This window comes from Pseudodesulfovibrio sp. lm2024, assembly GCF_051175575.1.
GTDB classification, from domain to species: Bacteria; Desulfobacterota; Desulfovibrionia; order Desulfovibrionales; family Desulfovibrionaceae; genus Pseudodesulfovibrio; species Pseudodesulfovibrio caledoniensis.
The window spans coordinates 893,835-951,160 of sequence record NZ_CP195092.1; the positions used below are offsets into that span (position 1 = coordinate 893,835).

General features: G+C 64.3%; 50 protein-coding genes (2 of these 50 cut by a window edge). 13 read left to right on the top strand and 37 right to left on the bottom strand.

Going from position 1 to position 57,326, the window contains the following annotated elements:
* Positions 1–1,366: the 3' portion of a PEP/pyruvate-binding domain-containing protein gene (locus ACR42D_RS04060; RefSeq protein WP_484565586.1), read on the top strand. 1,205 nt of this gene lie to the left of the window's left edge; the window shows 1,366 of its 2,571 coding nt (coding positions 1,206–2,571); its start codon lies off the left edge, out of view; it ends in the stop codon at positions 1,364–1,366.
* A 453-nt stretch (positions 1,367–1,819) separates the two neighbouring features.
* On the opposite strand, the gene tmcA is transcribed toward ACR42D_RS04060, so the two are convergent.
* From tmcA to ACR42D_RS04100, 8 genes are all read right to left on the bottom strand, one after another.
* Complete coding sequence (gene tmcA, locus ACR42D_RS04065) at positions 1,820–2,218, bottom strand: acidic tetraheme cytochrome c3 TmcA (protein WP_484565587.1); 399 nt, start codon at positions 2,216–2,218, stop codon at positions 1,820–1,822.
* Positions 2,219–2,227: 9 nt separating this feature from the next.
* Positions 2,228–3,547, bottom strand: a complete 1,320-nt coding sequence (tmcB, locus tag ACR42D_RS04070) for an electron transfer complex ferredoxin TmcB (RefSeq protein WP_484565588.1) — start codon at positions 3,545–3,547, stop codon at positions 2,228–2,230.
* Between the two features lie 32 nt (positions 3,548–3,579).
* Positions 3,580–4,239: a TmcC family electron transfer complex membrane anchor subunit gene (gene tmcC / locus ACR42D_RS04075; protein WP_484565589.1), complete on the bottom strand. Its 660-nt coding sequence runs from the start codon at positions 4,237–4,239 to the stop codon at positions 3,580–3,582.
* 12 nt (positions 4,240–4,251) lie between these two features.
* Positions 4,252–5,511 (bottom strand): electron transfer complex subunit TmcD, encoded by a 1,260-nt coding sequence (gene tmcD, locus ACR42D_RS04080; protein ID WP_484565590.1) that lies wholly within the window; start codon positions 5,509–5,511, stop codon positions 4,252–4,254.
* 700 nt (positions 5,512–6,211) lie between these two features.
* Positions 6,212–7,381 (bottom strand): pilus assembly protein TadG-related protein, encoded by a 1,170-nt coding sequence (locus tag ACR42D_RS04085; RefSeq protein ID WP_484565591.1) that lies wholly within the window; start codon positions 7,379–7,381, stop codon positions 6,212–6,214.
* Between the two features lie 5 nt (positions 7,382–7,386).
* Entirely contained in the window at positions 7,387–7,776 is a 390-nt protein-coding gene (locus tag ACR42D_RS04090; RefSeq protein WP_484565592.1) for a TadE/TadG family type IV pilus assembly protein, read from the bottom strand.
* A 2-nt stretch (positions 7,777–7,778) separates the two neighbouring features.
* On the bottom strand, positions 7,779–8,186 hold the full coding sequence (locus ACR42D_RS04095) for a TadE family protein (protein ID WP_484565593.1): 408 nt from the start codon (positions 8,184–8,186) through the stop codon (positions 7,779–7,781).
* A gap of 305 nt (positions 8,187–8,491) precedes the next feature.
* Positions 8,492–10,537 carry a methyl-accepting chemotaxis protein gene (locus ACR42D_RS04100; RefSeq protein ID WP_484565594.1) on the bottom strand — a complete coding sequence of 682 codons (2,046 nt, stop codon included), beginning with the start codon at positions 10,535–10,537 and terminating at the stop codon, positions 8,492–8,494.
* A 232-nt stretch (positions 10,538–10,769) separates the two neighbouring features.
* On the opposite strand from ACR42D_RS04100, the gene ACR42D_RS04105 reads away from it, so the two are divergent.
* From ACR42D_RS04105 to ACR42D_RS04140, 8 genes are read left to right on the top strand one after another with little or no spacing between them, the layout of a single operon-like run.
* Positions 10,770–11,075 carry a c-type cytochrome gene (locus ACR42D_RS04105; RefSeq protein ID WP_484565595.1) on the top strand — a complete coding sequence of 102 codons (306 nt, stop codon included), beginning with the start codon at positions 10,770–10,772 and terminating at the stop codon, positions 11,073–11,075.
* A gap of 9 nt (positions 11,076–11,084) precedes the next feature.
* On the top strand, positions 11,085–12,023 hold the full coding sequence (locus tag ACR42D_RS04110) for an SCO family protein (protein ID WP_484565596.1): 939 nt from the start codon (positions 11,085–11,087) through the stop codon (positions 12,021–12,023).
* Positions 12,024–13,646, top strand: a complete 1,623-nt coding sequence (gene ctaD, locus ACR42D_RS04115) for a cytochrome c oxidase subunit I (RefSeq protein WP_484565597.1) — start codon at positions 12,024–12,026, stop codon at positions 13,644–13,646.
* The gene (locus ACR42D_RS04120) at positions 13,633–14,229 is read left to right on the top strand and encodes a cytochrome c oxidase subunit 3 family protein (protein WP_484565598.1); all 597 of its coding nucleotides are present in this window, start codon (positions 13,633–13,635) and stop codon (positions 14,227–14,229) included. Before ctaD ends, ACR42D_RS04120 begins: the two co-directional genes overlap by 14 nt.
* 12 nt (positions 14,230–14,241) lie before the next feature.
* The gene (locus ACR42D_RS04125; protein WP_484565599.1) at positions 14,242–14,535 is read left to right on the top strand and encodes a cytochrome C oxidase subunit IV family protein; all 294 of its coding nucleotides are present in this window, start codon (positions 14,242–14,244) and stop codon (positions 14,533–14,535) included.
* Positions 14,536–14,577: 42 nt separating this feature from the next.
* On the top strand, positions 14,578–15,801 hold the full coding sequence (gene coxB, locus ACR42D_RS04130; protein ID WP_484565600.1) for a cytochrome c oxidase subunit II: 1,224 nt from the start codon (positions 14,578–14,580) through the stop codon (positions 15,799–15,801).
* On the top strand, positions 15,798–16,646 hold the full coding sequence (locus tag ACR42D_RS04135) for a UbiA family prenyltransferase (protein WP_484565601.1): 849 nt from the start codon (positions 15,798–15,800) through the stop codon (positions 16,644–16,646). The genes coxB and ACR42D_RS04135 overlap by 4 nt, the downstream gene beginning before the upstream one ends.
* Before the next feature lie 18 nt (positions 16,647–16,664).
* Positions 16,665–17,087, top strand: coding sequence for a hypothetical protein (locus ACR42D_RS04140; RefSeq protein ID WP_484565602.1), 423 nt, complete (start codon positions 16,665–16,667; stop codon positions 17,085–17,087).
* Positions 17,088–17,162: 75 nt separating this feature from the next.
* Here ACR42D_RS04140 and ACR42D_RS04145 read toward each other — a convergent pair whose 3' ends face one another.
* A complete protein-coding gene (locus tag ACR42D_RS04145) occupies positions 17,163–17,873 on the bottom strand; it encodes an SIMPL domain-containing protein (protein WP_484565603.1) in 711 nt (236 codons plus the stop codon).
* 172 nt (positions 17,874–18,045) lie between these two features.
* Here ACR42D_RS04145 and ACR42D_RS04150 point away from each other — a divergent pair, with 172 nt between their 5' ends.
* Together ACR42D_RS04150 and ACR42D_RS04155 are read left to right on the top strand one after the other, a co-directional pair.
* Positions 18,046–18,591 (top strand): TlpA disulfide reductase family protein, encoded by a 546-nt coding sequence (locus tag ACR42D_RS04150; RefSeq protein WP_484565604.1) that lies wholly within the window; start codon positions 18,046–18,048, stop codon positions 18,589–18,591.
* Positions 18,592–18,602: 11 nt separating this feature from the next.
* On the top strand, positions 18,603–19,193 hold the full coding sequence (locus ACR42D_RS04155) for a peroxiredoxin (protein WP_484565605.1): 591 nt from the start codon (positions 18,603–18,605) through the stop codon (positions 19,191–19,193).
* A gap of 2 nt (positions 19,194–19,195) precedes the next feature.
* Here ACR42D_RS04155 and ACR42D_RS04160 read toward each other — a convergent pair whose 3' ends face one another.
* The 9 genes from ACR42D_RS04160 to fdhD form a co-directional block, all read right to left on the bottom strand.
* Complete coding sequence (locus ACR42D_RS04160; RefSeq protein WP_484565606.1) at positions 19,196–19,912, bottom strand: response regulator; 717 nt, start codon at positions 19,910–19,912, stop codon at positions 19,196–19,198.
* A complete protein-coding gene (locus tag ACR42D_RS04165) occupies positions 19,909–21,915 on the bottom strand; it encodes an ATP-binding protein (protein WP_484565607.1) in 2,007 nt (668 codons plus the stop codon). The genes ACR42D_RS04160 and ACR42D_RS04165 overlap by 4 nt, the downstream gene beginning before the upstream one ends.
* Complete coding sequence (locus tag ACR42D_RS04170) at positions 21,912–23,141, bottom strand: ABC transporter substrate-binding protein (protein ID WP_484565608.1); 1,230 nt, start codon at positions 23,139–23,141, stop codon at positions 21,912–21,914. The genes ACR42D_RS04165 and ACR42D_RS04170 overlap by 4 nt, the downstream gene beginning before the upstream one ends.
* A 290-nt stretch (positions 23,142–23,431) precedes the next feature.
* The gene (locus tag ACR42D_RS04175) at positions 23,432–24,157 is read right to left on the bottom strand and encodes a 4Fe-4S dicluster domain-containing protein (protein WP_484565609.1); all 726 of its coding nucleotides are present in this window, start codon (positions 24,155–24,157) and stop codon (positions 23,432–23,434) included.
* A gap of 14 nt (positions 24,158–24,171) precedes the next feature.
* The gene (gene fdnG / locus ACR42D_RS04180) at positions 24,172–27,198 is read right to left on the bottom strand and encodes a formate dehydrogenase-N subunit alpha (protein WP_484565610.1); all 3,027 of its coding nucleotides are present in this window, start codon (positions 27,196–27,198) and stop codon (positions 24,172–24,174) included.
* Between the two features lie 23 nt (positions 27,199–27,221).
* Positions 27,222–27,452: a hypothetical protein gene (locus tag ACR42D_RS04185; protein WP_484565611.1), complete on the bottom strand. Its 231-nt coding sequence runs from the start codon at positions 27,450–27,452 to the stop codon at positions 27,222–27,224.
* A 280-nt stretch (positions 27,453–27,732) separates the two neighbouring features.
* Positions 27,733–28,617, bottom strand: coding sequence for a transposase (locus ACR42D_RS04190; RefSeq protein ID WP_484568436.1), 885 nt, complete (start codon positions 28,615–28,617; stop codon positions 27,733–27,735).
* A gap of 59 nt (positions 28,618–28,676) precedes the next feature.
* Positions 28,677–29,564: a formate dehydrogenase accessory protein FdhE gene (locus tag ACR42D_RS04195; RefSeq protein ID WP_484565612.1), complete on the bottom strand. Its 888-nt coding sequence runs from the start codon at positions 29,562–29,564 to the stop codon at positions 28,677–28,679.
* Between the two features lie 236 nt (positions 29,565–29,800).
* Entirely contained in the window at positions 29,801–30,586 is a 786-nt protein-coding gene (gene fdhD, locus ACR42D_RS04200; protein WP_484565613.1) for a formate dehydrogenase accessory sulfurtransferase FdhD, read from the bottom strand.
* 267 nt (positions 30,587–30,853) lie between these two features.
* Between fdhD and ACR42D_RS04205 the strand changes: the two genes are divergently transcribed.
* Positions 30,854–33,019, top strand: a complete 2,166-nt coding sequence (locus ACR42D_RS04205; RefSeq protein WP_484565614.1) for an adenylate/guanylate cyclase domain-containing protein — start codon at positions 30,854–30,856, stop codon at positions 33,017–33,019.
* Positions 33,009–34,376 carry an ABC transporter substrate-binding protein gene (locus ACR42D_RS04210; protein WP_484565615.1) on the top strand — a complete coding sequence of 456 codons (1,368 nt, stop codon included), beginning with the start codon at positions 33,009–33,011 and terminating at the stop codon, positions 34,374–34,376. The genes ACR42D_RS04205 and ACR42D_RS04210 overlap by 11 nt, the downstream gene beginning before the upstream one ends.
* Before the next feature lie 71 nt (positions 34,377–34,447).
* On the opposite strand, the gene ACR42D_RS04215 is transcribed toward ACR42D_RS04210, so the two are convergent.
* From ACR42D_RS04215 to ACR42D_RS04305, 19 genes are all read right to left on the bottom strand, one after another.
* Positions 34,448–37,555: an efflux RND transporter permease subunit gene (locus ACR42D_RS04215; RefSeq protein ID WP_484565616.1), complete on the bottom strand. Its 3,108-nt coding sequence runs from the start codon at positions 37,553–37,555 to the stop codon at positions 34,448–34,450.
* 2 nt (positions 37,556–37,557) lie between these two features.
* Positions 37,558–38,649, bottom strand: a complete 1,092-nt coding sequence (locus ACR42D_RS04220; RefSeq protein ID WP_484565617.1) for an efflux RND transporter periplasmic adaptor subunit — start codon at positions 38,647–38,649, stop codon at positions 37,558–37,560.
* Positions 38,646–39,329: a CerR family C-terminal domain-containing protein gene (locus ACR42D_RS04225; protein ID WP_484565618.1), complete on the bottom strand. Its 684-nt coding sequence runs from the start codon at positions 39,327–39,329 to the stop codon at positions 38,646–38,648. The genes ACR42D_RS04220 and ACR42D_RS04225 overlap by 4 nt, the downstream gene beginning before the upstream one ends.
* Before the next feature lie 159 nt (positions 39,330–39,488).
* Entirely contained in the window at positions 39,489–40,355 is an 867-nt protein-coding gene (locus ACR42D_RS04230) for a hypothetical protein (RefSeq protein ID WP_484565619.1), read from the bottom strand.
* A 387-nt stretch (positions 40,356–40,742) separates the two neighbouring features.
* A complete protein-coding gene (locus ACR42D_RS04235; protein ID WP_484565620.1) occupies positions 40,743–41,777 on the bottom strand; it encodes an extracellular solute-binding protein in 1,035 nt (344 codons plus the stop codon).
* Positions 41,774–42,541 (bottom strand): spermidine/putrescine ABC transporter permease PotC, encoded by a 768-nt coding sequence (gene potC / locus ACR42D_RS04240; RefSeq protein WP_484565621.1) that lies wholly within the window; start codon positions 42,539–42,541, stop codon positions 41,774–41,776. The genes ACR42D_RS04235 and potC overlap by 4 nt, the downstream gene beginning before the upstream one ends.
* Complete coding sequence (gene potB, locus ACR42D_RS04245) at positions 42,538–43,389, bottom strand: spermidine/putrescine ABC transporter permease PotB (protein WP_484565622.1); 852 nt, start codon at positions 43,387–43,389, stop codon at positions 42,538–42,540. The genes potC and potB overlap by 4 nt, the downstream gene beginning before the upstream one ends.
* Positions 43,379–44,497 (bottom strand): spermidine/putrescine ABC transporter ATP-binding protein PotA, encoded by a 1,119-nt coding sequence (gene potA, locus ACR42D_RS04250; RefSeq protein WP_484565623.1) that lies wholly within the window; start codon positions 44,495–44,497, stop codon positions 43,379–43,381. The genes potB and potA overlap by 11 nt, the downstream gene beginning before the upstream one ends.
* A 38-nt stretch (positions 44,498–44,535) precedes the next feature.
* Positions 44,536–45,612, bottom strand: coding sequence for an acyltransferase family protein (locus ACR42D_RS04255; RefSeq protein ID WP_484565624.1), 1,077 nt, complete (start codon positions 45,610–45,612; stop codon positions 44,536–44,538).
* Between the two features lie 89 nt (positions 45,613–45,701).
* The gene (locus tag ACR42D_RS04260; protein ID WP_484565625.1) at positions 45,702–46,346 is read right to left on the bottom strand and encodes an SET domain-containing protein; all 645 of its coding nucleotides are present in this window, start codon (positions 46,344–46,346) and stop codon (positions 45,702–45,704) included.
* Positions 46,347–46,399: 53 nt separating this feature from the next.
* Entirely contained in the window at positions 46,400–46,672 is a 273-nt protein-coding gene (locus tag ACR42D_RS04265; RefSeq protein ID WP_484565626.1) for a hypothetical protein, read from the bottom strand.
* 14 nt (positions 46,673–46,686) lie between these two features.
* On the bottom strand, positions 46,687–47,250 hold the full coding sequence (locus ACR42D_RS04270) for a GNAT family N-acetyltransferase (RefSeq protein WP_484565627.1): 564 nt from the start codon (positions 47,248–47,250) through the stop codon (positions 46,687–46,689).
* A gap of 26 nt (positions 47,251–47,276) precedes the next feature.
* The gene (locus ACR42D_RS04275) at positions 47,277–47,615 is read right to left on the bottom strand and encodes a hypothetical protein (RefSeq protein ID WP_484565628.1); all 339 of its coding nucleotides are present in this window, start codon (positions 47,613–47,615) and stop codon (positions 47,277–47,279) included.
* Positions 47,616–47,618: 3 nt separating this feature from the next.
* Positions 47,619–47,891, bottom strand: coding sequence for a hypothetical protein (locus tag ACR42D_RS04280; protein ID WP_084641539.1), 273 nt, complete (start codon positions 47,889–47,891; stop codon positions 47,619–47,621).
* Positions 47,892–48,161: 270 nt separating this feature from the next.
* Positions 48,162–49,556: a sigma 54-interacting transcriptional regulator gene (locus tag ACR42D_RS04285; RefSeq protein ID WP_484565629.1), complete on the bottom strand. Its 1,395-nt coding sequence runs from the start codon at positions 49,554–49,556 to the stop codon at positions 48,162–48,164.
* A gap of 438 nt (positions 49,557–49,994) precedes the next feature.
* The gene (glgP, locus tag ACR42D_RS04290; RefSeq protein WP_484565630.1) at positions 49,995–54,233 is read right to left on the bottom strand and encodes an alpha-glucan family phosphorylase; all 4,239 of its coding nucleotides are present in this window, start codon (positions 54,231–54,233) and stop codon (positions 49,995–49,997) included.
* A gap of 11 nt (positions 54,234–54,244) precedes the next feature.
* The gene (locus ACR42D_RS04295) at positions 54,245–55,447 is read right to left on the bottom strand and encodes a glycoside hydrolase family 57 protein (protein WP_484565631.1); all 1,203 of its coding nucleotides are present in this window, start codon (positions 55,445–55,447) and stop codon (positions 54,245–54,247) included.
* Complete coding sequence (locus ACR42D_RS04300; protein WP_484565632.1) at positions 55,444–56,730, bottom strand: glycosyltransferase family 4 protein; 1,287 nt, start codon at positions 56,728–56,730, stop codon at positions 55,444–55,446. The genes ACR42D_RS04295 and ACR42D_RS04300 overlap by 4 nt, the downstream gene beginning before the upstream one ends.
* 2 nt (positions 56,731–56,732) lie before the next feature.
* On the bottom strand, positions 56,733–57,326 hold the final stretch of the coding sequence (locus tag ACR42D_RS04305) for an amylo-alpha-1,6-glucosidase (RefSeq protein ID WP_484565633.1). Its footprint extends 1,365 nt past the window's final position; the window shows 594 of its 1,959 coding nt (coding positions 1,366–1,959); its start codon lies beyond the right edge, outside the window — the gene reads right to left on this strand; it ends in the stop codon at positions 56,733–56,735.

Genomic DNA, 57,326 nt, shown 5'->3' on the forward strand with positions numbered 1-57,326 from the left:
GACCGTGCGCATCGAGGAGCATTTCGGCACGCCGCAGGACATCGAGTGGGCCATGACCCCGGACGGCACCTTCCATCTCCTCCAGTGCCGCCCGCTCATGCGCGTCGCCTCGGACGGCGTGGCCCCGCCCGCCGCCCACCTGCCGGAGCCGGTGCTGACCGGCGGACGGACGGCCAGTCCGGGCGTGGGCGTGGGCCCGGCCTTCACCCTGCGCAAGGACGTGGACGCCCTGACCTTCCCGGACGGCGGTGTGCTCATCCTGCGCCAGGCGTTGCCCAGCCGGGCGGCCCTCCTGGACCGGGCCAGCGCGCTCATCTCCGAGCAGGGCGGCATGGCCGGGCATCTGGCCAACGTGGCCCGCGAATTCGGCGTCCCGGCCCTGTTCGGGGTCAAGGACGCGGTGGGCCGGTTCGAGAACGGCCGCATCCTGACCGTGGACGCCGAGGGCCGGGCGGTCTACGAAGGCGCGGTGGAACCCCTGCTCAAGGAGCATCCCCGGCAGCGGATCATGCGCGGCAGCCCGGTCCAGGGCGCGCTGCGCAAGGCCGCCCGCCACATCGTCCGCCTGAACCTGACCAACCCGGAGTCCCCGGAGTTCAAGCCCGCCAACTGCCGGACCCTGCACGACGTCATGCGCTACTGCCACGAACGGGCCGTGAACGTCATGTTCGAGTTCGGCACCCATGACGACTACATCGAGGCCGCCAGCCGCCAGCTCATCTGCGACGTGCCCAAGCAGTTCTGGATCCTCAACCTGGACGACGGGTTCTCGCCCGAGGGCCAGGAGCGCAAGGACCGCTGCATCCTGCTCGACCACATCGTCTCCTATCCCATGCGGATGCTCTGGGAGGGCATGCAGGCCGTGCCCTGGGAAGGCCCGCCGCCGGTCCACGGCCGAGGACTCATGTCGGTCATGTTCGAGGCCACCATGAACCCGGACCTGGTGCCGTCCGCAGGCACCCGCTACACCCAGAAGAACTATTTCATGGTCTCCAGGAACTACTGTTCGCTCCAGTCCCGCTTCGGCTTCCACTTCTGCGGGGTCGAGGCCCTGGTGGGCGACCGGATCAGCGAGAACTACGCCTCGTTCCAGTTCAAGGGCGGGGCCGCCAACATGGAGCGCCGCATCCGCCGCGCCCGGTTCGTGGGCGACCTCCTGGAGATGTTCGACTTCCGCGTACGCGTGCGACAGGACAACATGTTCGCCCGCGTCGAAGGCCTCGACCACGATACCATGGGCAACCGCCTCAAGATCATCGGCTACCTCATCACCCACACCCGCCAACTCGACATGATCATGTCCGACGAAGCCGCCGTCGCCCGCCGCAAGGAACGCTTCCTCAACGACTTCAAACTGTTCGATTGATGCCTCCGGCGGCCAGGGGGGAAGGGGGAGAGAGGGAAGCCCTTTTCCAAAGGGTGCCCTCTCTCCCCCTTCCCCCCTGGACCCCCCAACCTCCTCTCGCCCTCCTAAACTTATTCTATCCGCTTCGCGGGGCGGGCGTTAAATAAAAGCCTTCGGTTCATTTCTGAGTCAGTGGTCTATAATCCTTCATTCATCTGGAGTGATTCGGGTGCGCAGCACCCGACAGCGGCTCTTTCCCCCGCGCTCGCACAAGGCTTTCGAGAGTGGGTCAGCTGTGCATTTTCTTCCGGTCGCGACAACCGCAGCGTAGCCGTCTACGTGAGGATTGGCGCGACCGGAAAAAATGTGCAGATGGCCCGCTATCGGAAGCCGCCCCCCCCCCCACTAGACCCCGAAAAAAAGAAGGCGGCCCCCGTCAGGGAGCCGCCTTCATTATTTCGGGGGTCTATCTCATCATTTAACGTGGCACTCGGCGCAGGCTACGGGGCCTTTGCCTTCCTTTTCATGGCAGCCCTGGCACTGGAGGTGGTAGGCGCGCATGAGCGGGGTGCCGCCGTCGTCGCGCTTCTCGGCGTGACAGGAGCTGCACGGCTCGCCCTCGGAGGATTCCTCCATGTTGCGGGTGCCGTCGTCGTTCTTGGAATGGTGGCAGACGACGCAGTCTTCCAGGCCGGCCTTTTCGTTGTGCGCGTCATGCATGAAGGGCACGCGGGGACGCTCCAGCTTGGCGAAGCCGTCCGCGGGCACCTGGGTCATGTCGTCCTGGGAAAAGGCCGTGGGGGCCATGTACACGACAACCAGCAGGATGACGGTCAGCATGGAGGCCGCGAGGGTGAAGGTATTCTTTTTCATGGCGTCCTCCTAGAGTTCCGGTTTTTCCATCAATTCGTAAATGAGGTCACTGACGAACTTGCCGTGCATCCCGAGATCGTAATAGCCGATGATGTCTTCGATGCCGCCGTGGCAGTTGTGGCACGGGATGACCACGTCGTGCACGCCGGTCGCCTTGAGCTGCTCGGCCTTGACGCGGTTGCCGGTCATGCGGGTGTTCTTGAACGGCGGCCCGCAGTTGATCACGCCGCCGCCCGCGCAGCAGCAGTAGTTGTGCTCGCGGTTGGGGGTCATCTCGACCACTTCCTTGCAAAGGAAGTGGACCACGTCGCGCAGCTTGTCCATGAGGCCCTTGCCGCGGATGATGTTGCACGGGTCCTGGATGGTCACCGGGTTCTCGTACTGGTGGGTGATCTTGATCTTGCCCTCGTTGATCAGCTCCCAGTAGAACTCGATGGCGTGGTTGACCGGAACCGGCATCTGCTTGTGGCCGAGCCAGCGGTTGCCCATGTCGTAGACCGACCGGAAGGCGTGCCCGCACTCGCCCATGACGATGCGCTTGACGCGCAGCTTCTGGGCCGATTCGTAGTGGGCGCGCTTGAGGCGGCCCATGTTTTCGTAGTCGCCCACGAACATGCACATGTCCGAGTTGTCCCAACCCGGGTGCGACGGCATGGTCCAGTCGATGCCCGCGGCGTTCATGATGGCCGCGGCCTGGTAGATGAGCTGGGTCCGGAACTTGGGTTCCGGGGCGATGACCGAGTAGTAGACCTCGGCCCCTTCCTTGTCCAGCGGGATGCGCAGGTCCGGGAACTCGTCGCGGGCCTCGTCCTCCTGCCACTGCAGGGAGTCGATCCACTCGTCGTCCTTGACCCACATCTGGTTCATGGTCGAGGCGTGGGAGTGGGCGGTATCGCGGATGTACTGCGGGACCACGTCCAGTAGGTAGCAGATGCGGCGCACCATGGACATGATGTAGCCGGTGTCGATGCCGATGGGACAGTAGTGGGCGCACCGCTTGCAGAGGTTGCATTCGGTGTAGGCCATCTGGGCCATCTCGTAGATCCGCTGGGGCGAGACCTTGCCCTTCTTGTCCATCAGTTCGTACATGGTCTCGGTGGCCTTGTTCACCGGCGAGTAGCTCGGGTCGGCGTCGTGGGACATGTAGTAGTGGCAGCCCTGTGAACAGAGGCCGCAACGCATGCACGTCTCCCTGTACGCCCGGAGTTTGGCACCGGTTTCACCTTTGAGCATCCGGGTGACCACCTTTTCGATCTTTTCGGTGGTCAGCGCGGCGACGCCGGCTTCAAGCCCGACATCGGATATGATTCTGTCAGCTATGTGACTCATTATTCGTACCTCGCGTTACTGTATGGTTTGGCCTACCAGTCGTTGGCATGGCGGACGCCGCCGAACTCGGAACCCATGTACGCCCTGGTGAACAGGACGAATAGCGCGTGGCTCAGGCGGGTGAACGGGATCAGGGCGATCAGCAGTTCACCGGAGAGGACGTGCAGGGTGGTCATGACCAGGGGCGAACCGACCTGATGGTAGGCCAGGACGCCGGTGATGAACGGCAGGGCCACGAGGACCAGGGCGAACCAGTCCTGGCAGCGGGTGACGCCCTTGACGTGCGGCAGCGCGAAGCGGCGGTACGCGAAGACGGCGCAACAGGCCAAAGCCACGAAGCTGACGATATCGCCGAACTGCGAGGGCAGGCTCGGGATGGAGATGCCGAACGCGGTATTCCACAGGACGACGTGCGCACCCAGGAACACGGCCACGAGCAGGAAGCAGAGGTGGAAGATGAAGGTGGTCACGGTCATCAGGGGATCGGACTTCCAGCCCATGGACTTGAACGGGATCATCCACATGACGATGGAGCGGAGCCCGTAGTACCAGCTCATGTAGGCGATGGAGGAGCCGTCCTTGGCCTTGGCCAGCGAATACATGCTGACCAGCCGGTAGATGGCGCCCAGGATGAAGATGCCGAAGGCGATCCAGGCGAGGGGGCCGGTGGCGAAGACATAAAGATCAGTCATATCTGCTCCCCCTTAGAAGTCGCATACTTCCGCGACGATGCGGATGTAGCTGTTGTTCTCGATGGCGCGGATGAGCACCTTGGTGCCGTCCTCGCTGAATATCGGCGGCCACACGGCGTCGAAGTCCCGTTCATAGGACTTGCCGTTGACCAGAATCCGGAATCTGCCGTTCTTTTCCACCTTGGCGGCGACGGTCTTGGAATCCGGGGAGAAGACCGCGGGCCAGGCCATGTCGTAGGTGCCGGACCAGGGAGTGCCGTCCACCACGATGCGGAAGTCCTCGTTGCAGTTGGAGGCCAGGACGGCGGCGCGCTGTCCGTCGGGGCTGACCACCAGGTCGGACACGGTGGGCCAGGTCTCGTTCCAGGCGGCGTTGTTCACGCAGGCGGTGAACTGGCCGTAGCTGGTGGCCACCACGCCCCACAGCTTCTCGCCGGAAGCGTCGTACTGGAGGTAGAGGCACTGGACGTAGCGGGGTTCCCACAGGGTCTGGCCGTCCTTGTCCACGCCCCATTTGCCGGCCACGCGGACCGGGGCGGCCACGCCGCCGTCCTTGGGACAGAAGACCGGCTCCCAGACCTGGTTGTAGGACTTGGCCCAGGGCTTGTCGTCGACCACCACGGTGTGGTCGTACACCGTGGTCCGGCAGGTGGCTGCCAGGGAATCGCCGGCATTGTTGAACACCGGGTTCCAGATGTTCACGTAGCGGCCCTTCCAGGGCTCGCCGTCCACGGCCACGGTGTACACGCCGCGCTTGAACCCTTCGAGGTCGGCGGCGGCCAGGCTTTCGGCCTGGATCACGGCGGCGGAGTGCGCACCGTCCTTGGACAGAGCGGGCATGTTGGCGTTTTCATACAGGGTTTCCCAAGGCTCGCCGTTGAGACAGATACCGTACCGCTCCATGGACTTGCACATGGTGGCGATGACCGAGCCGTCCTCGCTGAACATGGTGTCCCAGATGTAGTCGGTGGTCTCGCCCATGGCTTCGCCGTCCACGACCAGGACCCATTCCATGTCCTGCTGGCAGATGGCGGTCAGGCGGCCGTCAGGGGAGAATTTCGGATACCAGATCTTTTCGAACGTGGCTTCCCAGACCGAGTCGTTGGTGCGAACGGAGAATTCGCCGTCGCCGACCTTGACGATCGCGACGAAAGTCTCGCCGTCGGGCGAGACGTACGGCTCTTCCTGCCATTCGTGTCCTTCGAGGAGGGAGAGGGATTTAACGACCGTTTTCTGGCCGGGTTCCCAATCCCATGAGGAGATTTTTCCCATAGCACCCCCTTGTGTTGTGACACCGCTCCGCGGGGGAGCGGCAAATAATCATCCCGCCCTGGAGGCGAGACCGTTCATTCAACGCGGGGTCGTGATCGTCGGGCGGCGGTCGCTGCGGGCCATCCCGGTCGGGTCACCGGATTACAGCCATCCGCCGGGCCTACTGTGCGCAGCCCGGCGGGGTGTGACTGAACCCAAGGGATGACCCGTGACAGGTGGCGACCCCCCTCCATGAGCGATCTATCCGGGATCGCCGCCACTGACTTTCGACTCCCAGGGATCCGAGGCGGTCCGGCGGTCTGCACCGTCCGAACCTGGAAGTGCATCCCTTCCCGAAGTGCACCCTCGATTCCGTTGCTGATACCAGCTGAAATCCCAGGCTCAAGGCATAGTTTTACAGGGAATATCCATACATTTCAGTATGTTCCCTGCTAACCGCAACCTCTTGGCCTGAGACAGAGCTATGTATAAGCACATGGCAAGAAAATAGTCCATTCTTTTCAGAGTTAAATGGGTATTTCAGACCGGACGGGTTCGTTATTTTGCAGTAAAATAGCCAAAATAACCCCGGATTTGGCTCAACGGCGGGGTTAACGGATATTTTCCTCCTGAAAGAGGAGGTATTGTCCGACTTGAGACAAGGACGCCGGCCATGTCGGCCGGCGTCCTTTTATGGGGTGAAACGGGGGGGGGAGGGCGGCTATTGCCTGCTCGAATCGAGCATCAACCGGCTGATGCGCAGGAGGCAGTCCGAGCCGTCGGTATCGGGGTCCACGGCCACGGTGTTGATGAACCGCGCCTGGACGTTGCCCGAGCTGTCCACGGACTCGATGAAGAAGGCGCCCATCTCGTACACGGTCAGGGTGTTGCGCCCGCCGCTGGGAGGGTTGCGGGGGTCGTAGAAGGAGATGATGACCACGCGCGGGCTGTCCAGGGGATCGCTGAAGGAGCTGCCCTCGATGGCGTTGGTGGATTCGTCCCAGGCGGCGTAGGGGTCCAGCCCGATGAGGATGGAGGTCCCGGCCTTGACCGGCCCGGCGGAGTTGCCGGGCTCGAGCAGCAGCTCGTCGCCCGGGGCCACGGTGGCGTAGCTGTTGGAGCCGGTGCAGCCCTCGATGTTCTCCTTGACCATGGCCGCGCCGGTGATGGGGTCGCCCTTGTTCACGGGCGGCAGGTCCACCAGGTTGTACTGGCCGGGCACGATGGTCAGGCTCGGGTCGCCGGGCTTGATGATGATCTGGGTGCCCACGTCGTCCTGGGTGTAGCCGAGCACGTTGACGGTGCCCATTTCCTGCGGGCTCTCCACGTCCAGGGTCCCGTTCTGGTAGTACTTGGTTCCGGGCGCGGCCTCGTCGTCCCACTCGTACTTGGTGGGCACCACGAAGGGCTTGGCGCACTTGCTCGAGCACATGCCCGCCAGCCCGGCGCGCGAGGTCACGACGATGTCCATGGCGGGCTTGCCCACGGCCTTGCCGAAGTACAGGGGAAAGGCGTTGTCGCGCTGGCCGGACAGGGTGATGGTCACCTCCACCTGGTTGGGCTCCTGCTCATCGGGCACGCCGTCGCGCAGAAAGACGATGTCCGCGTCGGTCAGGGCCTTGGCCGGGGCGTCCGCCTCGGTCAGGTTACGGACGGCGTAGTTGGTTACGATGAGGCGGAGCTTCTCGATGTCCCGGCCTTCGGCCAGCAGGGAGTTGGCCCCTGCCAGGGCCCCGGCGTCGGCCGCCGTCTGCAGGGCGCTGCGCTTGAGGTAGGCCCGGCCGAGGTCCACGGCCAGGGCGGTCAACCCCATGAGCGCGGCCATGCACATGCTGACCATCACGGTGGCGAAGCCTCGTTCTTCGTTCAGTCTGCGGAGAAAGTTGCGCATGGCCGTTACTCCATCTTGGCGCGGGCCACCGTGGTCATCCCGCCGGGCATGAGATTCTCCCAGGGGTACACGGTGCTGTCCGCGAAGTTGTAATTCAGGGAGACCGCGACCTCCTGGCCGAGTTCGCGGTCGTCCGGGCCCAGCTCCACGGACACGGTCAGGTTGTCCGTGGACAGCCCCTCGGCGGCCACGTAGGCCAGCACCGTCTCGGCCGGGTCGTCCCCGCGCGAGGCCAGGATCACGCCCTCGCGGGCGGCCCGGGTCAAAATCTGGTTCATATCTATCATCTTGGCCGCGTCCCAGATTCCGGCCAGCAACGGGACCAGGAGCAGGGACATGAGCAGGGCGAATTCGATGACCGCGCTGCCGTGCTTGCTGTCGGTGTTCTTGCGCATGGCTACCTCTCGTGTGTCATGACGGCCGTGGCCGCCACCTGGCTGCACCTGTCGGCCATGGACGGGATCAGGTTGTCGATGACCAGAAACTCGAAGGGCACGGACACGGTCACGTCCACGGGCTCGGACGGCTCGCGCGGCCCGACCTCCACCGAGGACTGCTGGCTCACGCCTCCGGCGGTCAGCTCCTTCTGAACCACGGCCTTGATCTGGTCGAGGGTGGTCTCGTTGAGCACGGCCATGCGCGCCCCTTCGAAGGCGGCGTCCCGGACCACTCCCTGGGTCCAGAACAGCCGGGCCATATCCATCACGCCCATCAGGAGCATCAGGAAGATCGGCAACAGCATGGCCATCTCCACGGCGGCCATGCCGAGTCGCTTCTTCCCGTTCGTGTCGCTACGTCTCTTCATTGCATCCTCCAATCAGGAATGTGCATTATACGAAGCAAGGGACATGCCATTGAAGTTGAGAAAATAAAGTTCATAGTCACATGTTTTAATTGATGAAAAAAATGTGACCAAAACCGGAGTGTCGTCGTAGGCAATCGACCCGGTCCACGATTGATGGAGTACGGATGGCCGATTTTTCCATTTTTCATGGATAGAGAGAATCGTTTTTTCAGCTGGACGGGCTTGCTGCCCCTCTATCGATACGGGCGCGAAAAAGGGCGGCCTCGGAATCGGGACCGCCCTTGTAAGGGACTATGCTATGGGCGTTAGAACCGCTCGAAGGCGTCGTCCCCTTCGTCCAGCTCGAGGTCCATGCCCGCGATAGGCTTCGGGGCCGCGTGCTTGCCGCCCTGGGGGAGCATGGCGGGCTTGGGCTTGCCTTGAGCCGCGGGCAGGGCTCCGCTGGAACCGTAGCCGAGGTTGAAGAAGGCCATGGTCGCTTCGAGCTGCACGGCGTGGGAGGACAACTCCTCGGCTGTGGAGGCGATCTCCTCCGAGGAGCTGGCGTTGGTCTGGACCACGGAGTCCAGCTGCTGCAGGGCCCCGTTGATCTCGGCGGCGCCCGCGTTCTGCTCGTTGCTGGCCGCGGAGATTTCCTGGATCAGTTCGGCGGTCTCTTCGATGCTCGGGACGATGGAGTCGAGCATCTTCCCGGCCCGGGCGGCCACCTCCACGCTGGAGGCGGACAACTCGCCGATCTCGGCGGCGGCGGTGCCGCTGCGCTCGGCCAGCTTGCGCACCTCGGCCGCGACCACGGCGAATCCCTTGCCCTGCTCGCCGGCGCGGGCGGCCTCGATGGCCGCGTTCAGCGCGAGCAGGTTGGTCTGCCTGGCGATCTCCTCGATGATGGAGATCTTTTCCGCGATCTGGGTCATGGCTTCCACGGTCTGGCGCACGGCCTCGCCGCCCTTGCGGGCCTCGTCGGCGGTGCGCACGGCGATCTCGCCGGTCTTGCTGGAGCTCTCGGAGTTCTGGCTGATGCTGGAGGACATCTGTTCCATGGAGGCGGAGACCTCTTCCACGGCGGCGGCCTGTTCGGTGGCCCCCTGGCTCATGGTCTGGGAGGAACCGGCCAGCTCTTCGGAGATGGAGGCCACGTTGGAAGCCGAGTCCTGGACCTCCAAGACGATCTTCCTGAGCTTGTCGATCATGGTGCCGATGGCCAGGGCCAACTGGCCGATCTCGTCCTTGCGGTCCACTTCCAGGCGCACGGTGAAGTCGCCGCCGGACAGGGCTTCGGCCACGCCCGCGGCCCGCTTCATGATGCTGGCCATTCTGGAGGAGAATATCAGGGTGATCACCACCGAGGCCAGGGTGAACAACAGCGAGATGATCACGTAGGTCCAGATGGTCCGGTCGACCACCGCGCCGAGGGCGGCCAGTTCGGCGTCGACCCGTTCCACCTGGGCCTGGCCGAGGCGGTCGATGGAGTCGCGCATGGCCTCGAAGGTCTTTTCGCTCTCACTCAGCAGGGTGATCCGCCTGAGATTCTTGTCCGCGTTGGCCGTGGACAGGTCGACCACCTTCCGGCTGTGCGCGGCCCAGGTGTCAAGCTGGGTCAGGAAGGTCTTTTCTAGCCGCTGTCCTTCGGCGCCGAGGAGTTGCACCCCCTTGGTCACGCGGTCGCGGGTCTGGCCCAGGTTCTCGGCGAAGGATTCGGCCTCGTCCTTGATCACCGCGGGGTCGAGAGTGCGGATGATCAACAGCTGGGCCACGTAGGCCTGGTAGGCGTCGCGGTCGGCGTTGAGGATCAGGGAGAGGGCCTGTTCGGTGCGTATGCGCTCCGCCTCGCCCAGCAGGGGATTCTTCAGCCGGTTGTCCGCGATTTCGCCGAGTTCGTTGACGACCTCGCGCATGGCGTCGAAGGAGCCCAGGGCCGCCTTTTCCGCCTCGGCGCGGGCCAGGTTGGCGGTCAGGGTCTCGTCGGTCAGTGCCAAAATGGTGTTATTGGCCTTTTCCCAGGACTTGAAGTCGGTTTTGAACTGATTGAAGTCACCGTCCATGTTCGGGGTGAACCCCTTGGCCGGTCCGGTGATTCTGTCCCATGTCTGCTGCATGTTTTCCGCGCAGGCAGCCTTGTTGGCATTCAGGGCTTCCCCCGAGGGGGCGGTTTCGGCCTTCATGATCGCCACCTGGGCCTGGTAGGCGTCACGGTCGGCGTCGATCATGGTGGCCCGGTCCATGTGCAGTCCGTTGACGGCCACCATGTTCGAGTTGAGTATGTTGAAACTGGTTATCCCCACCGCGAAGATGATCAGAATGGCGGAAACCGGCAGCCCAGTAATCAACAGCAATTTCCATTTAATGCCCATAGAGTCCCTCCAAATCTACTTTGCCGGGCCTCGGAGACCCGATTTGGTCATGCTATACTACGTCTGAAGTAAAATAAGCTATTAGAATATCGAGAAGGCGGCTGATTCTCGTCAAAAGCGTGCCAAACCGGCCGTTATTTTTGTGCGACGGTGGTTTGAAAAAAAATGAAAAGTGGTTATTGTGGCGAATAGGAATTAAGATCAAACCATTAGCTCTATCTTTGAGGACGACATGAAAAAATTGCTGGCTGTGTTGACCATCGTGTGTTGTTTCGGCGTGACCGCCGCTTTCGCCGTGGACGGCGGGGAATTCTACAAGAAGCATTGCGCGGCCTGCCACCGCGACGGCAGCGAGTCTTCCAAAGCGGGCGGCAACGTGGTCCTGAAGGGCCAGACCGCCCAGGAAATCGAAATGAAGCTCACGGGCTACAAGGACGGCACCTACGGCGGGGCCAAGAAGCGGACCATGGAGCGCGTGGCCGGCAAGCTGGCTCCGGAAGAGATCAAGGCCCTGGGCGCCTACATCGGTTCCCTCTAGGGCAGACGTATGCGTTACCTTATCGGGACGCTCGTGCTCGTCGTCCTGCTGGCCGCCCCCTGTTGGGCGACCGGCGGGACCGACGGCATGGACATGGGCGCCGCGCCGGCGCAGTCGGCCCCGGAACAGAGCGGCCATGACGGCGGCGCTCCGGCCATGGGCGAACATGACTCGACAGGCCACGACATGGGCGACCAGCCCATGGACGCGGTCCACGATCACGCCAGGATGATGGAGGAGGCCGAAGAGGCCGACCTCCCGGTGGGCATCGAGGAGCACCTCGGGGCGCAGCTCCCGGACGTGCCGTTCTCCGACTCCGAGGGCAACCGGGTGACCCTGCTCGAGCTGTCCGACGCGCCGATCCTGTTGCTGCCCATCTATTTCCGCTGCCCGGACGTGTGCAGCCTGCTCCAGGGCTCGGTGGCCTCCATCCTGCCCGAGGTGAAGCTTCAGCCCGGCAAGGAGCTCAAGGTGGTTTCCCTGAGCTTCGACCCGCGCGAGACCGCAAAGGACGCGGCCCGGGCCAAGCGCAACTACACGGCCATCGCGGGCGACGCCTTCCCGGCCCAGTACTGGACCTTTCTGACCGGCGACGAGGCGTCCATCGACGCCACGCTCAAGGCCGTCGGCTACACGGTCAAGAAGCAGGGCGGGCTGTGGGCCCATCCGGTGGCGGCCATCGCGGTGGCCCCTGGCGGCAAGGTGGTCCGCTACCTGTACGGGACCAGCTTCCTGCCGTTCGACATCACCATGGCGGGCACCGAGGCGGCCCGGGGCCAGACCGGCCTGTCCGTGAAGCGGCTGCTCTCGTTCTGCTACAACTATGATCCCCAGGGGCGGCGCTACGTCTTCGACATCCTGCGCGTTTCCGGGTTCACCATCGTCGGGTTCGTGGCGGTCTTCCTGGCCTGGCTGCTGCTCGGCGGCAAGAAAAAGAAGAGGCGTTAGATGGCGACGGACGCGGTGAGTCCCGGCTTCATGGCGCCGGGCGGCAAGTCCTGGGTGCGCGAGTGGTTGTTCACCCTGGACCACAAGCGCATCGGCATGCTCTACCTGTGGTGCATCACGGCCTTCTTCGCGGTCGGCGTGCTGCTCGGGCTGGTCATCCGGCTGGAGCTCTTCTGGCCGGGCAAGGATTTCATCGGGCAGCAGGCCTACAACGCCATCTTCACCCTGCACGGGGTGATCATGATCTTCATCGTGGTCATACCGTCCATCCCGGCGGCCTTCGGCAACCTCTTCCTGCCCCTGCAACTGGGGGCCGAGGACGTGGCCTTCCCGAGGCTGAACACGTTCTCGTTCTGGCTCTACGCCATCGGCGGGGCCACGGCGCTGATCTCGCTGTTCACCGGCGGGGGCGCGCCCGACACGGGCTGGACCTTCTACGTGCCGTTCTCGGCCGTGACCACCACCAACGTGTCCGTGGCCGTGGCCGGGGTGTTCATCCTCGGCTTCTCGTCCATCCTCACGGGGTTGAATTTCATCGTCACCATCCACCGGCTGCGCGCGCCGGGGCTGACCTGGACCCGGCTGACCCTGTTCGCCTGGGCCCTGTACGCCACGGCCTGGATCCAGGTCCTGGCCACGCCCATCCTGTCCATCACCGTGCTCCTGATCATCGTCGAGCGGCTGCTCGGCCTGGGCATCTTCGACCCGGCCCGGGGCGGCGACCCGATCCTCTACCAGCACCTGTTCTGGATCTACTCCCACCCGGCGGTGTACATCATGATCCTGCCCGCCATGGGGGTCATCTCGGACATCATCCCGGTCTTCTGCCGCAAGTCCATCTTCGGCTACAAGACCATCGTGGGTTCGAGCCTGGCCATCGCGTTCGCGGGCTCCCTGGTCTGGGCGCACCACATGTTCGTGTCCGGCATGTCCGACACGGCGGTCATGGTCTTCTCGCTGCTGACCTTCATCGTGGCCGTGCCCTCGGCGGTCAAGGTTTTCAACTGGCTGTCGACCATGTACAAGGGGTCCATCCGGTTGGAGCCGCCGCTGATCTACGCGCTCGGCTTCATCTTCCTGTTCGCCATGGGCGGCATCACCGGCCTGGTACTGGGCTCGGCCGGTACGGACATGCACGTCCACGACACCTACTTCGTGGTCGGCCATTTCCACTATGTCATCTTCGGCGGCACGGGGTTCGGCATGTTCGCGGCCATCCACTACTGGTTTCCCAAGATGTACGGGCGGATGTACAACCGCAAACAGGCCATCGTCGCGGCCCTCATCCTGGTGGTCGGCCTGAACGGGCTGTATTTTCCCATGTACCTGCTCGGGCTGGAGGGCATGCCCCGGCGCTACTACGACTACCTGCCGCAGTTCACCTCGCTGCACCAGTTGTCCACCTACGGCTCCTGGATCACCTTTGCCGGTCTGGGGCTGATGTTCTGGAACCTGATCCGTTCGCGCTACCGGGGCGAGCCCGCGGGCCGCAACCCGTGGAAGGCGGCCACCCTGGAGTGGACCCTGCCGTCCCCGCCGCCCACGCACAATTTCGACACCGAGCCGGTGGTCACCCACGGGCCCTACGACTTCAGCAAAGTGAGGGACGATGATGGAGCATAGGGACTACCAGGGCGCCAAGATGGGCATGTGGATCTTCCTGTTCACGGAGATCCTGCTCTTCGGCGGCCTGTTCGTGCTCTACTCGGTGACCCTTGGCCGCTATCCCACGGAGTTCCACGAGGCGAGCAAGCTCCTGGACGTGACCATGGGGACCACCAACACCGTGGTCCTGATCACCTCGAGCCTGTTCGCGGCCCTGTCCGTGGTCGGGCTGCAGCGGGGCAATCTCAGGGCGGCCAAGGGATTCATCCTCCTGACCCTGGCCCTGGCCTGCTGTTTTCTGGTCATCAAGTATTTCGAGTGGTCCCACAAGATCCACGCGGGGCTGTACCCCGGCAGCGAGACCCTGGTCCAATGGGAGCCGGGCAAGCAGGCCTTCTTTTCGCTGTACTACACCATGACCGGGCTGCACGGGCTGCACGTGATCATCGGCATGGGCGTGTTCCTGTGGGTCTGGACCCGCATCTCGGCCGGGACGTGCACCCCGGACCATTTCGTGGCCCTGGAGAACGCCGGACTGTACTGGCACCTGGTGGACCTGATCTGGATATACCTCTTTCCGCTCTATTACCTCATCACCTAGGCGGGCGCAGCCATGAACGAGCACGAACAGACGAAACACCACGGACCGGGCTACGGCCTGTTCATCGCCGTATGGGCAGGGCTCATGGCCTTGACGGCCGTGACCGTGGAGGTCTCGACCATCCACCTCGGCTTCCTCAACGTGGTCGTGGCCATGGCCATCGCCTCCATCAAGGCGTCCCTGGTGGTCTTCTTCTTCATGCACCTCAAGTATGAGAACCGGACGCTCAAGACCATGGTCCTGGTGGCCTTCGTCATCCTGGCCATCTTCATCGGATTCACCTTCTTCGACACCGCAAACAGATAACCCGGCCCACTGCCGGAGGAACGCATACAGGGACAGGGAACGATGTATCCGCAGATTTTCACCGCCGCCCAGGGAGTGGACCAGGCCTTTCTGATCATCCTCGGATTCGCCGTGTTCATCCTGGTGGCCGTGACCGTGACCATGCTCTACTTCCTGTGGCGCTACCACTACACGCGCAATCCGCAGGCCACCGACATCAAGGGTTCGGTCGGTCTGGAGGTCGTCTGGACCGTGCTGCCCACGCTCATCGTGCTCGGCCTGTTCTGGACCGGCTGGACCTCGTTCAAGGCCATGCGCACCATCCCCGAAGGGGCCATGGTCGTGGGCGTGGAGGGGCGCATGTGGTCCTGGCGGTTCACCTACGACAACGGCAAGACCTCCAAGGAACTGGTCATCCCGGTGGACACCCCGGTCAAGCTGGCCCTGACCACCCGCGACGTGATTCATTCCTTCTATGTCCCGGCCATGCGCGTGAAGTGGGACCTGGTGCCCGGCATGGACACCCAGGCCTGGCTGCAGTCCGATACCGTGGGCGATTTCGACATCTTCTGCGCCGAGTACTGCGGTCTCAAGCACGCGGACATGATCACCCTCCTGCGGGTGGTGGAAAAGGAGGACTTCGACGCCTGGCTGAACGGCAAGGAGGAGCCCGCCGAAGAGGAGCTGGGCATGGCCCTGCTCGAGGAGTTCGGCTGCTTCGAATGCCACTCCATGGACCTGTCCGAGGACGCGGCCCCGAGCCTGCTCGATCTGGGCAACCGCGAGGAGACCGTGGTCATGCCCGACGGCACGGAAAAGAAGATCCGGCCAGACGGACCATACATCCGCCAGTCCGTGCGCGATCCGGGCGCGGTCCTGGTCAAGGGATGGGACGATATGATGCCGCCCTACGGCGACGAACTTTCCGACGCCCAGCTGGACATCATGGCCGCCTACCTGCTCAAGGGCGGGCAGGGCAAGGACAAGGGCGCGGCCCTGGCCGACGAACTCGGCTGCCTGGGGTGCCACACCACGGACGGCGCGGACGACGTGGGCCCGACCTTCCTCGGCCTGTACGGCAGCGAGCGCAAGGGCAAGACCTCGGACGGCAAACCGTATGCGCTCAAGGCGGACGACGACTACCTCCGCAAGGCGATCCTTGACCCGTCGGCCGACGTGCCCGAAGGGTACGACGACGAAATGCCCGCCTTCGACGACCTGGACGAGGGATCGGTGGACCAGCTCATCGGCTACATTCGGTCCCTGGGCAAGAAGGACGCCGAATGATCCCGGACCGCATTTCCATGGTTTTCTCCCTCATCCGGCCCAGGGTCAGCCTGGCCGTGGCCGCGGGCAGCCTGTTCGGCGCGCTCTACCACGGCCAGCTGTACGGCGGCTCCGGCCGCGCCTTCATGGCGGCGGCAGGGGCCTTTCTGCTCTGCTCCGGGTGCTCGGCCCTGAACCAGGTCCAGGAGCGCGGGCGCGACGCGCGCATGGAGCGCACCCGCAATCGGCCCCTGGCCTCCGGGCGGATGACCGTCGCGCTTGGGCTTTCGTGGGCCGGACTGTTCGGCCTGGCCGGGCTCGCCCTGTTTTTTCTGGCCGGAGGGTGGCCGACGCTGCTCGCCGGGCTCGGCGTGGTGGCCGTGTACAACGGGCTGTACACCCCGCTTAAAAGAGTCTCGCCCATGGCCCTGCTGGCCGGGGGCGTGGCCGGGGCCGCGCCGCCCGTGACCGGCTGGCTGGCCGCCGGGGGAGGGGGGCTCGACCCGCACATCCTCGGGGTGGCCGTGATATTCTATCTCTGGCAGGTGCCCCATTTCTGGCTGCTGGCCGAAAAACACCGCGAGGACTATGGCCGGGCCGGGTTCGCCTTGCTCGACGTCGGCCTGCCGCCGGTCTTCCGCGCCCGGCTCATGGCGGTCTGGGTGGCCGCCTATTTTGTGGGACTGGGCTGCTTCGCGGGCCTGGCCGGACCGGCCTCCCTGCGCTGCATCGTCCTGCCCGGACTGCTCCTGGCCGGGGGCTTCGCCGCCTGGCTGGCCGCCGCCAACCGGCATAAACCCGCCCTGGCGGCCATGCACCTGTCCCTGCCCCTGGGGCTCGCCCCGCTCCTGCTCGCCACCGTATAACCTGCTTCAAGGACGATCATGCTCTGGCTCCATCCCATCCTCCAGCTCGCGGCCCTGCTCATTGCCGTCCGGGTCTTTTCCATGGGCGTCAACCGGTTCCGTTTCCAGCACCTCAAGCAGAAGTGCGGGTTCAACTGGAAGGGGCACGTCAAACAGGGCAAGGTCGCGGCCTGGCTCTGGCTGGCCGGGCTGGTGCTCGGCCTGTACATGGCCCAGCACACCTGGGGCGCGCTGGGGCTGACCGGGCCGCACTATACCGTGGGGTTGCTCATGTGGCCGTTCATCCTGGCCGGGCTGGTCACCGGCTATCTGCTGCAGAAGCCGGGCCGCAAGCGGCCGGGGTTGGCCCTGGTTCACGGCGCGTCCAACACGGCGGCCCTGGTCCTGGCCCTGTACCAGACCTGGTCCGGGGTGGAGGCGGTCCGTCTGCTCCTGCTCTAGCCGGTCAATGGATTTCCGCAATGAAAAAGGCCGCTCCCGGCAATGGGAGCGGCCTTTACTTACGTTGTCTCAGGGCTAGTCTTCCAGGAAGTAGTCCACGCTGGTGACCACCCGGACCTTCTTGATCTCCGGGGTGTACTGGTCGCGGTCCTGAAGGGAGAAGTACCCCTGGGAGGCGCGCCGGATGCCGCCCACGCGGGACCCGGAGTCCTCGGCGAACTGTTTGGCCGCGTCGCGGGCGTTGCGCGTGGCCTCGGCAATCATGTCCGGCTTGATGGAGTTCAATCCGGTGAAGGCGAAGGTCGGGCGGAACTCGTAGTTCTGGACCAGGAGCACGCCGCGCGAGACCAGTTCCCCGGCCACGGACATGCCCTGCTTGACCTTGGCGATGTCGTTCGAGCGCACGGTGACGACCGCCTGGGCCGTGTAGCGGTGCGTGGGCCGCTGGTTGGGGGAGTTGTACTGGTTCTCCTGCACCTGTGGGGCCGCGTTCATGATCTCGGCGTCGCCCAGCCCCTGTTCCTTGAGAAAGGCCAGGACCTTTTGGCGGGAGTCGGCCAGGGCCGCGTCGAGGTCGGGCAGGGTGTCGGCGGCCACGCTGAAGCTGATGGGCCACATGGCCAGGTCGGCGGGCACTTCGCGCTCGGCCAGCCCCTTGACCGAGACGTAGCGGTCCATGGCCTTGAAATCGACCAGGGCACCGGCCAGGACCCAGCACCCGGCCACGAATCCGACGGCCAGGATGATGCCGGTCAACAGGGAGGGGACGAGGGGTCTGTGTTCCATGATGCTTCCTTTTGGTTGGGGGATGCCGTCCAGTCTCAAACCCTACCGCGTTCGCCCGGGCCAGGCAAGGTGCGGAAACGGGCGAGTGAGGCCGGTGGTTGCCGAATTTTCGTTTTTTCGGCAATACTATGGGTCTTGAGCCCACTCACAGCAAACCGACGAGGACATCGGCATGAAACAATATTCCCTCACCCTGGCCGCCTGCCTGATCGCACTGGCCGCCGCATTGGCCGCGCCCGCCATGGCCTCGGACCTGTTCCCCGACGTGGCGCTGCAGGGCGGGATCAGCCCCGAGCAGCGCCAGTACCTGGGCGTCCCGGAAGGCGACATCCGGCTTTCGGACATCAACGCGGACTTCGTGTTCGTGGAGGTCTTCAGCATGTACTGCCCCATCTGCCAGCACGACGCGCCGGGCGTGAACGACATGTTCGCCCGCGTCCTGGCCTCGGACCAGGCGGACAAAATCCGGTTCGTGGGCATCGCGGCGGGCAACACGCCCTTTGAGGTGGCCTTCTACCGCAAGAAGTTCGACGTCCAGTTTCCGCTCTTCGAAGACCCGGACTACGTTGCCCACAAGGCCGTGGGCAACGTGGGCACTCCGGCCTACTACCTGGTCGACCTGCGCGACCGCAAGCGGGCCGTGATGGTCTTCCACGAGGGCGAGATCAAGGACAAGGAAGCGTTTTTGAAGAACATGCTGGAACTGATCGGGAAGTAAAGGGGGAAGCCATGAGACGCGCGCCGCTTCTTATCCTGTCGGCCGGGCTGCTGGCCGGGCTGTTGTCGTTTTCCGTGGCCCTGGCCGCCCATCTGGACACCTTCGACCCCGGCAAGCTCAAACCCACGGATTCGACCCTCAAGGTCAAGGTGGGCGACGTGGCCCCGGACTTCACCCTGCGCGAGATCAAGGGCGGCACGGTCACCCTGAGCGACTATCGCGGGAAGAAGAACGTGGTCCTGTCCTTCGTTCCGGCGGCCTGGACCCCGGTCTGTTCGGACCAGTGGCCGGGCTACAATCTGGCCCTGGACATGTTCCACGCGCTGGACGCCGAGATCCTCGGCATCAGCGAGGACAATATCCCGTCCCAGGCCATGTGGGTCAAGGCCATGCACGGCCTGAACTTTCCGGTGCTGTCCGATTTCTGGCCCCACGGCGAGGTGGCCGGGGCGCTGGGCATCCTGCGCTCGGACGGCACGGCCGAGCGGGCCATCGTGATCATCGATAAAAAGGGCGTCATCCGCTACATCGACGTCCACGACATCAACTCGCGCCCCGACCTGGGGTCCATCATCCACGAACTGGAAAAGCTCGCCCCTTAGGCCTAGACGTCCGTCAGCGTCCCGTTGTCCTGGTCGAACAGCTCGGCGTACCGGGTGATGCCCAGGGCCTCGAACACGGACCGGAAGTTGCTCGACAGTCCGGCCAGGTAGACCCGCGTGCCCGAGCCCGCGTTATTGCGCAGCAGCTCGGTCAGGCCGGTGATCCCCGCGCCGTTGATGGAGGCGTTCTTCTCGAATTCGACGAGCACGGCCTCCTTGCCCATGGTCACGGCCTTTTCGAAGGCCTCGGTCAGCCTGGGCATGGTCATGGCCGAGACGTTGCCGCGCACGCCGATGACGGCGGCGCGGTTCTTCTCCTCCAGGACCACCTGCCCCTCGGCGTTGCGCGCGATGGTCATGCGTTCCTTGGCGCGGGTCAGGGCCTTTTCCAGGGCCTCGCGCTTGAGCGGCTTGTTGATGAAATCCGTGGCGTCGAGGTTCAGGGCCTGGATGGCCAGGTCCATGTCGCCGTGCCCGGTGATGACGATAACCTCGGTGGCCGGGTTGAGCTTCTTGATGGCCTTGAGGGCCTCGATGCCGTCCATGATCGGCATCTTGATGTCCGTCAGCACCAGCTCCGGGGATTCGCGCCGGAAGGTCTCGACCCCCTCCAGGCCGTTCTCGGCGGTCAGCACCTCGTAGCCGTAGGCCGAGAGCAGGAGGGTGAACATCTTCAGTGTGGGCCGTTCGTCGTCTATGACCAGTACTTTGTCACTCATGCCTTGGTCTCTCCTCGCGCGGCCGCCGGAAATTCCATGCGGAAGACCGTGCCGCGCCCCTTGGTGCTGTCTATGCGGATTTCCCCGCCGTAATCCTTGATGATGCCGTAGGTGATCGCCAGGCCCAGGCCCATGCCCTGGCCCGCTTCCTTGGTGGTGAAAAACGGTTCGAATATCTTCTGCCGGTCCTTCTCGTCGATGCCGCCGCCGGTGTCCTCCACCTCGAGGAACACCCCGCCGTCATGGTCGCCCGTGCGGATGACGATCCGCCGGTCTCCGCCGGTGTCGGCGTTGGACACGTCGTTGATGGCGTCGCGCGCGTTGGTCACGAGGTTGAAGATGACCTGCTGCAGCCGGTTGGAGTGCGCCCGCACCGGGGCGAGCCCGTCGGCCAGGGCGAGTTCGAAGCGGATGTTGTCCAGCTCGAACTGCCGCCGGACCATGGACAGGACCGCGCGCACCGGCTGGTTCAGGTCCACCGACTCCTCCATGAGATCGGACTTGCGGCCGAAGGAGCGCAGGGTGTCGATGATCTCGGCGGCCCGGTCCACCTGGGCCGAAATCTCGTCGACCACCTCCCTGAAGTGCTCCTTGGGTATCTCCAGGTCCTCCTCGCGCATCATGGACAGGAATTCGCTGCCCACCTTGATGGCGTTGAGGGGTTGGTTGATCTCGTGGGCCACGCCCGCCGACATCTCGCCCAGGGACTTCATCTTGGCCGCCTGGATGAGCTGGGCGTCCTTTTCGATCAGTTCGGTGATGTCCGTGACCGCGATGATGATGGCCTGCTTGCCCCGGTAGGAGATGGGGCAGGCGTGCATGTTCACGAAGAAGGGCTCGCCGCCGTTCTTGTAGTGCAGCCGCTTGGGATAGTAGACGCACCCGCCGCCGCCCTCGGTGAAGAAGTCCAGGCAGGCCGTGTTGTGCTCCGGGCCGAGGTCCAGGAAGGGCATGCCGATGAGTTGTTCGCGCGGGTAGCCGTAGAGCTCGGTGGTCCGTGGGTTGGCGTCGCGGATGGTCGCGCTGGCGCAGTCGACCACGAAGATCGGGTCCGGGCCGGAGTCGAACAGGGAGCGGTACTTCTCCTCGGACTCGCGCAATCTGCGGCGGTAGAGCTTGATGGACCAGACCATGTTGCGGAAGGAGTCGCCCAGCTGGACCACCTCGTCGCCCTGGTGCTTGCGGTAGAAGGCGCAGTCCGCGCACTTGCGGTGGGTCTCGGCGGGCGTCTGGCCGGAGCGCGACTGGTCGAAGTGCCAGCAGGGCAGGTCCGTGTTGGAAAAGGCCGGGCACTCGGCCGAGTTCCAGTCCTCGCCCGAGCCGAGCTTGAGCGGGATGTCGAAGTTGCCCCGGCTGATCTCGTCGGACAGACGGGTCAGGTCCGAGACCGGCTTGGTGATGTACTTGGACAGCCAGGAGGACAGGATGATGGTGATGACGACCACGGCCGAGATGAAGCCGAGGAAGGCCACGCGCAGCTTGCCCACCAGGGAGTCGATGTGCCGCTTGTTCAGCCCCACGTGGACCGTGCCGATGCGGTACAGCCCCTCGTTGATGGCCGCGGCCAGGTCGTAGACCTCCTGGCCGCCCAGCTCTATGAGTTTAATGGAGTCCGGCTGGCCCGGCGGCAGGGTGTTGGCGCGCAGGTTGCCGGGCAGCTTGTGGGTCAGGGTGTGGGCCAGGATGTTGCCCGCCTGGTCCTCGATGAAGATGTAGGCCACCAGGTCCTTGCGCTGCCGCAGCCGGGCCTCGTCGAAGATGAGCACCAGCAGCTTGGGGATGTCGTTGTCCAGGAGGTAGGAACCGCCGCGCTCGGCCACGGAGTGGGCGATGGCGAAGCCGCGCATCTCCAGCTCGTTGGTCAGGGACGAGACCAGGATCCAGCGCGAGATCAGGGCGATGGCCACGGAGATGAACAGGACGGCGGCCAGCATGGAGAAGAGCAGCTTCTCGCGCAGGCCGATGCGGGTGAACCGGGCGGCTATGCGTTCGCCCATGGTCATTGCGGTCTCCTCAGCTCGCGCTTGAACTCGGCCCAGTCCGTGAAGGGGATGAACTTCCCGTCGTACAGCTTGGTGAAATGGATGGCGTCCAGCCCCTGGCGGTCATAGGGGCCGTAGGTGATGGTCAGGTTCGGCCCGAGCCTGAAGTCCTTGATGGACTCGATGGCCCTGATGAACCCCTCGCGGGTCAGGTTTCGGCCCGCCCGGCGCAGCCCCTCCACCAGGATCTCGGCGTTGAGGAACCCTTCCAGCCCGACGAAGCTCGGGGTGTCGTCCGGGTAGTAGCGCCGCAGCAGCTTGACGTAGTTGGAGGCCGAGTCGGTCGTGTCGTCGGACTCCACGGGCGGGGGAACCACCTGGGACATGAACACGTGGGCCGGGGAGGCCCTGCCCACCCGCCAGGCCAGTTCCTCGGCGCCGACAAAGGACACGGTGTAGAAGATCGGATTGAAGCCCTCTTCTTCGGAAAGATTAATGAACCGCGCGCACGCCCCGTAGGTGCCGATCATGACCACGGCCTCGGCCCCGGATTTGCGGATGCGGTCCAGCCCGTCCTGGACGTCCAGTGTGCCCCGGATGTAGGAGCCGCGCGCCACGGGTTCCAGGTCGAATTTCTTGAGCGCCAGTTCGGTGCCGATGAGGCCGTCGAAGCCGTAGGCGTCGTATTGGTAGAAGACCGCGATCTTGGTCAGCCCCAAATCCTCGACCATGTGCCGGACCGCGGCCATGGTCTCCTGGTAGTAGGAGGCGCGGATGTTGATGACGTAGCGGTTGGGCGGCTGCCTGAGCGCGTTGGCCCCGGTGAACATGCCGATCAGCGGGATGCGCGCGTCCTCCACCAGGGGCAGGGCCTTGATGGTGGTCGGGGTGCCCACGTAGCAGAACAGGGCGAAGACGTTCTTGTCGATGATGAACCGCTGGGTGTTGGCCAGGCACTGGGGCGGGTCGTAGGAGTCGTCCTCGGCCTCGATCCGTATACGGCGGCCGTGGACCCCGCCCTGCTCGTTGACGTGGCGGATGTAGGCCCGCGCGCCCCGCAGGGTCTGGGTGCCGAGGTAGCCCGCGTGGCCGGACAGGGTCAGGGAGGAGCCGAGGGTTATCATGTCGTCGCTCACGCCCGGCGTCCCGCCGTCCTCGGCCGCGGTCTCCTGGGACCGGCCGCACCCGGTCGGCGCCAGGGCCAGGACCAGGCAGATGAGAATGCAGATCAGCGGGGCGTTTCGCACGTTTCGGCTCCATGTTGGGGTCGGCGGCCAGACATTGCCATTACCCGTTACCGCCTCGTCGGCCAAAAGACAAGAAAGGACCATTTCCCCACAATGTAACATCGTTTTTTGCCCCGCTCTCGGGGGTAAAGACCCCGGCAGTACATACCTGCCGGGGTCAAGAAAAACTCCGCTTGCCCCGGTCGCCTGGTCGGCCGCCGGACGGTGCGGCTTACGGAGGTGTTCGCGCATGGAGCGTTCGAGATGGAGACCCCCGGCGCGGGGGAGACCCGCGCCGGGGGTGAGGTTCGTTAGGAGGACATGCGTTTGACCGGACGTCCCAGGGCGGCCAGGAACTGCTTCCTGGACATGGGCCCGCGTTGGATGCCCGAGGCGTTGGCGGACAGGGACTCGTAGTAGCTGTCCGGATCGGTCTGCACCAGGTAGATGACCCGCACCGAATCGGCGTCCACCAGCTCGGCGTCGGGGTACTTCTCGGCGGCTTTCGCCAGGCGCTCCTCGGCCAGGACCAGCATCTCGTCCCGGTCGCCGAAGTTCATGGCTCCGGTGGGGCAGGTCTTGACGCAGGCGGGCAGCAGCCCGATCTTGACGCGGTCCACGCACATGTCGCACTTGACCACCCGGCCGGACTTCTCGTCCAGGCGCGGGATGTCATAGGGGCAGGCCATGGAGAAGGCGTCCTTGTCGGGTTCGTCGGCGGTCAGCTCGGTGTAGACCACGGCCCCGGTCTCCTGGTCATGGATGATGGAACCGGGAATGGTCATGGCATCCAGGCAGGGCGGTTCCACGCAGTGGCGGCACTGTTCCGGGAAGAACAGCCACTGCAGGCCGTTGTCGGTCTCCACTTCCTCGAAGCGGACCAGTTTCAGGGTCGAGCCGGACAGGTCCTTGGGGTTCTGGTGGGAGCCCCAGTTCTCGGTCTTCTCGGCGGGCAGTTTCTTCCATTGCTTGCAGGCAACCTGGCAACCACGGCAGGCCGTACACTTGGTCAGGTCGATGAAGAATGTCTTACTCATGTGTCATTCCTCCTTTACGCCTTACGGACGTTGACCATGAAGGCCTTGGTTTCAGGGATACCCGTGTTCGGGTCGCCTACGGACGGGGTCAGGATGTTGGCGGAGTCGCCGCCGTCCTTGGGCCACGACCAGCCGAAGTGCCAGGGCAGGCCGACCTGATGGACCGTGGTGCCCTGGACCGTGAACGGCTTGAGCCGCTTGGTCACGATGGCCTTGGCCCAGATGGAACCGCGCAGGGAGTCGACCATGACCTTTTCGCCGTTCTCGATGCCGCGAAGCTGCGCCAGTTCCTGGCTCATCTCCACGAAGACCTGCGGTTCGGCCTCGATCAGCCAGGGCTGGTTGCGGGTCATGACGCCGGTCTGCCAGTGCTCGGTGACGCGGTAGGTGGTGCCCACCAGGGGATACCTGGGATCGCACACGGCCTTTTCCTCGTCGTCGAACTTGAGGGCCGTCGGATTGTGCAGGGTGTTCGAGAAGGGATGCGACTTCACCGGGCATTCCAGCGGCTCGTAGTATTCGGGCAGCGGCCCGTCGGCGCGGCCGGGGCCGAAGAGCTGGCCGAAGCCGTTCTTGCGCATGATGAAGGCGTACTTGGTGCCCGGGGCCCAGCCGCCGTCCGGCACGTCGCCGATCCACTTCTCGCCGTTCCAGGCGATGACCGCCTTCTCCGGGTTGTAGGGCTTGCCCTTGAGGTCGACCGAGGCGCGGTTGTAGAGCACGCGGCGGTTGACGGGCCAGCACCAGGAGAAGTTCGGGTACAGGCCGATGTTGGCCTGCTCCGGGGTCTGGGCCAGGTCGCGCCGGGCGGCCATGTTGCCCTTTTCGGTGTAGGAGTGGCAGTACAGCCAGTTGCCCGAGGCGGTGGAGCCGTCGGCCTGCAGGAAGGCGAAGCTGGGAACCTGTTCGCCCTTCTTGTACATCTTCCCCTTGATCTCGATGTCGCGGGTGAAGTGGCCGTTGATCAGCTTGGCCGTCTTGTGGGGATCGAAGACCCCGTCGGTGGCGATGGCGTCCCAGGTGAGCCGGGTGATGGGCTCGGGGTACACGCCGCCTTCCTTCTTGTACAGGTCCTGGATCTCCTTCATCAGTTCATAGATGAGGTCGCCGTCCGGCTTCTGGCCGTTGGGGGAATCCGGACCCTTGTAGCGCCACTGCATCCAGCGGCCGGAGTTGGTGATGGAGCCTTCCTTCTCGATGGACACGGCGCAGGGCAGGAAGAAGACCTCGGTCTTGATCTTGGTCGGGTCCATTCCCGGTCCTTCCCAGAACCAGCCGGTCTCGTTGGGGAAGATGTTGACGTTCACCAGCCAGTCCAGCTTGGTCAGGGCCTGCCTGGTCTTGTTGGAGTTTGCGCCAGAACAGGCCGGGTTCATGCCCCAGGACAGCAGCCCCTTGAACTGGCCGTCGTCCATCTTGTCGAACAGGGACAGCCAGGAGTACTCCCGGGCCGACAGCGAATCGAGCCTGGGCAGGTAGTTGTATGCCGTGGCGGGATCGTCGTCCTGCCACATGGATTTGATCAGCGAGGCGGAGTACTTCGGGAAGTTGCCCCACCAGTTGGCCGATTTGGGATCGTGGGAGACCGGGGTGTGGGCCTTGTTGTACGCTTCCAGGGTGGGCTCGGAGCCCTGCGGGGTCGCGAGGTAGCCGGGAATGATGTGGTACAGCAGGCAGTGGTCCGTGGACCCCTGGACGTTGGATTCGCCGCGCAGGGCGTTGACGCCGCCGCCGGCCACGCCGATGTTGCCCAGCAGCAGCTGGATCATGGCCATGGTGCGGATGTTCTGCACGCCCACGGAGTGCTGGGTCCAGCCCATGGCGTACATGATGGTCCCGGCCTTGTCCTTTTTGCCGGTGGCCGCGTAGGTCTCGTACAGCTTGGTCAGGGCTTCCTTGGGCATGCCCGAGATGGAGGAGACCTTGTCCATGTCGTAGCGCGCGTAGTGCTTCTTGAGCAGCTGGTACACGCAGCGGGGATCGGCCAGGGTCGGGTCCTTTTTGGGGTTGCCCTCGGCGTCCATGGCGAATGCCCAGGTGGACTTGTCATAGGACCGGGTGGCCTCGTTGTAGCCGGAGAACAAGCCGTCGTTGAACGAGTACTTGTCGCCGACGATGAAGGATGCGTTGGTGTAGTTGACGACGTAGTCCCGGAAGATCAGGTCGTTGTCCAGGATGTACTTGATCATGCCGCCCAGGACGGCGATGTCGGCACCCGAGCGGATGCCCGCGTAGAAGTCGGCCTTGGCCGAGGTCCTGGTGAACCGGGGGTCGACGTGGATAAGGGTTGCGCCCTTTTCCTGCGCCCTGGTCACCCACTTGAAGGAAATGGGATGGTTCTCCGCAGCGTTGCTGCCCATGATGAGAACACAGTTGGAGTTCTGGATGTCAATCCAGTGGTTGGTCATCGCACCGCGTCCGAACGACTCTGCCAGAGCCGCAACAGTCGCGCTGTGTCAGATACGCGCCTGGTGCTCGATGTACACCAGGCCGAGGCTGCGGAGCATGGTCTGGTAGGCCCAGCACTCCTCGTTGTCGAGAGCGGCGGACCCCAGGGAGGCGATGCCGTCGCAGCGGTTGACTACCTGGCCCTTGGCGTTCTTCTCGGTCCAGGTGGCGTCGCGGGTGGCCTTGATGTTGTGGGCGATCTTCTCCAGGGCCCACGACAGGGAGACCTTCTTGAATTCCTTGGAATAGGGCGCCCGGTACAGGACGGAATCCGGACGGCGGTCGTTGTCGCCCAGCTGCCAGATGGAAGCGCCCTTGGCGCACAGCGAACCCTCGTTGATCGGATGATCCGGGTCGCCTTCCACGTTGACGGCCTTCATGTCCTTGAGGGACGTGTTCACGACCAGGCCACAGCCCACTGCGCAGTAACAGCATACGGACGTGGTCTGCTTGCTCCATTTCGGGTCCAGGGCGGCGGCGTAATTCGGCAATGTCGCCGCCTTGGCCTTGCAGCCGAACCCCAGCCCGCCGAACGCCGTGGCCGTGGCCGCGACAGCGGAGAGCTTGAGGAAGTTTCTACGGTTGGTGTGCATCATACCTCCTGTGTTGTTGCGGGTCAGCGCCCGCGGATCTCGCGGCCGAGCGCCACGAGAAGCCTGTAACCGCCGGACTGTACGGCGGGGCCGCAACCGGCCGCGAAGACGACGGGCTCGCCCATGAGGCGGTGGACCGCGGGAGTCATCTCCAGAGCCGCTTGCCGGACCCCGGCCGCAGCGAATCCCAGCCCGCCGAAGGGCATGGGGGTCGCGGCGGCGTCAGCCGGCAAATGTTGTTTGTTCATGCGCATGCGCGTGCCTCTCCCATTTCTTCCGTTATCCCCCTTATGATGAATCCGCGACGAGGGGGCAAAGAATGTTTTCTTGCAACACCTTTCACACAGGCAAAAACATGCTTTTTTTAGCTGGATGGCTCTATAGCTGGATCTACTTTATGTCAGTTTTGACATAAATTGATTTCCGCCTCACGGTTTGACACCGGCGGATACGGTCGGGAAATGGACAGCGGGCGCGAAAAAGCCCGGTCCGGGACGCCGGATCGGGCTTGTCGTCCTTCGGGCCGGCTGTCGGCTAGTCCGTGTTCGGCACCAGCGCGCAGAGATAGGCGGCCAGGATTTCGCCCAGGGACTTGTCGCGGTTGTTGAAGCGGAACTCCAGCTCCTTCATGTACAGGGGGAACCGCTGGCAGGAGATGCCCCGGAACTTCTTGATGCGCGACTGGGCGTATTCCCAGAACTCGTCGCCCACCGCGTCGATGTGCGGGGGCTCGTCGTAGCGGCGGATGACCTCGTAGGGCAGGGAGTCGTTGCCGCAGAACATGAGCGCGTCGTACTCCTTGTAGCGGTCCGTGTAGACCAGGTTGCCCGAGCGGATGAGCTTGAGGTGGAAGTTCATGTGGAAGTGGAACAGGGTCTCGGCCTGGAACCCGGGCACCAGGTCGATGAAGACCAGGTCGTCGCGGCGCAGGATGCCGTAGACCGGGATGGTGTCCATGCGCATCTCGCGCGGCCCGCCGGTCAGCCGGTTGCCCTTGAGATAGGAGTCCAGGCCGGTGGCAGGACTGATCAGCTGCCGGGCGTCCAGGGCGTTGGCCAGGATGGCGAAGCGGATGGCGGTCAGGGCCTTGTAGACCGTGTTGTAGGACAGACCCAGATCCTCCTTCATCTGGTGGACCGAGCGCTCCTCCACGAACAGGACGATGAGCCGCAGCCACTCGCCGGGGCTGAGCGCGCCGTTGTTGATCCACCGGCCCGAGAAGGGCTGGAAGGTGTACTTGCAGGACGCGCAGCGCAGCCGCTCGCCGGACAGGGTGTAGACCTTGCGGTGCCCGCAGCGCGGGCAGAAGGGATCGCCCGTGGGCCAGGACAGCTCCAGGAAATAGTCCCTGGCCTTGTCCTCGTCGCGGAACAGCGCCTCGAAGGCGGCGCTGTTTTCCGGCGGCGGGATGACCGGCATGATGTGCGAATTCTTCGGCATGACGTCCCGTTGCGTTTCGGGCATGGCCCCTCCCGCGGTTAGAACCCCCAGGCGGACAGGGTGGCCCGCCGGTAACCCTGGTTCGCGGCCACATAGTCCAGGGCCAGGGAATCCAGGTCGTCCAGGACCGGGAGCGCCACGCGGTCCAGTTCCCGGAAGTCGATGGTCTTCATGTAGGTCTTGCAGGAATCGCAGACGTCCACCCGGAAACCGGGCTCCTCGTCCACGGTGAAAAAGGTCAGCTTCTTGTGGTCGTCCTCGCCGCAGACCGGGCAACTGATGCGCTTGATCCGGTAGTGGTGGCGGCAGAACGAGCAGGTGGCGTGCCGGAATCCCTCCTTTTGCTCCAGGGAGGAGATCAGCGGCATGGACCCGCAGATCGGACAGGTGCCCACGGGCATGACCTTCATCTCCGGCAGCTTCTCGGCCAGCATCCCGGCCGCGGCCTCGATGGACGGGCCCATGGCCGCCAGGGCCAGGAAGGGCAGGGTCCGGGGCGCTTCGGGCATGCGTTCGGCCCAGGAGGCGAAGAAGGCGGTGTCGTCGTCCAGGACATGCTTGAACAGCTCGGCCGGGGTCAGGTCGCCCTTGTCCAGGGCCTCGCCCACGAGCCGCGCGCCGTCGCCCAGGGCTCCTTCGGACTTGCCGACCAGCTCGACCAGCTCGCCGAGCAGCTTCTCGGCCTGGGCCGCGTCAAAGGGGAAGTTTTCACGATTGATCAGGGACACGCCCTGGAAGACCGCCTCGGCCGGGGAGAGTTCGCTGTCCGGCGGCAGGGTCACCCGGGCCTCGGGTAGGGCCGCCAGTTGAAGGTGCGTCACCGCATCGAGCATGTCGATGAGTTCGGCGGATATGTACGACTTCTTTCTGAGTTGCGCCAGTTTCCGGTCGAGCCTGCTTGTCTCAAGGGCCATGTCGCGTTCCATGTGGTTCTCCAGAGTGTTTTCCGATCTTGAAAAACAGTATCGGAGGGGAACGCCATCTTGCCAAAGGTCTTGCACTTACTCAAGATTTGGCACAAAAATATATATCTATTCGAAATATTTGATATTAATCCATTCAATTATGCCAAAATGGACATATATTGGATAGAATGGATCAATAAAACAGGCTGGTTACAACGGCAAAAAAAATCATGAGAAAACGGTTTCGGGGCCCGAAATCAGAAGCCCACGATGCGTCCGTTGTCGTTGTAGACCCAGAAACTGTCGTCCTTGATGTTGCCGATCAGGGTGATGCCGGTCTTTTTGGCCAGCTCCACGGAGAAGCTGGTGGCCACGGCCGTGGAGGCCAGGACCGGGACGCCGATGCGGACGACCTTGAGCAGGATCTCCGAGGCGATGCGCCCGGTGGAGACGATCATCTTGTCGTCCACGGCCACGTCGTCCAGGAAGCACTGGCCGCAGAGCATGTCGATGGCGTTGTGCCGCCCGATGTCCTCGCGGAACAGGAGCATCTCGTCCGGCGTGCACAGGGAGGAGTTGTGGCAGCCGCGCGTGTGCTTGTACAGGGTGGAGCGCTCGTGGAGTTCCCTGGCCAGGGACAGGATCTGCTCCGGGGTGACGCGCACGTCGCCGCCCACCGTGCGCTTGGAGATGGTCGCCACATTGCGCCCGAAGTTGGTCCCCTTGCCGCACCCCGAGGTGATGGACCGCTCCATGATGCGGTCCTTCCACGGGTCGTGGCAGACCTCCACCTCGGCCACCAGCCGGTCGCCCTCGTCGCGCACGGTCAGGTCCGTGAGCTGGGCCGGGCTGGAGATGAAGGCGTCGGACTTGAGAAAGCCCACGGCCAGGTACTCCGGGTATTTGGCCGTGCACAGCAGCGTGACCACCTCGCGCCCGTTGAGCATGATGGTCAGCGGCACCTCCCGGATGGAGTCGATCCGCTTGCGGGTGAACCCCCGCTTGTATTCGTGAACGTCGTATTCGTATGATTCAGGGCTCATTTCCGCCTCCGTGCCGTATTTCGGCATCCCTTCCTGTCCCTTTTCTATCTTTCTCCCCGGGCGGCGGGCAAGCGCTGCCATTTACCCCTGACTCTCACACCCGTGCGGGGGCGCGGCAGGCATTGGCTGCTGATGATGTGTTATAGTTTGTACAAGAATTATATCTTGTTGTTGAAGCGAAGACGGATTCGGGTGTATTCAATAGGCTGGGACAAGGTCCTGTCCGGTCCGCTGTGGGCCGCCGCAAGAGCCCCGGGGTGAAGTGGGATGAAACGGTGTTTTCCCTTTTACCTGAACATCGTCACGGTGTTCTCGATTTTGATCATCGCCATCGTCTCGGCGGTCGTCATGTACGGATATCTGGGCAACGCCTCGGCCGCCCTGGTCTCGGCCCGCCAGCTGCTCATGCGGGCCGGGGACTCGGTCTCGGAGCGCTCCAGGATACTCTTCGACACGGCCTTCAACACCACCGACCTCTATGTGGACTTTCCGGGGATCAGCGAGAAGGGGTCGATCCATTCCCATCCCATGAGTCACGTCTTCTTCCGCCTCCTGGAGCAGCACCCGGACTTCACCTCGGTCTACATCGGCTTCGCCGACGGCGACTTCTACCTGGTCTCCACCCTGCGCGGTCGGGAGGGCATGAAGCGGCGGCTCGACATCCCGGCCAACGCGGTCTGGTATACCCAGAACATCGGCCACCTGGAGGACGGGACCCGGTACGAACTGAAGAAGTATCTGGACGCCGGGTTCGTCACCGTGGGCTCCTCGGTGACCCGCGATCCGGCCTACGACCCCCGGCAACGGGGTTGGTTCCTGTCGGCCGAGAAGCGGGACGGGCCGACCCTGAGCGACGTCTATGCCTTCTCCCTGTCCGGCGAGCCGGGCATTACGGTTTCGCACCGTTTCGAGAGCGGGGTCTCCGGGGTGTTCGGCGTGGACTTGTCCCTGTCCAATCTCTGCCGTTTCGTCCGGCGGCAATCCATGGGCGACAACAGCGAGATCGCCATCTTTGACAAAGCGGGCAAGGTCTACGCCTATTCGGACCTGGACCGGCTGGTGCAGAGCATTTCCTGGTCCCGGCAACTGTCGGGCCCCAAGGCGGGCGAGACCGAGATCGATCGTCTCGGGGCGCCTTCCCTGTCCGCCCTGGTTCGGGAATACGAGGCGCGCGGAGGCCGGGGCACCGACGCCGGGGAGCTGTCCGTGGACGCGGTGCGCTACCTGTATCGGGTGGACCCGCTGCCCGAGGAGTACGGCAAGGGGCTGTTCGTGGCCGTGGCCGTGCCCGAGGAGCGGTTCACCGGGCCCATCGCCGCCATCGGCAGGAAGACCCTGCTCGTCTCCCTGGGGTTGCTGCTCCTGACCCTGCCCATCATCTACGCCGTGGCCAAGCTGATCAGCCGCCCGCTCATCCTGCTGACCGGGTCGGTGGAGAACATCCGCGCCTTCAACCTGCGCGTTCCGGTGCGCATCAAGACCTTCATCCTGGAGATCCGGGACCTGGCCGCCGCCCTGGAGACCATGCGCAGTTCGCTCAACGCCTTCGGCAGCTACGTGCCCCGGCCCCTGGTCGAGCGCATGATCACCAACGACATCTCCCCGGCCCTGGGCGGCGACCGCCGGGAACTGACCCTGCTGTTCACCGACGTCGAGGGGTTCACCAGCCTCTCCGAGGGGCTTTCGCCCGAGGCCCTGACCGCCGAGATCACGGAATATTTCAAGCGGGTCAGCCAGGTCATCCTGCACACCAACGGCACGGTGGACAAATACATCGGCGACGCGGTCATGGCCTTCTGGAACGCCCCGGTGCGCAACCCCGCCCACGCCCACGACGCCTGCCTGGCGGCCCTGCGCTGCCGGGCGGCCCTGCGGATATTCAACCGGGGGCGGCGGGATTCGGGCCAGCCCGAGTTCAGGACGCGCATGGGCATCCACACCGGCGAGGCCGTGGTCGGCAACATCGGGTCTTCGGACCGCATGGCCTACACGGCCATCGGCGCGAGCGTGAACATGGCCTCGCGCCTGGAGGGGCTGAACAAGTACCTGGGCTCGTCCATCCTGGTCAGCGAGACCGCCCGGTTGGCGGCCGGGGACCGGTTCGTCTTCCGCTTCGCCGGGCGGGTCGTGCCCAAGGGCACCTCGGCCGGGGTGGGCGTGTACGAGCTGCTCGGCACCCGGCACGGCTCGACCGGGGTGTACGGCCCCCTGGCGGTGGACGAGGGCGCAGAGGCGCGGCTTGCCGAGTGGGACGCCTGCTTTGAACTGCTTTTATCCAGGGAGTTCGCGGCGGCCGCCGACGCCTTCGGCACCTATCTCGCCGGCCACGGCCCGGACCGACTGGCCGGGCATTTCCATGAATTGGCCGAAACCTTCACTTCCCGGCCTCCGGCGGCCGACTGGAAGGGGGAGCAGATTTTCGATGCCAAGTAGAAGAGCCCCCCTGCGATTTCTTGCGGCCCTGCTGGCGGCCGCGATCCTGCTCGCCTGGACCGGCGCGGCCCGCGCGGCCACGCCCGTGATCTTCTGGACTACCGAGGTCGCCCCGGAACGGCAGGCGGTCATCGAATATCTGGCCAGGACCTTCATGATCTTCAATCCTGATGTGGAGGTCCGGGTGGTCGGCGTGGAAGAGAACGCCCTGGCCGAGGTCATGACGGCGGCCATGGGACAGGGGCATGGGCCGGACGTGGTCGGCTGCGCCTCCAACCTGGTGGTGGCCTTCTGCAACCGGGGGTGGATGGACAACGACGGCGCGGCCCGGGTGATCGATGCGGTGGGCCGCAAACGGTTCTTTGCCGGGGCGCTCAGCCGGATCAGCCTGCCGGACGGCAGGCCGTGCGGCATCCCGTTCAACGGCTGGGTCCAGGGCGTGTGGTACCGCAAGGACTGGTTCGAGCGGGCCGGGTTGGCCCCGCCCGACACCTGGGACGCCCTGCTCAAGGCGGCCAAGGCCCTGCACGACCCGGCCAACGGACGGTACGGCATCCTGGTGGGCACCCGCAACGACGTCTATGCCGAACAGGTCTTCACCCATCTGGCCATGTCGGCGGGCGTGCGCGAGTTTACCCCGGACGGCAGGGTGGTCTTCGACTCCCCGGCCACGGTCAGGACGCTGAAGTTCTACGCGGAGCTGGCCCGCTACACCCCGCCCGGCCCGCAGTGGTGGCGCGGCCGGGATTACTATTTCCAGGGCAGATTGGCCATGATGTTCTATTCAACCTTCATCATGGACGACCTGGCCGTGCCGTCGGTGGCCGCCGATTCCCTGACCGGGAAGAATTTCGAGGAGCTCACGGGCGCGCCCTACGATTTCCGGCTCCCGGAGAACACGGGCATGGTCTCCAGCCTGACCGGGACCCGCCCGGCCGGATACGGGGTGCTGCACGCCCTGGGCTTGGTCAGGCGCGGGGACCCGGCCCGCGCCGATGCGGCCAGGCGGTTCGTCCGCTTCCTGTTCGGCGAGGACGCCTACGTGACCTGGCTGCACATGGCCCCGGGCGGGATGATGCCCGTGCTCGAGGACATCGCCGCCTCCCCGGTGTTCTATCGCGACGCCCAGGGGGTCTTTCAGAAATACCGGCGCAAGCGGGTGGAATCCATCCTGGCCGGTTTCAATTCCCTGCAGAGCTTCGAGTTCGGGGACGGCAGGCTCATCCCCGAGGCGGCCCGGGTCTCGGCCGAGGGGATCATCGGCCGGATGATCGAGGAGACCCTGGCGGGCAGGGCCACGCCCGAGCAGGCCGTGCATGAGGCCGCCGAGCGCATGCGGGCCGTCGCCGGGCAGTGACGGCTCCCGAGGAACAAAAAGAAAGGGCGGTCCGCCGAAGCGGGCCGCCCTTTTTTTGTCGGTTTCCGTGCCTATTCCGCAGCCGTCTCCACATGGAGGTCGCTGCCCTTTTCCACGATCGCCTGGTCCCAGACATAGTCCTTGAACCACTGGCGGAAGAAGAAGGAGTAGAGGACCGGGCAGAGGACCAGGGTCAGGACCGTGGCCACGGTCAGGCCGGACATGATCAGGTTGGCCATGGGCCGCCACATCTCGCCGCCCTGCAGGGAGAGCGGGACCATGCCGATGATGGTCGTGGTGGCGGTCATGATGATCGGCCGGGCGCGTTCCATGGACGAGAGCACGATGGCGTCGGCCATGGGCAGTCCCCGGCCGCGCTGTATCTCGATGCGGTCGATGAGCATGATGGCGTTGTTCACGATGATGCCGAGCAGGGAGATCATGCCGAGCATGGGCATGAACCCGAAGGGCGAGTTGGTGGCCAGCATGCCGGTGGAGATGCCGATGAACATGGGCGGCAGGGTCAGCAGGATGATCAGCGGACGCCTGAGCGAGTTGAACTGGAAGATGAGCACCAGCACGAGCAGCCCCATGGCCAGGGGCATGTTGGCGTTGATGGCCGCCTGGGCCTCGGCGCTCTCCTCGAACTCGCCGCCGTATTCCACGTTGTAGCCCAGCGGCCAGTCATTGCCGTCCATGAGCTTCTGCACGGCCGGGCGGACCCGGTTCAGGATGGACAGGGCGTAGTAGCCGTCGGCCACGTCCGCCTTGATGGTCATGGTCCTCCCCTGGTCGCGGCGGCGGATGTCCGACGGCTGCCAGTCGAGCCGGGTGGTGGCCACCTGGGACAGGGGCACGCTCGCCCCGGTGTCGTAGGAGTAGACGTTCAGGCTGTCGATCTTGTCCAGGTGGTTGCGGAATCCCTCGTCGTTGCGCAGCAGGATGGGGATGATGGTGTCGCCCTCGCGGTAGTCCGAGGCGGGCAGCCCGGACATGGCGGCCTGCAGGGACACGGCCACGTCGAAGCTGGACAGTCCGGCCTCGCGGGCCTTGTCCTGGTCCACCTGGACGATCATCTTCTTGGTCCACTGGCCCCAGTCGTCCCAGACGCGGGTGACGCCCTCCTGCCCTTCCACGATGGGCGCGATCTTGTCCCGCAGGGCGTAGAGGGTCTTGATGTCCGGCCCGGACAGGCGGATCTGGAGCTTGGCTCCCACCGGCGGGCCGTTCATCAGCTTGTTCAGGCTGTAGTCGGCGTCCGGGAACCCCTTTTTCAGGGCCTGGCGGGTGCGCTTGATGACCGGGTCCACGGCCTCGATGGACGTGGTGTTGACCACGAAGGTGGCCAGGTTGTCGTTCTTCTGCTCCAGGTTCAGCGGCAGGTACCAGCGCGGCCCGCCGTGGCCCACGAACACGCCAACGCCGGTCACGTCCTTGTCGGCCAGGAGGACCTTTTCCAGCCGCTCCACGCGCCGCTCGGTGGCGGTGATGTCCGTGCCGTAGGGCTGCCAGAAGTCGATGGTGAACTGGGCCCGCTCGTTGGGCGGGAAGAACATCTTGGGCACGAACTGGAAGGCCCAGCCCGAGATCCCGCAGCACAGCAGGATACCGGCCACGAACACGATCCGGTGGCGCAGGGACCAGAGCAGCAGCCCCCGGTAGGCGCGGTACAACCGGCTGGAGAAGGTCTGGACGGTCAGCTTGGGCTTGAGCAGGTAGTAGCACATCATCGGGACCATGGACATGGACAGCCCCCAGGAGCAGGCCAGGGTCAGGGTGACCACGATGAACAGGGATTCGCAGAATTCGCCCACCGGATGGGTGGTGGCCAGGGGGATGGGCAGGAAGGCGAAGATGGTCGTCAGCGACGCGGCCAGCAGCGGCATCCACAGCTCGCCGACCGCCCCGGTGGCGGCCTTGAGCCGGTCCTCGCCCGCGGCCAGCCGGACCAGGATGGCCTCGGACACGACCACGCCGTTGTCCACCAGGATGCCCAGCGAGATGATCAGCGAGGCGATGGAGATGCGCTGCAGCCCCACGCCGAGGTAGGGCATGAGCGCGATGCAGCCGAGCATGGCCATGGGTACCAGGGACCCGGCGATGACGCCCGTGCGCAGACCGGCGAAGAGCAGGATGATGACCACCACGAAGGCGAACGACTCGATCAGGTTGATCATGAAGTCGCTGATGGCCGTGTTGACGTAGTCGGGCTGGAAGACCACCAGATTGGTGTCCAGGCCGACGTACATGTTGGCCTTGAGCTCGTTAAGGCGCTCGGCGACCCTTTTCCCGAGTTCGGTGATGTTGCCCCCGTCGGCCATGGACACGGCCAGCATCAGGCACGGTTTGCCGTTGTACCGGGCCATGGTGGACGGCGGGTCCGAGAAGCCGCGCGTGATGTCGGCCACGTCGGCCAGCCGGACCGAGGTCTTCTTGCCCGGCGGGCGGATGGACAGGGAGTATATGTCCTGCACACCCTTGAACTCGCCGGTGGGCTCGATGACGATGCGCTCCGGGCCGACCATGCTCGATCCGCTGGGCTGGAGCGTGTTCTGGCGGTCGATCATCTGGGCCAGGGCGAACGGGCTGACCCCGGCCGCGGCCATGCGCGAGTTGGTGAAGTCCACGAAGATGCGCTCGTCCTGCACGCCCCAGCGCTCGACCTTGCCCACGCCCTTGATCTTGAGCAGCTCGTCGCGCATGTCGTCGGCCGCGTCCTTGAGCTCGCGGTAGGAAAATCCGTCGCCGGTCAGGGCGATGACGATGCCGTAGACGTCGCCGAACTCGTCGTCGACCTGCGGGGTGCGGGCCTCCTCGGGCAGGTCCGGGGCGGCGTCGTCCACCTTGTTGCGCAGCTTCTGCCAGTAGGGCTGCATGTCCATGATGGAGTCCTCGAACTCCACCTCGATGATGGACAGGCCGGACATGGACTGGGATTTGACGGTCTTGACCCCGTCGATCTCGCGGATGCGCTCCTCGAGCTTGTCGGTGACCAGCTCCTCCACCCGCTGGGGCGAGGCGCCGGGAAAGACCGTGGAGATGACCCCGGTGCGGATGGTGAAGTCCGGGTCCTCGCTCTTGGGGATGGAGAAGAAGGTCATCACTCCGCTGATCGCGATGAGCAGGAACAGGACGAGGGAGGTGCGGTTGTTGGTGATGCACCACTTGGCCAGGTTCATGGTCAGCCCTCCGCCCCGTTGTTGATCAGCCTGACCTTGCGGCCCTCCTCCAGACTGTGCACGCCCCGGATGACGATCACGTCGCCCTCGTTCACGCCCCCGGTGATCTCAAGCCCGCGCGGGGTGAGCGGGCCCACGGTCACGGCGCGGCGGGTCACGGTGGAGGTCTGCGGGTCCACCACCCAGATGGCGTGGGAGCCGTCGGGCTCGCCCACGACCGCGGCCGGGGGCAGGTAGAAGGCGGCCCCGGCGTGGCCCAGGCCGGTGAAATTCACGTGGCCGGACATGCCGCTGCGCATGGTCCGGTCGGCGTTGTCCAGGTAGACTTTGACCGGGTAGGTGGAGCCGGTGCCGGACTCCACGCCGATCTCCTCCACCTTGCCGCGCATGGTCCGGCCGGGCAGGGCGTCGAAGACCACGGCCACCTCGTCCCCTTCCTTGACCTGGGCGATGAGGGTGTCGGGCACGGAGATGTACATCTTCATCTGGCGGCCCGCGTTGTAGGTGGCGATGGCCTGGCCCGCGCTGACGTTCTGGTGCACGTCGGCCTCGACCTCGCCGATCCAGCCGTCGAAGGGCGCATGCAGGGTGGTATAGCCCAGCCGCTTGCGGGCGATGTCCAGCTGCTTGGACGAGGCGCTGAGCTGGGCCTCGTAGGACTTGAAGTCCGCCTGCACCTGGTCGAGCTCGCCGCGCGAGATGACCCTGCCCTCGAACAGGCGGGAGTTGCGCTCCATGTCCGCCTTGGCCCGGACGTAGTTGGCCCGGATCTGCTCCATGTTGGCCCTGGCCTGCCTCAGCTCCAGTTCGTAGTCGGACGGGTCCAGGCGGGCGATGACTTGGCCCTTGGAAAACTTGCGGCCGATCTGGTTGCCCGGAAACTCGATGATCTTGCCGCCCACGCGGAAGGAAAGGCTGGTGGCCCGGGCGTCCTCGGCGGTCCCGGCGAACGACCACATCTTGCTGCTGTCGGCCCGAACGGCCCTGGTGGTCTTGACCGGGCGCACGGGCTCGGGCACGGGCTCGGGCGAGCGGTCGCAGGCGGCGAGCAGGGTCAGGCAGAGCAGGACGGCGAGGGAAAGAAAACGATTCATTGTGCGTTCTCCATGGGGAGGCCGAGCAGCCCCCGGATTCGGGTCTTGACGATGGCTTCGATGGTCTTGTGGTGCCCCTCGTAGGAGTCCCAGCCCAGGCGCTTGCAGATCAGGGCGTGGCTTTCCAGGAGCTTGATGATGATGCTGACGATCAGGTGCCCGGTGATGATCGCGTCCGTATCGTCCCGGCAGTGGGTTGCGGTTCCCCTGACCAGGACGCACAGGGATTCCAGATTCGGGCTGAAGAATTCGGCTTCCATCTTGGAGAAGATTTCGGTTGGATGGACCAACTCGCGTGAGATGATGACCACGCCCCAGAGATACTCGGTGCGGACAAGCAATCCGTCGATCAGGGCGCTCATGAACCAGTCCACCACCTCGGCCCTCTCCTCCGGCGTTTCCCCGGCCTCGGCCAAGCGCGCCCGGACTGCCTCGGTGGGCGGGAATATCTGGTCGCGGACGCTGGTGATCTCCTGGATGATGGCCTCGTACAGCCCGGCCTTGCCGCCGAAATGGTAGCTCACCGTGGCCAGGTTGACCCCGGCCTCGGCCGCAAGGGTGCGCATGGACACGCCGTTGTAGCCGTTCTTGGCGAACAGCTCCGCGCCCGTATCCAGCAGCGTGGCCCGGGTTTCCTCGCCTTGGGCCCGCTTGCGGGACTTGCGTCCTCCTCCGCTCATGGTTGCCTCCGTGGGATGGGTGTCGATGTTCGGAAAAGTGGATTCTTACTCCCGGCTCATTTGGTTTGTCAAACGTTCGTTTAAGATAAATTAAGGGACAGTATTCCTAATTGCTGCGGTCCGAATCCGCAGAGTTAGGTGTACTGTCCCTCGAATTGTTTATTTTTTAAAAGGCTTGACCGCCCCCTCCAAATCCGCCTTTTTCAATAAAGATCTTATGTTAGCCTCTTCGATAAAGTCATCAGTAATAATCCATGGGATATGCTTTTCGATTCCGCTATATTCAAACAAATTGTCAGTCTTTTCGACCCATATGCTCTTAAGAGAATAGGTGGCTCCCAGAATGTTTGTTACTTTATCAGGCAGCACCCGGATCATGGTTGTGGGGTCTCGTGGAGTAGAGGCTGTGACGAGTATGGGTATTTGTTGGCCGGCCAATCGGATTCGGTGGGATTGAGGCCCTTGAGTTGAGTTGTTTTCTGTATATTCATTGAGGGCGTCAGACAGTTTGTTTAGGGTATGAATCCCGCCATAATCACGATCAAAAGCTAACGTCGCGATGAGATTCTTATCTTCCCCCAAATCGCAATAGATTGCTTCTGCCTTTAGACTTGGAGGGCGCACAAGAAACTGCTGTAGCCACCGAGGAAGAGTGTAATGTGTTGTTTGAACCATACTTGTACAAGTCCTAATGCCTCTGGTAGTGGTTATATCCATGCCGAAATAAAAAGTGCTTGTTGTGCTTAGGATGGAAGAGGCGATCCAAGTAACTGAGAATAGTAGGAATAAGGCAATCGGCCCAGCCCACACAATTGCTGGCACTATTCGCAATCTAGGTGCATAGAATCCAATTACTGCTGAAAGAAATAATGAAGCTGCAAAGGTTGGGACCACATAATAAAAATGCCAGATGAGATACTCAAAATATAACATCCAAATGAAGGACCATGCAGCCACTGCCAGAAGAAAAATGACAAATAAAAAAGGAATCTTGATAATAATTGGAATGATATTAACAGACTTCATGTGGTGTCCATCCCTCTCCTGCGGCACTAGAATTGCGATCAAACAGGGCTATGTATTAACGGCGGTGATCATATTTGTTCAGGTCAATTTTTATTTAGAACAAACGGCTCATCCGCCGATTCTGCTGAACTGCTGACGAGTCCGCCCCCGCACCCTATAAATATAGTCAGATTTGACGATTCATATTCTCATGACACGTTTTATGCTTCGGAGCACTTAATACCTTGGTGAATATCGCGAGTATCGTCTATTTGTCCAACCTCCAACATTATCGCTAATCGCTTACCCTCTCTGTGCTTTTCACGCTTTCCCCTAATCGGGAGATGAACCAAAAAAAGGCCGGACATGCGTCCGGCCTTTGTCTTTGTCGTCGGGAGCGGTTCCCGCCTAGTCGTTGGACCCCTTGAGCTTGACCCAGTAGTCCTCGTAGAGCTTCATGGCCTCGCCGATGTCGTCCTGGAACTCGCCGCGCGCGACGGTGGCCGCGTCCGGGTAGACGATGGGGTTGTCGGCCACTTCGGGCTCCAGGAACTCGGCGGCCTGGGCGTTGGGGGTGGAGTAGCCCATCTCGGTGGAGATGGTCGCGGCCACGTCCGGGCGCAGCAGGTAGTTCAGGAAGGCGTGCGCCTCATCCAGGTTCTTGGCCCCCTTGGGGATGCACAGGGAGTCCATCCACATGGAGAAGCCCTCCTTGGGATAGACGTACTTGATCTCCGGATTCTCCTGGTTGGCGATGTAGGCCTCGCCGTTCCAGATCACGCCCACCGAGACTTCGCCGGACAGCAGGGCCTGCTTGGGGGAGTCGGAGTCGAAGACGCGCACGGAGGGCATCAACCCCTTGAGCTTCTGGTAGGCCTGTTTCAAATGGGCCGGATCGGTGTCGTTCAGGGAGTAGCCCAGGCTCATCAGGGCGATGGCGAAGACCTCGCGCGGATCGTTGGGCAGCAGCAGACGGCCCTTCATCTCCGGCTTCCAGAGGTCGGCGTACGAGGTCACCGCGCTCTCGCCGAGCAGGCCGGTGTTCACGGCGATGGACGTGGAGCCCCACATGTACGGCACGGAGAAGGTGTTGTCCGGGTCAAAGGGCTGGTCCGTGAACTTGTCCGAAAGGTTGGAGAAGTTGGTCAGCTTGGATTTGTCCAGGGGCAGGAGCATGTCCTGGCGGCGCATGAGCCCCACGTAGTCGGACGAGGGCACGATCAGGTCGTAGCCGTCGCCGGCCAGCTTGATCTTGGCGTACATGGCCTCGTTGCTGTCGTAGGTGGAGAGGTGCACCTTGATGCCGGTCTCCTTGGTGAAATTCTCGATCACCTCGTCCGGGATGTATTCGGACCAGATGTACAGGTAGAGCTCCCCGCTGCCGGCAAGGGCCGGGACCGCGAAGGCGAGGGTCAGGACGATTGCGAGCAGTAGCTTTTTCATGACTTCTCCTTGAGCAGCCGCCGGGACAGGAGGACGGCGGCCACGGTTATAATGATCATCACCACGCTGAGCGCGTTGACGTCCGGCTTTATGCCGAGACGGACCATGGAATATATACGCAGGGGCAGGACCTCGTAGGTCGGCCCCGTGGTGAAGAAGGAAACGATGACGTCGTCCAGGGACATGGTGAAGCTGAGCAGCCAGCCCGCGATCAGGCCGGGCGCGGCCATGGGCAGGACGATGCGCCGGAAGACCTGGTACTCCACGGCCCCCAGGTCGCGGGCGGCCTCGACCACCGTGGGGTCGAACCCCTTGAACCGGGTGTAGACCGTGGCCGTGACGAACGGCACGCACAGGGTCACGTGGCCCATGAGCAGGGTCCAGAAGCCGAGCGACAGCCCCACGCCGAGGAACAGGACCAGCAGCGAGATGCCGATGACGATGTCCGGGGACATCATCATCACGAAGACGGACGCGAAGACCGCGCGGCGGCCCTTGAACCGGTATTGGTGGAGCATGAACGCGGCCAGGGTGCCGATGACGCAGGAGACCGTGGCCGAGACCACGGCGATGGTCATGGACCGGAAGGCCGCATCCACCAGCGTGGCGTTGTGGAGCAGCTTGTCGTACCACTGCAGGGTGAACCCCTTCCAGGCCAGGGAGAATTTGGAGGCGTTGAAGGAGTAGACCGCGATGACCACCAGGGGCAGGTACAGGAAGGCGAAGACCAGGGCGGCGTAGGCCCGCTTTATCCAGATGTTCATATGCGCACCTTCCTTCCGGCCCGGCGCACGCTCTTGTAGTACAGGGCGAGCATCAGCCCCATGATCACGGTCATGGCGATGGAGGCCGCGGCCCCGAGCGGGATGTTGCGGGCCGCCAGGAACTGGTCGCGGATGTAGTTGCCCAGCAGCATGGTCCGCGCTCCGCCCAGGATGTCCGGGATGTAGAACATGCCCAGGGCGGGCAGGAAGACGAGCATGCAGCCCGAGACGATGCCGGGCATGGTCAGCGGGATGGTGATCTTGCGGAAGGTCGAGAAGCGGCTGGCCCCGAGGTCGCGCGAGGCTTCGAGCAGCTTCAGGTCCAGCTTCTCGATGGCCGCGTACAGCGGCAGGATCATGAACGGCAGCAGGGTGTAGACCAGGCCGATGAAGACCGCCGTGGGTGTGTACATGAGCTTGAGCGGCGCGTCGATGACCCCGAGGAAGAGCAGCAGCTTGTTGACCACGCCGTCGGCCTTGAGCACGGCCACCAGGGCGTAGGTCCGGATCAGGGTGTTGGTCCAGAACGGGATCATGACCAGCAGGAGCAGGGTCGGGGTGTACCGCTTGTCGGCCCGGGCCACGATGTAGGCGAACGGGTAGCCGATGAGCAGGCACAGCAGCGTGGCCGTGGCGGCCATGACCATGGACTCGGCCAGCATGGAACCCAGGGCGGGCTGGAGCAGCTCGAAGTAGCTCGACAGCGAAAAGGACGGACTGATCAGGCTGTCCGGGTCGCGTTTGAGAAAGCTGACCGCCAGGAGCATGAGGGTGGGCACGGCCCCGAACAGGACCAGCCAGCCGAGCACGCCGGTGACGACCAGCCGCTTGAACAGGCTATCCTTCATGGGGCAGGACCACCTCCCATCCCTCGAACCAGCCCACGGCGACGCGGTCGCCGGCGTGGAAGTAGAGGGTTTCGCTGTCCTCGTCGAAGAACTCGGTGACCAGGATGCGCTTGCCGTCGTCCAGGGTGATGTCCACGTCGTAGGTGGCCCCCCGGTAGCAGGTGCCGTCCACCGTGCCCTTGAGCAGGGCCTTGGCGAACTTGTCGGCCAGGTCCGGGGACTCCTCCAGGTCCTTCATGACCTCCACGCGGAAGTCCTCGGGCCGCAGCAGGACGTGGACCCGGTCGCCGTCGGCGAACTCGCGCCGGGCCTTGACCAGCACGGACGCGCCTTCCACCTCGGCGGTGTAGCTCTCGCCCCGGCGGCCGGTGACGGTCCCGTCCAGGACGTTGATCTCGCCCACGAACCGGGCCACGTACAGATTGGCCGGTTCCTCGTAAATCTCGCGCGGGGTGCCCACCTGCTCGATGCGCCCGTCGTTCATGACCACCACCCGGTCGGACATGGAGAAGGCCTCCTCCTGGTCGTGGGTGACCAGCACGAAGGTGATGTCCAGGGTGCGCTGCAACTCCTTGAGCTCCTTCTGCATCTGCTTGCGGAGACGGTAGTCCAGGGCGGACAGGGGCTCGTCCAGGAGCAGGACGCGGGGCTTGTTGACGATGGCCCGGGCGATGGCCACGCGTTGCTGCTGGCCGCCGGACAGCTCCTTGGGCGTGCGCCGCCCCATGGATTCCAGCCGGACCAGCCTGAGGGCCTCGTCCACGGTGCGCCGGACATCGGCCTCGCCCTTGCCCGCGATGCGCAGGCCGAAGGCCACGTTGTCGAACACGGTCATGTGCGGGAACAGGGCGTAGCTCTGGAACACGGTGTTCACGGCCCGGGATTCCGGGGGCACGCCCTTGACCGAGCGCCCATCCAGCTTCACGGAACCGGAGTCGGACTCCTCGAACCCGCCGAGGATGCGCAGGATGGTGGTTTTGCCGCACCCCGAGGGCCCGAGCAGAGTGATGAACTCCCCGTCCTGTATGGACAGGGAGATGTTTTCGACGGCGATCTCCCCGTCAAACGACTTGGAGACGCTGTCCAGGGTGACGACAGGCTGGGTCATGTGTTTCCTTTAAAGGTGCGGCGTCGAGGCGGACGCGGTCACGGAAGGCTTACGGGCTGCAGGGCAACCCCGGCCTCCGGGACGGTTGGCGCATGGCGGCGACGCAATTTTGTTTTCAGGGACTCGATGCCCGGGTTGAACAGGAAATGGGTCAGGACCGAGGCGGCCAGCACGGCGGCCAGGATCTGTCCCCCCTCGGGGTCATCCGCGTAGGTTTCGAACAGGGCGATGACGATGTAGTGGAGCAGGTAGAACGGGTAGCTGATCTTGCCCGCGAATCTGTCGAATTGTAACCGTTTAAAGCCGCGAAAGACAAGAGGCATCGACAACAGGGCTGCCATGGGCAGGAAAAAGGGCAAAAGCGGCCTGGGCACGCCGTCGGCCACCAGGGCCAGTCCGGCCAGTGCCAGGAACAGGCCGTAGTCGTACCAGCGCGCGGTTTCGGGCAGCCGCCGGTGGATCCGGTAGGCCAGGATGCCGCCCGCAAAGAGCCAGAATTCCAGGGGGAAGAACCGCTTGAAAAAGATCACTCCGGACAGGGGCGAGGCCATGACTCCGAGCTTGAGGGCCAGGCTGGCGGCCAGTAGGCCGACCAGGGTCCGGGAGCGCAGCCGGACCAGGAACGGGGCCAGGGCGTAGAAAGTCGCCTCCAGCGACAGGGACCACGCCTGGATGAGCGGGGCGTCCGCCCACAGGGCGTCGTGCCGGTAGGCCACGAAATGCAGGCCGCCCTCGGGCTGACGGGCCAGGGAGAAGAGCAGCTCCTGGCCGATGGTCGTGGCCGAGGTCCAGGCCATGACCAGGAAGGCGGCGGGGTCGGCCACGATGGCCCGCAGGGTCTCCCGGTCGGTCAGCGAATGGACGTCCAGGCTGGTCAGCAGCCCCAGGCTGACCACCAGCGCGAAGACGTACATGGGGTACAGTGTCAGGAAACGGCTCCAGTAGAAGGCGCGCGCGTCACCGTAGGACCGGTCCAGGATCAGGGCCATGTAGAAGCCGGAGATGGCGAAAAAGGTCAGCACCGCCTCGTGGCCGTTGACCAGGGGCGTCCCTTCGAAGGTGGGGAAGTGCGAGTTGAAGACCGCGAAGGCGAGCAGCAGGCGGATGATGCCCATACCGTTACCTCCCTCTCCGGGAAAGCGGACCCCAGGGGCCCGGCCGGGTGTTGCCTGCGGCGTGCGCCGCAACCATCCGCCTCAATCTCTCAGCCATTGAACCCGAACGGGGCGGGCTTGGGGTTGTCGGGCGGGATCGCGGTCAGGACGGCCGGGGCCTGGCGGGCCAGGGCGGTCACCGAAATATAGGGCTCCTCGCCGCAGAGGTAGGCGCGCAGCCGGTGTTTGGTCTCGTCGTCCATGAAGGCCATGAGCGGTTGGTGCACGTCGGCGACCCTGGTCAGGGCGTCCAGGACGAGCCCGTCCCAGACCGCGTGGAACCGTTCCATGTCGTCGGTGCGCAGTTGCTTGCGGCAGCGGGTGCAGCCGCAGCTCAGGGGGATGTCCCGGCCCAGGTCGAACAGGCCGTACTCCTCGCAGATCTCCTGCCCCTTCCAGATGTCGCGCACCGCGATCTCGAAGCCGTATCCCGTGGCCATGACGTTGCAGTCGCAACGGTGGTTGACGTAGCGCGCGTTGTCGCGGCTGACGATGTGCACGCCGGACTCGTCGGCATAGGCGGTCTTGCCCGGCCTGCCGTCCGCGTTGATCCGGTTGGAGGAGCGGGCCACGTAGGCTGCCTCCAGCCGGTCGCGGACGTAGACGATGGTGCCGCGCGGGATGTCCTCGGCGGCGAACACGCCGTACCCGATGGTCGGGTCGACGAAGCGTACTTCGGTCTTGGGATGCATCATGGGAAATCACCGCTTCCGCCGGGGCGGGAGCCTGTTCAGGGGCGGGGCCGCCCCTACCAGTCCTCATCGGTGTCGTAGTCGATCTCGTCTTCCAGGGTGTAGCTGCGCACCTTGATGCGCAGTTCGTCCTCGTCCTCGACGACGACGCCCTCGGCCGTGACCCACCTGTCGATGTACTCGATCAGGCTCTCGCCGTTCTCATCGGGTTCGACGATGAATTCCTCCTCGCCGTCCACGAGCAGGACCACACCGGCCACGGTTTCATTGTCCCAGTCAAGGGGGAGTATCTGTCCGAACAGGGAATCTTCATACACGTCGGTAGGCATCTTCTCCCGCTCCTCTATTGATAGTTGTTCTCGGCGTCGTCTTCGTCGATGTTGAGGCGGTAGACAAGACCGCCGTCCATGGGGATAAACTGCTTGCAGAACCGGCGCTGCACCGAGAAGCCGTTGGCCTCGTAGAACAGCCGGGCGTTCTCGAAGGCGCGCCCCTCGCCGGTCTCCAGAAAGATCGATCGGCCCATCTCCCCGACGGCCCGGCGGGTCATCTCGGCCACCAGGGCCGAGCCGATGCCCAGCCTGCGGAACTCGGGGTCCACGGTGATGCCGTAGAGCTCGAATTCGCCGGGCCAGTACATGATCGGGCCGTAGCAGAGGAACCCGATGATCCGTTCGCCCTGCGCGTCGCAGACCTTGGCCAGGAGGAAGGTCTGCGCCTCCTCGCCGTTGCCGTAGGCGCAGTCCCAGGCCATGTCCTCGGCGGACAGCATGGCGTCGGCCGAAAACAGCCCGCTCGACGCGGCCATGTTCAGAATGGTTTCCACATCGTCGGGCGTGATGCCCGAGGAAATGCGAACCTCGCGCATGTCCTCGCGGGCGTCGTCTTCTCTGGTAGTTGTGTCCATGGTGATCTCGAAGCCGTGACGGCTCGTCAGGCGAGGCGGTAGGGCCGCCCGCCGTGTTTCAGGTTCATAGATGTATAGTTCATCGACGAGGTGTCGCCGACGATCTCGATGGTCTCGACGCTGATGGAGTCGATGCCCAGGGAGTTCGTTCTGGTTCCGGTGATTTCGCAGGTCTTGCCTTCCAGCATGGACGGGTCCTGCTCCACGCCGAGGAGCAGGTACTCGGTGTCGCCGTCCTTGAGCACCAGGCCGAAGTCGGTGTTGACCACCAGGCCCCAGAAGGTCCCGGCGCCCTCCGCGAGGGACAGGGTGGGTACGAGGCAGAGGAACGCGGCCAGCAATAAGGGAATCAGTTGTTTTTTCATGGGTTATCCTGGGATGTTGTTTTCCACGGGTGCAAAGCTCTCCACAACCATGGACTCCACGCCGCGTTCCTTGCGGACCACGCCGGTGAAGACCGCCTCCGCCCTGGACAGGGACAGCAGGCTGGGGAGGCTCTTGAAATTCTCCACGAGGATTTCCCGTTCGTCCTTGCAGGCGATGAGCACCTCGGTCACACGGAATTGCTCGTCCCACTGACGGGGGACGACCATGCCCTTGACGGTGACCGTGTTGTTTCGGTGTTGTTTCTCTTGCTGCACGACTCTTCTCTGCCATGTGGTTTTGAAGATGCGGGAAAAGCATGGAGTGTGCCAAATCAATAACTGTTTGAAATTGTTTGTAGAGTATGCTTTCAGTCGAAGAAGTGAACGGAACTTTTTGTTCCTGTTTTTCGCGATCACGGGCCGCAGGCGTGGGTAAAGCGCCTTGGGCGAGCGCGGTATGATCAAATGCTGTACTAAAAAAAATCATTTTTATAGCACCTTACAAACAAATAAGAACTTAAAATTCCGATTCGTGACAAACCGGAACTAATGATTCTTCTTGCGAAAGTCCATCTTGTCCAGGCCGTGGCGGCGCATCAGCTTGGAAAGCTGCCGGGTGGTCACGCCAGCGCGCCCGGCCGCGTCCTTGACCACGCCGTTGCACTGCTCCAGCAGGCTCGACAGGTACTGGCGCTCGAACCTGTCCACGGTGATGCGCCGGGCCTCCTTGAGGGGCAGGCCGGTCCGGACCGGGGAGGTGACCACCTCGCCCTGGGTGTCCAGGAGGTCCGGCGGAAAGCTCTCGGGCAGAAGCACGTCCCCGGTCTCCAGGATGCAGGCCCGCTCGATGACGTTCTCGAGCTCGCGCACGTTGCCCGGCCACTCGTATTCCATGAGCCGGTCCAGGACCTGCGGGTGGATGCCCTTGACCTCGGTGTTGAGCAGCCCGTTGAACTGCTGGATGAAGACCTCGGACAGCCTCGGGATGTCCTCGCGCCGCTCCCGCAGCGGGGGGATGCGGATGGGGAAGACGTTCAGCCGGTAGAACAGGTCGCGCCGGAACTTGCCGCGCTCGCACAGCTCGTTCATGTCCTCGTTGGTGGCCGCGATGATGCGCACGTCCACCGGGATGTCGGACTCGCCGCCCACGCGCTGGATGAACCGCTCCTGGATGACGTTCAGGAGCTTGACCTGGACCGACTGCGAGACCGTGCCGATCTCGTCCAGAAAGATAGTGCCCCCGTGGGCCAGCTCGAACTTGCCGAGCTTGCGCCGGACCGCGCCGGTGAACGCCCCCTTCTCATGGCCGAACAGCTCGCTCTCCACCAGGGTGTCGGGGATGGCCCCGCAGTGCACGCTGATGAACGGCTGGCTCTTGCGGTTGGAATGGGCGTGGATGAGCTTGGCGATGAGCGACTTGCCGGTGCCGGTCTCGCCGGTGAGCAGCACCGTGGTCCGGGTCCCGGCCACCTGGCGGATCTTGACGAACACGTCGCGCATGGCCCGGCTGCGGGTGTCCACGTATTCCAGGGAGTCTTCGTTCCAGAACTGGCCGCGCAGATAGTCGAGCTCGGACTTGAGCACGTCGGATTCGCGGACCTTGTCCACGACCAGGTCCAGCTCCTCGCGCTCCACCGGCCGGGTCAGGTAGTCGAACGCGCCCGCCTTGACCGCGTCCACGGCATGGTGGGTGTTGGCCTCGTCCGCCAGGACCACGATGGCCGCCGACGGGTACTGCGACCACAACCCCTCCAGCCCCTTGGCCACGGAGGTGTGCTTGCCCAGCAGGGACTCCACGTCCACGAACAGGGTGTCCACCTCGCGGTCCGGGGCCGCGTCCTCCGAAACCGGGACCGCCCCCGCGTGCTTTTCCTGGTCGAACAGGCCGCCGATCTCCTCCGATCGGCTTCCGTCCCGGGTGATGACAAGCATTTTACGCATGACCCCTGTTGCCTCCAGCCCCCGTTGTACTTCGATGCCGCCCCTGAGACAATATCAAAAGATGCCTCCGGCGGCCGGGGGAAGGGGGAAAGGGAGCCCTTTTCAAAGGGCTTCCCTTTCCCCCTTCCCCCGGACCCCCATCCCCCTTTCCCTCCTAAACTTTTTAGCGCCGCTGCGCGGGGTAGGGCAGCAAAAAGCCCCCAGGCTCACTCTCCGCCGGGGGCTTCCTTCTTCCAATTTGGAGCGATTCGGGTGCGCAGCACCCGATAACGGCTCTCTCTTCTGCAGTCAAATCGTCCTCGGAATAGGCTTTCGAGAGTGGTGCAGCTGTGCATTTTTTCCCGGGGGGGCTTTCACCGCAGCGTAGCCGTCTACGTGAGGATGAAAGCCCCCCGGAAAAAATGTGCAGATGCGCCGCTATCGGAAGCCGCCTAACTCCTAGCTCCACCTAATCAACCTAGGATCGCATTTGTTGGCCAGTCCCGGGTGAGTGGGGAGGACGCGGACGCCGTAGCGCACCGGGCCCGACTCGGACGGGCTGTAGGTGGCCCGGAAGAGCAGGGTGGAGCCCTCGGAGTGCTTGAGCTGCATGGGGATGCAGTCCACGATGGTCTCCTCGTCCGGGGTGGCGGCCACGAACTCGACCACGATCTCCTCGGTCAGCAGCTGGCCCCGGTCCACCTTGGCGGACACGGTCAGCTTGTTGCCCAGCCGGAACACGTCGCCGCTGATGCCCTCCACCTGGACCTCCTTGATGTTCACCGTGGCGAACCGGCCGGGGATGCGCGTGCGCCATTCGCCGAGCCCCATGGCCAGTTCGTTGTTGTTCCTGGTGCGCAGCTTGGCCAATTCGATGGCGGGCAGGTACATGTCGTCGATGTAGTCGCGGACCATGCGGTGGGTGCCGTACCCCTTGAAGGCGGTTTTCATGGACGCCTTCATGCGGCGCAGCCATGCGTGGGGCACGCCGTCGCCGCTTCGGTCGTAGAACTCGGGGACCACCTCGGTCTCCAGGGTGGCGTAGAGGTTGTCCGCATCCACGATGTCCTGGTTGACCTGGCTCTGGTAGACCAGGCCGCTGCCCACGGCCCAGCCGTTGTGGCCGTCAAAGGCTTCGTCCCACCAGCCGTCCAGGATGGAGCAGTTGGGCACGCCGTTGACCGCGGCTTTCATGCCGCTGGTGCCGCTGGCCTCCATGAGGCGGGTCGGGTTGTTCAGCCAGACGTCCGCGCCGGACACGAGCAGGCGGGCCAGGCGGATGTCGTAGCTCTCCAGGAAGATGACCCGGCCCAGGAAGTCGTCCTGCTTGGCCAGACGGCAGATGAGGTTGATGTAGCTCGCGCCCATGGTGTCGGCCGGGTGGGCCTTGCCCGCGAAGATGATGTTCACCGGGCGGTCGGCGCTGGCCAGAATCTCCTTGGCCCGCTGCAGGTTGTGGAAGAGCAGGGTGGGCCGCTTGTAGGCCGTGCACCTTCTGGCGAAGCACAGGGTCAGGTGGTCCGGGTTGAGCGCGTTCATGAAGGCGTGCAGCCGGTTGGGCGGTTCGCCCTCGCGGGTCCACTGGTCGGAGATGGACCGGCGCACCTCGTCGTACAGCCGGTGCTTGAGGGCCACGTGGGTGTCCCACAGCCGCCGGTCGTTCAGGCCGTCCAGGCATTCCCAGTCGTTTTCATTGGTGAGCTCGCGGTGCACGGACAGGCCGCACGACTCCTCGATGTCGTGGCGCACGCGCTCGTCCAGCCAGGAGGTGATGTGCACGCCGTTGGTCACGTGGCCCACCGGGATCTCGCTCAGGATGAAGCCGCGCCACAGGTCCTGCCACATGCGCCGGGACACGTCGCCGTGCAGCCGGGACACGCCGTTGCGCTTGCAGGAGAGGTGCAGGGCGAGCACGGTCATGTTCAGGTGGTCGGCCTCCTCGGCGTAGATGTGCCCGAGGTTCCACAACCCGTCCCAGGGCACGCCCATCTCGTCGGCGTAGCCCCGGAAATAGTTCTCCACCAGGGATTTCTCGAACCGCTCGTTGCCCGCGGGCACCGGGGTGTGCATGGTGAACACGGTGTTGCCCCGGACGATCTCCTTGGCCGTGGCGAAGTCGGTCCCTTCCATGAGCATGAGGTGGCGGATGCGTTCGAAGAGCAGGAAGGCGGAGTGGCCCTCGTTGAGGTGGAAGACCGACGGGGTCACGTCCAGGGCGGTCAGCAGGCGGACGCCGCCCACGCCGAGGATGATCTCCTGCTCGATGCGCCCCTTGGAGGTCGGGTCGTAGAGCTTGGAGGTGATGTCGCGGTCCGAGCGGGAGTTCTCGACCACGTCCGTGTCGAGCAGGTAGAGCCGGGCCCGGCCCGCGTGGACCTCCCATATCTGGGCGTACACGGTGCGCCCCGGCAGGTTCACGGTGATCATGACCTTCTCGTCGTTCCGCTGCAGCGGGGTGATGGGCATGGTCGCGAAATCGTTCTGGTGGTACTCGACCACCTGGTCGCCGTTGCCGTTGATCCGCTGGTGGAAGAAACCGTTCTTGTACAGCAGGGAAATGCCCACGAACGGCAGGTTCAGGTCGCTGGCCGACTTGATGTGGTCGCCGGACAGCAGTCCCAGGCCGCCGGAGTAGACCGGGATGGACTCGTGCAGGCCGAACTCCATGGAGAAGTAGGCCACCGGATTCTTCCAGGTGATGCCGTTCACGTTCGCATCCTCGCTCTGCGCCATGTAGGCGTCGAACCGCTCCAGGACCGAGTCCAGGCGGCCGATGAATTCCGAATCCCCGGCCAGTTCGGCCAGCCTGTCGCTGCGCATGGTGTCCAGGAACAGGACCGGGTTGTGGTCGCTGTTGTGCCACTTGGCCGCGTCCATCCACTCGAACAGTTCCTGGGAGTCGCGGTGCCAGACCCACCAGAGGTTTTCGGCCACGTCGCGCAGCCGGGCGAGCTGCGCGGGCAGCTCGGTGACCACGGTGAACGACCGCAGCCTCGGCTGGGTGGTGTTCACGCCCGAGAAGCTGATCTCGGCTCCGGGCGCGGCGGCCATGCGCTGCACGCCCGCGATGCGCTCGGTGCGAATATCGGACGCGTACTCGTAGGCCTCCAGGTAGCGCGGATAGAAATGGACCCAGGTGGCCTCCTCGGCGATCTTGCGCGCCTCGATGCTGCGCGAGGCGCGCTCCTCCGGCGTCCAGCGGGTGAAATCGGCCAGAAAGCGGGTCAGGTTCTCGCGCGTGGTCTCGTAGTCGTCCTCCAGCCGGTTGAGAACGTGCACGCCCGGATGGCCCTGGGGGTGTTTTTCCATGACCCATTGGCCGAACCCGGCCCGGTCCGAGGTGATGGTCGGCACGGCAAAGGCCGCGCTCTCCATGGGGGTGTAGCCCCACGGCTCGTAGAAGGACGGGAAGGCGGTCAGGTCCATGCCCGCCAGGGCGTCGTAGTACTCCAGGTTGAGCACGCCGTCGTTGCCGTCCAGGTAGACCGGGATGAAGATGACGCAGCAGCGGTTCCCGGGCGCGTTGTCCAGATTGCGCTCGCGGCATTTTTGGACCACCGGGTCGTGGTCTGCGTCGCCCAGGTGATGGGTGCTGATGCCAGCGTATTTCTCGATGTCGTAGCGCTCCTGTTTCAGGCGGCGCCTCGCCTCGTCGCTGAACCCGGCGTAGCCGCAGGAGACCAGCAGGAAGGCGACCACCGTGGTGTCGTTGCCGGCCTTGGCCAGTTCCTCGTCCAGGTCGCCCAGCCCGTCCAGGAGCAGGTCGATGCCCTTGTTGTGGAATTCGTAGCGGCCGCTGGTGGCCACCAGCAGGGTCTTGTCCGGGGCCAGGTCGCGCTCCAGGAACCGGGAGGCCAGGTCCAGGAGCCGCTTGCGCGACTTCTTGTGGGTCTCGGCCACGGCCTTGGGTTCGGCGAACCCCTCGAGGTTGAAGCCGTTGACCGTGACTACGGCCGGGTTGGTGCCGAGCAGGTTGGAGGCCTCGCGGCGGGTGATGTTGGAGACCGTGGTGAAGCAGTCCGCCTCGCGGGCCGAGACCGACTCCATGGAGTGCTTGGCCGTGACCCCGAAGGCCTTGGCCTCCTGGGACGGCTCGATCTCCTCCAGCCGCCGGTAGATGTCCACGCCCGACCCGGACATGGCCCGGCCGAGCATGGTCGCGTGGGTGGTCAGGACCGTGGACACCGAGGGGGCCTTCTTCTTCAGGTAGAGCACGCCCGCGCCGGACATCCACTCGTGGAAGTGGGCGTAGACGTCCTCGCCGTCGCCCACGTCCTCGCTGATCTCCTTGATGGCCATGGCCGAAGCCGAGGAGAACAGGACCGGCTCGATGTAGTCCCAGCTGCCGGCCATGGAGTCCACGCCGTAGTCGTTCCACAGCTGGAACAGGAGTTTGTCGTGGTTGGGGAAGGCGTTGCGGAAGCCGACCAGCAGGACCAGCGGCTTGCCGGGGATGTCCCAGCGGCCGGTGGCGGTCTCCACGCCCCAGGCCTTGAGCCGCTCCAGGGCAGGGCGGACCGTCTTGGGCGGTTCTTCCTCGATGAAGCCGGGGTTGCGGTCCAGCAGGGGGCCCACGGCGATGTAGCGGTTGTCGAAGGCGGCCATGGCCTGCGGGGCCTTGCTGCTGATGACGGTGTAGATGCCGCCGACCTTGTTGCACACTTCCCAGGAAACTTCGAACAGCCAGCTTTTGTCCATGGCTCTTTCTCCTAACCCTGCCGCCGGTCCGCGCCGTCCAGCCGGAGGGCGAGGTCGTTGAGCACGTTCATGTAGGTGATGAACGCCTGGTGCGGGGTCTCATAGGGGTTGAAATACTTGTGTACGTCGCCGTCGGAAAACCACTTGGTGCACATGTAGTAAAAATGGTCGCTGGTCAACAGCTCTCGCCAGGTGGCGATGATGTCCTCGTCCCCGGAGTCCAGGACCCTGTCCTCCAGGGAATAGGCCAGCTCGGCGGCCTGGTCCTGCATGGGGTTGCCCAGCCAGGCGGTCACGTCGCGCTCCAGGTCGGCCCAGGAGGTGAAGTAGGGCACGTCGAGCTGGGCCATGGGGTCCAGGTGCGCGGCGGCCTCGCCGGGCGTCTCGAAGACGAAGTCGCCCCGGGACAGGACCGCCTCGGGCAGCCGCCGGAAGAACTCGAAGATGCCGGTGTCGGCCCACTGGTGCTCGCCGATGGTCTCGTAGTCCATGAACAGGTTGATGATCTCGCCGCTGCCCGCCACCTTGTGCACCCAGTCCGCGTATTTCTCCACGGTCACGGGCCACTCGCTCCACCCCCGGTCCGAGAAGCGGAAGGCCACGTCGTCGGACAGCCGGTAGTTCTTGAGCAGGGCCTTGAGCTTGGAGCAGCCCGCGGGCTGGTACACGAAGTTGGGCGAACGCCAGCCGAGCACCTGGTCCGCGCCCTCGGCCAGGATCGCCTTGTAGCCCATCTTCTCGATTTCGAGCGCCAGGTCGTTGCTGTAGATCAGCTCGGTGTTGCGGAAGGTCACGGGTTTGGCCCCGAAGAACTCCTTGAGGATGCGGCTGTGCATCTTCACTTGGCGGCGGAACTCCTCGCGGGAGAAGAGGAAGGCCAGGGAGTGGTGGTGGGTCTCGCCGATGAACTCCACGCATCCGGTGTCGGCCAGCTCGCGGAAGGAGTCCAGGACCTCGGGGCAGAACTCCTGGAACTGCTCCATGGCCACGCCGGTGATGGCGTAGGAGATACGGAACGCGCCCTTGTGGGCCTCGATCAGGTCGAGCATCATCCGGTTGGCGGGCAGGTAGCACTTGTCCGCCACCTTGCGCATGATCTCCCGGTTGGCGGCCTCGTCGCGGTAGTGGTGGCTGCGGCCCATCCGGAAGAAGGAATAGTTCTTGTCCAGCCGCATGGGCTGGTGGACCTGGAAGTAGAAGCAGACGGATATCATGCGCGCCCTCCGGAGAGTTGCCGGTACACGTCGAGGACTTTTTCGGCGGCCCGGTCCCACTGGATCTTCTTGAGGGTCTCCCTGCCGTGTTCGACCAGGGATTTGGCCCGTTTCTCGTCGGTCAGGATGTCGCCGATCTCGAAGGCCAGCCGGTCCACGTCCCAGAAGTCCACCTTGACCGCGTCCTCCAGGATCTCGGCCACGCCGGACTGCTTGGACACGATGCACGGCACGTCGAAGACCATGGCCTCCAGCGGGGTGATGCCGAACGGCTCGGACACGCTGGGCATGACGTACAGGTCGCTCATGGCGTAGATGCGCTCCACATCGGTCCCGCGCACGAAGCCGGTGAAGTGGAAGCGGTCGGCCATCCTCAGTTCGGCCATGCGCTCGACCATGCGCGGGAACATGTCGCCGGTCCCGGCCATGGCGAACCGCACGTCATGATGCTTTTCCAGGACCTTGGCCGCGGCCTCCACGAAGTAGTCCGGTCCCTTCTGGAAGGTGATCCGGCCCAGGAAGAGGACCAGCTTCTCCTTGAACGGCTTTTTCACGCGCAGCTGGCCCAGCCGCCGGTCCTTTTCCACGGCGTTGTGGACCACGGTGATCTTGGCCGGATCGATGGAATAGCGGTTGACGATGGTCTCCTTGGTGAAGTGGCTGACCGCGATGATCCGGTCGGCCGCCTCGAACCCGGCCCGCTCGATGTCGTAGACCCGCTGGTTGACGTGTTCGCCCGAGCGGTCGAACTCCAGCGCGTGGGCGTGGACCACCAGCGGCTTGCCCGAGACGCGCTTGGCCTCGATGCCCGCCGGAGCGGTCAGCCAGTCGTGGGCGTGGATGACGTCGAATTTTTCGGTCAGCCCCAGGTGCGCGCCGATCAGGCTGTAGCGCACGATCTCGGCCATGAGGTTTTCGCCGTAGCCGCCCGAGAAGTCGTTCGCGAGCTCGCCGAAGATGTCCTCGGCCGTGACCAGCTCGTTGCGCTCAAGCAGGGAGCGGTATTCGGTTTCGGTCAGGTAGGGGCGCAGGGGGGAGAGCACCTCCAGCACGGACAACCGTTCCTGGAGCTTGCGGATTTCGGACACGCCGACCTTGGCGCGCAGCCGGTTGGCCCCGACCAGGGTCAGGTGCCGGGCCTCCTCGTCGGAGTCGAGCCGGGGCAGGACGAAGAGGATGTCCGTGCCGAGGTGGGCCAGTCCCTTGGTCAGGCCGAGGCAGGCCGTGCCCAGGCCGCCGGAGATGTATGGCGGGAATTCCCACCCGAACATGAGTACGCGCATGGCTACTTCTCCTTGAGGAGCTTGTTCAGGCGGACGGCCTCGGCCATGGACCACGCCTGGGCCACGGCTCCCTTGGGCTCGTGCGGCGGGTTGCCGGTGTACAGTTCGGGCACCGCGCTGATGCAGAAGTCCTCGGGGAAGCCGCGCAGGATCGGCTTGAAGTACTTGCGCAGGAAAGCCTTGGCCCCGGAGCGGTCCTCGGCCTGGCGCAGCAGGGCCTGGCCGAAGTGTCCGGCCAGCCAGGGCCAGACCATGCCCTGGTGGTAGGCTGAGTCGCGGGCGTCGGCGTCGCCTTTGTAGAAGGGCGAGTAGTCCGGGGCGCGGGGCGACAGGGTGCGCAGGCCGTAGGGGGTCAGCAGGTGGGCCTGGACCACGCCGATGACCGCCCGCATGCGGGGGATGTCGAGCATGGAGTGCGGCAGGGACAGGGCGAATATCTGGTTGGGCCGGATGCGCCGGTCCTGGCCGTGCTCGTTGACCACGTCGCACAGGCAGTTGTCGCGGTCGTTCCAGAACCGGGGGACGAAGTTGGCCTGCAGCCGGTCGGCGGCCTCCAGGGCCCGCGCGGCCAGGACGTCGTCCTCGCTCTCGGCCAG

Bases quoted from the DNA above. Each gene is read 5' to 3' on its own strand.
- tmcA (WP_484565587.1), bottom strand. From the start codon at position 2,218: ATGAAAAAGAATACCTTCACCCTCGCGGCCTCCATGCTGACCGTCATC.
- tmcB (WP_484565588.1), bottom strand. From the start codon at position 3,547: ATGAGTCACATAGCTGACAGAATCATATCCGATGTCGGGCTTGAAGCC.
- tmcC (WP_484565589.1), bottom strand. From the start codon at position 4,239: ATGACTGATCTTTATGTCTTCGCCACCGGCCCCCTCGCCTGGATCGCC.
- tmcD (WP_484565590.1), bottom strand. From the start codon at position 5,511: ATGGGAAAAATCTCCTCATGGGATTGGGAACCCGGCCAGAAAACGGTC.
- ACR42D_RS04085 (WP_484565591.1), bottom strand. From the start codon at position 7,381: ATGCGCAACTTTCTCCGCAGACTGAACGAAGAACGAGGCTTCGCCACC.
- ACR42D_RS04090 (WP_484565592.1), bottom strand. From the start codon at position 7,776: ATGCGCAAGAACACCGACAGCAAGCACGGCAGCGCGGTCATCGAATTC.
- ACR42D_RS04095 (WP_484565593.1), bottom strand. From the start codon at position 8,186: ATGAAGAGACGTAGCGACACGAACGGGAAGAAGCGACTCGGCATGGCC.
- ACR42D_RS04100 (WP_484565594.1), bottom strand. From the start codon at position 10,537: ATGGGCATTAAATGGAAATTGCTGTTGATTACTGGGCTGCCGGTTTCC.
- ACR42D_RS04105 (WP_484565595.1), top strand. From the start codon at position 10,770: ATGAAAAAATTGCTGGCTGTGTTGACCATCGTGTGTTGTTTCGGCGTG.
- ACR42D_RS04110 (WP_484565596.1), top strand. From the start codon at position 11,085: ATGCGTTACCTTATCGGGACGCTCGTGCTCGTCGTCCTGCTGGCCGCC.
- ctaD (WP_484565597.1), top strand. From the start codon at position 12,024: ATGGCGACGGACGCGGTGAGTCCCGGCTTCATGGCGCCGGGCGGCAAG.
- ACR42D_RS04120 (WP_484565598.1), top strand. From the start codon at position 13,633: ATGATGGAGCATAGGGACTACCAGGGCGCCAAGATGGGCATGTGGATC.
- ACR42D_RS04125 (WP_484565599.1), top strand. From the start codon at position 14,242: ATGAACGAGCACGAACAGACGAAACACCACGGACCGGGCTACGGCCTG.
- coxB (WP_484565600.1), top strand. From the start codon at position 14,578: ATGTATCCGCAGATTTTCACCGCCGCCCAGGGAGTGGACCAGGCCTTT.
- ACR42D_RS04135 (WP_484565601.1), top strand. From the start codon at position 15,798: ATGATCCCGGACCGCATTTCCATGGTTTTCTCCCTCATCCGGCCCAGG.
- ACR42D_RS04140 (WP_484565602.1), top strand. From the start codon at position 16,665: ATGCTCTGGCTCCATCCCATCCTCCAGCTCGCGGCCCTGCTCATTGCC.
- ACR42D_RS04145 (WP_484565603.1), bottom strand. From the start codon at position 17,873: ATGGAACACAGACCCCTCGTCCCCTCCCTGTTGACCGGCATCATCCTG.
- ACR42D_RS04150 (WP_484565604.1), top strand. From the start codon at position 18,046: ATGAAACAATATTCCCTCACCCTGGCCGCCTGCCTGATCGCACTGGCC.
- ACR42D_RS04155 (WP_484565605.1), top strand. From the start codon at position 18,603: ATGAGACGCGCGCCGCTTCTTATCCTGTCGGCCGGGCTGCTGGCCGGG.
- ACR42D_RS04160 (WP_484565606.1), bottom strand. From the start codon at position 19,912: ATGAGTGACAAAGTACTGGTCATAGACGACGAACGGCCCACACTGAAG.
- ACR42D_RS04165 (WP_484565607.1), bottom strand. From the start codon at position 21,915: ATGACCATGGGCGAACGCATAGCCGCCCGGTTCACCCGCATCGGCCTG.
- ACR42D_RS04175 (WP_484565609.1), bottom strand. From the start codon at position 24,157: ATGAGTAAGACATTCTTCATCGACCTGACCAAGTGTACGGCCTGCCGT.
- ACR42D_RS04185 (WP_484565611.1), bottom strand. From the start codon at position 27,452: ATGCGCATGAACAAACAACATTTGCCGGCTGACGCCGCCGCGACCCCC.
- ACR42D_RS04190 (WP_484568436.1), bottom strand. From the start codon at position 28,617: ATGCCGGTCATCCCGCCGCCGGAAAACAGCGCCGCCTTCGAGGCGCTG.
- ACR42D_RS04195 (WP_484565612.1), bottom strand. From the start codon at position 29,564: ATGGAACGCGACATGGCCCTTGAGACAAGCAGGCTCGACCGGAAACTG.
- fdhD (WP_484565613.1), bottom strand. From the start codon at position 30,586: ATGAGCCCTGAATCATACGAATACGACGTTCACGAATACAAGCGGGGG.
- ACR42D_RS04205 (WP_484565614.1), top strand. From the start codon at position 30,854: ATGAAACGGTGTTTTCCCTTTTACCTGAACATCGTCACGGTGTTCTCG.
- ACR42D_RS04210 (WP_484565615.1), top strand. From the start codon at position 33,009: ATGCCAAGTAGAAGAGCCCCCCTGCGATTTCTTGCGGCCCTGCTGGCG.
- ACR42D_RS04215 (WP_484565616.1), bottom strand. From the start codon at position 37,555: ATGAACCTGGCCAAGTGGTGCATCACCAACAACCGCACCTCCCTCGTC.
- ACR42D_RS04220 (WP_484565617.1), bottom strand. From the start codon at position 38,649: ATGAATCGTTTTCTTTCCCTCGCCGTCCTGCTCTGCCTGACCCTGCTC.
- ACR42D_RS04225 (WP_484565618.1), bottom strand. From the start codon at position 39,329: ATGAGCGGAGGAGGACGCAAGTCCCGCAAGCGGGCCCAAGGCGAGGAA.
- ACR42D_RS04230 (WP_484565619.1), bottom strand. From the start codon at position 40,355: ATGAAGTCTGTTAATATCATTCCAATTATTATCAAGATTCCTTTTTTA.
- ACR42D_RS04235 (WP_484565620.1), bottom strand. From the start codon at position 41,777: ATGAAAAAGCTACTGCTCGCAATCGTCCTGACCCTCGCCTTCGCGGTC.
- potC (WP_484565621.1), bottom strand. From the start codon at position 42,541: ATGAACATCTGGATAAAGCGGGCCTACGCCGCCCTGGTCTTCGCCTTC.
- potB (WP_484565622.1), bottom strand. From the start codon at position 43,389: ATGAAGGATAGCCTGTTCAAGCGGCTGGTCGTCACCGGCGTGCTCGGC.
- potA (WP_484565623.1), bottom strand. From the start codon at position 44,497: ATGACCCAGCCTGTCGTCACCCTGGACAGCGTCTCCAAGTCGTTTGAC.
- ACR42D_RS04255 (WP_484565624.1), bottom strand. From the start codon at position 45,612: ATGGGCATCATCCGCCTGCTGCTCGCCTTCGCGGTCTTCAACTCGCAC.
- ACR42D_RS04260 (WP_484565625.1), bottom strand. From the start codon at position 46,346: ATGATGCATCCCAAGACCGAAGTACGCTTCGTCGACCCGACCATCGGG.
- ACR42D_RS04265 (WP_484565626.1), bottom strand. From the start codon at position 46,672: ATGCCTACCGACGTGTATGAAGATTCCCTGTTCGGACAGATACTCCCC.
- ACR42D_RS04270 (WP_484565627.1), bottom strand. From the start codon at position 47,250: ATGGACACAACTACCAGAGAAGACGACGCCCGCGAGGACATGCGCGAG.
- ACR42D_RS04275 (WP_484565628.1), bottom strand. From the start codon at position 47,615: ATGAAAAAACAACTGATTCCCTTATTGCTGGCCGCGTTCCTCTGCCTC.
- ACR42D_RS04285 (WP_484565629.1), bottom strand. From the start codon at position 49,556: ATGCGTAAAATGCTTGTCATCACCCGGGACGGAAGCCGATCGGAGGAG.
- glgP (WP_484565630.1), bottom strand. From the start codon at position 54,233: ATGGACAAAAGCTGGCTGTTCGAAGTTTCCTGGGAAGTGTGCAACAAG.
- ACR42D_RS04295 (WP_484565631.1), bottom strand. From the start codon at position 55,447: ATGATATCCGTCTGCTTCTACTTCCAGGTCCACCAGCCCATGCGGCTG.
- ACR42D_RS04300 (WP_484565632.1), bottom strand. From the start codon at position 56,730: ATGCGCGTACTCATGTTCGGGTGGGAATTCCCGCCATACATCTCCGGC.